This is a genomic window from Streptomyces niger, from assembly GCF_000718305.1.
GTDB classification, from domain to species: domain Bacteria; phylum Actinomycetota; class Actinomycetes; order Streptomycetales; family Streptomycetaceae; genus Streptomyces; species Streptomyces niger.
Genome location: NZ_JOFQ01000018.1, coordinates 1 through 55708, shown reverse-complemented (window position 1 = coordinate 55708; position 55708 = coordinate 1). Strand labels below are relative to the sequence as shown.

Sequence of the window (55708 nt, the reverse complement as noted above, 5' to 3'; positions counted from 1 at the left end):
GTGGAAGCCGTTCGTGAAGTCGAACACCAAGGCCGTGACGATCACGATCCCGATGAGAAGCGTGATGTGTTCCATTCACCCAGGCAATCAGTTCGATGGTCAGTGACGCGAACGACCGTAAGGAGGGTGGGTGAACGGAAGATGAACGACAACGGGCCTGGTGGTGACGCCCCCGCCGTTTTCGTGCGGAGGCGTCTCACCTGTCACTCAGGGTTCATTCCGTGGTGCCTTTGAGGTGCTTGGGGCCCCGCTCGGCCTAGCCGCCGGCGAACTTGCGGAGCTGTCCGTAGGAGCCGTTCCAGGCGTTCTGGTCGCCCGGCAACTCCCCTTTGTTCGAGTACTGCCAGATGCTCAGGAAGGACCAGCCCTTCGGCAGGTCGCCCGGCTCGCCGTGCCAGGACGCCAGCCACAGCGGGTGGCTCTGCGCGAAGGCCCCGCTGCCGCCGGTGCAGGTGTTCCACCAGCGGGCGGTCGTGTAGATCACCGGTCGGCGCCCGGTCTGCCGCTTGACCTCATCGCTGAAGTCCCAGATCCAGGCGACCATCTTCTTCTTGCTCACGCCGTAACACTTGTGCTTCTTGCTGTACGGGTTGTGCTCGATGTCCAGGGCCGGCGGCAGCGTCCAGCCGTCCGCCGTCCAGCCGCCGCCGTTGCGCAGGAAGTACCGGGCCTGCGCCGCGCCGGAGGACTGGTTGGGCACCGCGAAGTGGTACGCGCCGCGCAGCAGGCCGGCCCCGCGGGCGCCGTCGTACTGCTGGCCGAAGTAGGGATTGGTGTAGTCGGTGGACTCGCTGGCCTTGACGTAGACGAAGCGCGCGCCCTTCGCGCGGGCCTTGGCCCAGTTGACGTTCTTCTGGTGCGAGGAGACGTCGTGGCCGTGCGGCACGCCGGCCGCCGCCGAAGGGCTCGCCGCGGCGAGCTCGGTCAGCGCCGTGCCGGCCAGCGCGGCCAGTGCGAGGGCGGTTGCGGCGGCGACGGAGGCCGGACGGCGCCGCCGGCGCGGTGCGCCGGGTGCGGGGTCGCTGGGTGCCGGGTCGCTGGTGGAGCTGCTAGGGGTGGGTTTGCGGTCACGAGCCATGATTCCCCCCGGATGGCGACGTGCATGACAAATCATCCTGAGGCTAGGGGAAGATCCCGAGATGCCGGATCGGCTCCGGCCAATCACTGGCCAAAGCCGAGATGCCCCGGTTTGGGGGATACCGGCGGGGCATGATCCGCCTTACAGTGCGGCGGCTGCCCGGGGTACCCCCGGTACGGTGCGCGGCGCGGGGGTTCCAGGAGGGAGCGGGGCGGCATGACGGATCGCGGGCCGGGACCGGCGGGAGAGATGGCGGAGGCGTGGGACGCGCTGGTGGCCGCCGCGCGGCGCACGGTGACCGACGGGCTGGTGGTCGGCACGTCGGGCAATGTGTCGATGCGCGTCGGCGGGCTGGTGCTCGTCACCCCCACCGGCGTCCCGTACGACCGGCTGGGCCCGGACGACCTGGTGGCCGTGGACCCGGCGGACGGGCGGCAGGTGGCCGGGGAGCTGAGGCCGACGAGCGAGTTGCCGATGCACCTCGCGGTGTACCGCCACACCGGTGCCACCGCTGTCGTCCACACCCACGCGGTGCACGCCACCGCGGTCTCCACACTGGTACCGGAACTCCCGCCGGTGCACTACATGACCGCGGCCCTCGGAGGTACCGTCCGGGTCGCCCCGTATGCGACGTACGGCAGCCAGGAGTTGGCCGACAACATGCTGCACGCGCTGCGCGACCGCACGGGAGTGCTGCTGCAGAACCACGGGACGCTCACCTACGGCGACACCCTGGACCAGGCCTACGACCGTGCGGCGCAGCTGGAATGGATGTGCCGGCTCTGGCTGACCGCCGCGTCCGTTCCCGGCCGCACCCCGTCCCTGCTCTCTGCTGCCCAGCTGGCCGAGGCGGCCGAACGGCTGCAGGGATACGGGCAGCGGAACTGACCCCGCGCAGCCGGATCGACGTGCCCGGCGGCCCGGTCGCGCCCGGCTCGGTCCGTCACTCGGGCGCGCGGGCCCACTGGCCACGGGCGGTGGTCCTCCCCAGACTGGGGAGGGTGCGCCTGGGTACCGCGGCGGCAGCGGCCGCCACCACCGTGATCGGTACCGGTGCGGCCGCGCTCGCGGCCGGCCGGTACGCCAGCGACGTCGCCCTGAAGCCCGCCCCCGACCGGCCGTTGCCGGGCGACGGGCGGCTGACGGTGCACGCCACCACCGCCGACCGGATCACCCTCACCCGCAGCCTGTCCGCGCTGCGGCCGGGCCGGTACGGGCTGGCGGGCCGTGGCTGCCACGCCGTCGTCGGCCCCGTGCTGGACGACGAACCGCACGAGGCCGATACCGTCGTCCGGCGCCTGGAACGGGTCACCCACGGGACCCTGGAGCGCGGCACGCGCGTGTGGCTGACCCCTCAGGTGCACGTCGGCAACCCCTCCGACGCGCTCGGCCTGGAGTGCGCCGACGTCGACGTGCCCGGCGAACTGGGCGCGCTGCCGACGTGGTTCCTGCCCGGCGAGCGGGAGACGTGGGTCGTCGCGGTGCACGGCCTCGGCACGACCCGGGAGCACCCGATGGTCGTCATGCCGTTCCTGCACCGCCAGCACTTCCCCGTGCTCGCCCCGGCCTACCGCAACGACCTCGGTGCCCCGCGCACCGCCGACGGCATCGGGCACCTCGGGGACGCCGAGTGGCGCGACGTGGACGCGGTGATCCGGTACGCCCTCCGGTACGGCGCGCGCCGGGTGATCCTGCACGGCTGGTCCACCGGCGCGACGATGGCGCTGCACGCCGCGGCACACTCCGCGCTGCGGGACCGGATCGCCGGACTGGTGCTGGACTCGCCGGTACTGGACTGGCGCGCGACGGTACGGGCGCTGGCGGCGGCCCGACGGGTGCCGCGGCCGGTGCTGCCGCTGGCGGTACGGGCCGCGGAGGGCAGCACGGGCCTGCACTCCGACCGGCTGGCCGAGGCGCGCGACCCCGCGCTGCTCGCCGTCCCCACGCTGATCTTCCACGGCCCCGGCGACACCGTCGCGCCGTGGTCCGCCTCCCGCCGGCTGGCGGCCGCCCGCCCGGACCTGGTCAGCCTGCACACCGTCAGGGACGCCCCGCACGGCGCCATGTGGAACGCCGGTCCCGAGGGCTACGAAGAGGCGCTGCGGCGGTTTCTGACGCCGTTGATGTAGGCGCCGGCGGAGCCGGGGCCGGGGTGGCCACGGGCTGCTGCCCGGCTGATCGCGCGGCGGGTGGCACGGAGAGTCGGAGGAGTGGCACGGGGTGTCGCGGGGAACGGGGTGATCACGGGCGGATCGGGCATGCGGAGCCCCTCCGATGAACGCAACCGGACGCCCGATTGGGTTTTCGGGCTCACAAGAGCAAGACTGCTCCTGTGACGTCCCGTACTCCGCGCGACTCCCGGCTCCGCCTCGTCCCCAGACAACCGATCGCCGCCGCCCGCCGAGCGGTGAGCACGCGGACCACCAGGCCCGCGCCACGGCCGCCCGAGGGCACTCCGCCGCCGGGGGAGCTGGCCCGGATGGCACGCGGCGCGTTGGCGGACGCCGTCCGGGTGGCCCGCTGGGCCGCCCGCGAGCGGGGCGAGGGCACCGGCGCGCGCGCCGCCGCCGACGGCTCGCTCCCGGACGCCGCTGCCCAGCAGGCGGCCGACGCGCTGGACCTGACGCCGCAGCAGGTCCGGGCCGACTGGGACCGGGCCCGGCTCGCCGGCCTCATCGAACTGCACGGCGGCGTGGCCCGGCCGGGCTGGCGGCTGCGCGCCTGGGACCGTGACGACTCCGCCGCCCTGCGCGGCTGGGTCGCGCTCTTCGACGCCTGGTCGCTGGCGCGCCCCGCGCCCGCCGACGCCGGGCCGGGGGCGGTCGCCGAGGTGATCGAGGCGCTGCCGCAGGTGCTGTCGCTGCTCTACCTCTCGGCGGGCCCGGTCCAGGTCGCCGACCTCCAGGAACTCCTCGACCAGCGGATCGCCGAACTCCGCACGGAGCGCTGCGAGGTGCCCTACGAGCGCGCGGTCCGCGGTGCGCCGGACCCCGACGCCGTGGCCGGCCCGGTGCCGGTCGAGGCGGCCGGGCAGGGTGCCGACTCCGAGGAGCCGGACGACGCCGCGGTCCTGAGCGCGGCACCGGACGGCGGCGCCGCCCCGGATGCCGGTGGCCAGACCACTGATCATGCGGACGGGCGGCCGGCTCCGGGGGCTGCGGCCGACGGCGCGGGGGCGTCGTCCGCCGCCCTGCTGGACTGGGCGCTGGACGCACTGGCCGCCGTCGGCGCGCTGGCCGTACCGGGCGGCAGCGGCGGCCGTACGCGCGGCGCCGGGGACGCCGCCGCACTGCTGCGCGGCGGCGAACCGGCCGGCGAGCGGCAGGCCCGGCTCACCCCGCTCGGCAGCTGGGCGGTCTGGGTCAAGCTGGAGCAGATCTGCGTGGCCGCGCAGAGCCCCGCCGGCAACATCGAGCAGTCCGCCGAGGCGATGCTGCGCGGCTGCGCGCGGCTCACCCCGGGGCCCGCCCGGGCGGAGTACCGGGCATGGCTGGCCGCGCGCTCCGCCGGCAGCGCGGTCGAGGAGCTGCTGGCGGTCGCCCGCGGCGAGGACGCCCTGCTGCGCGGGCTCGCCTTCGAGGCGCTGCGCACGGTCGGCGCACCGGCCGAGCCGGCCGTACGGGCGGCGGCCGACGAGCCGGTGCTGCGGCCCTACGCCCTGCTGTGGCTGGTGGAGCACGAAGGGGGCGACCCGGAGACCGCGCCGGACGTGCTCACCCGCGAGGAGTCCACCTGGCTCTGGGTGGACACCGCGGCCGCCGTCGCCGACCACGGCGAGAGCCGGCTGCTCGTCCGCCACCTGGACTCCGCCGTGCAGGGCTCCGTGCCGCGCCTGCTGGAGGAGGTGCGCGCGGTCGGGCACCCGCGCACCGTCCAGGTCCTCGTGGCGCTGGCCGCCGCGCACCCGGACCCGGCGCTCGCCAAGGCCGTCCGCCGCGCGGCGTTCCAGGTCCACACCGGCGGCGCCTGACCGCCGGCCTGACAGCCGCCCGCCCGTACCCCGTCCGGTCGCTGCCGGGCGGGGCTCAGGCGTCCGCGCCGTCGGCGTCCGTGGTCGTCGGTGCGTACGTGCCGAAGCTCCAGATGTTGCCCTCCTTGTCCCGTGCCATGTAGTCGCGTGAGCCGTAGTCCTGGTCGGTGGGCGGCAGGAGGATCTCCGCGCCGGCCGCCGCGGCCTGCGCGTGATGGGCGTCGACGTCGGGCACGGCGACGTAGACCCCGGTCGGCCCGGCGTCGCCCATCGCCTCGGCGAAGACGCCGCCGCGGCCCTTCGCGCCGAGCATGACCGTGCCGTTGCCGTAGGAGAGTTCGGCGTGCAGCACCGTGCCGGACTCGTCCTCGTACAGCGCGCCGCGGGTGAAGCCGAAGGCGGCCGTCAGGAGCTCGATCGCGGCCTTCGGATCGCGGTAGAGCAGGGTCGGGCAGATCGAGGGAGAGGGCGTGGCGGACATGGTCTCGGTCCCTTCGCGAGCCGGTGTGGCCTGACTCACATCAGTCTGCCAGTGAGGTCTGACAACGCCGTGTGACCTGGGCGTACGCCCTGTCCTGAGGCCGCCGCGACAAGCGCGCCGCGGCGCCGGCGCCGGCGGGGAAAACTGCTTGCACGCCACCGTTAGACTGGCCCCATGGCAATTCTCCTTGTGCATTAGACGGCGCAGGCCCGTCCGCGCTCCTCGCGGAGCGCGCCGCGTTGCGGCTTTCCCGCCCGTCCGTCCCGCCGTCCACCCTGCCCTGGAGTCTTTCCGTGATCACCGCCTCCGGCCTCGAGCTGCGCGCCGGCGCCCGAGTCCTCATCGAGTCCGCGTCCTTCCGTATCGCCAAGGGCGACCGCATCGGCCTGGTCGGCCGCAACGGCGCGGGCAAGACCACCCTGACCAAGGTGCTGGCCGGCCAGGGCATCCCCGCGTCGGGCACGGTCACCCGGTCCGGCGAGGTCGGCTATCTGCCGCAGGACCCGCGCACCGGCGACCTGGACGTGCTGGCCCGCGACCGCGTGCTCTCCGCCCGCGGCCTGGACGAGGTCCTGCGCAAGATGCGCGAGAACGAGGACCGGATGTCCAACGGCAAGGGCGCCACCCGCGAGCGCGCGATGAAGAAGTACGAGCGCCTGGAGACGGAGTTCCTGACCAAGGGCGGGTACGCCGCCGAGGCGGAGGCCGCGACCATCTGCGCCAGCCTCGGCCTGCCGGACCGCGTCCTCGGCCAGCCGCTGCACACCCTCTCCGGTGGTCAGCGCCGCCGTGTCGAGCTGGCCCGGATCCTCTTCTCGGACTCCGACACGCTCCTCCTGGACGAGCCGACCAACCATCTCGACGCCGACTCGATCCTCTGGCTGCGGGACTATCTCAAGACCTACCGCGGTGGCTTCATCGTCATCTCCCACGACGTGGACCTCGTCGAGACCGTGGTCAACAAGGTGTTCTACCTGGACGCCAACCGCTCCACGATCGACATCTACAACATGGGCTGGAAGCTGTACCAGCAGCAGCGCGAGGCCGACGAGAAGCGCCGCAAGCGCGAGCGCGCCAACGCCGAGAAGAAGGCCGCCGCGCTGAACACGCAGGCCGACAAGATGCGCGCGAAGGCGACCAAGACCGTCGCCGCGCAGAACATGGCCCGCCGCGCCGAGAAGCTGCTGGCCGGCCTGGAGGAGGTGCGGCAGTCCGACAAGGTCGCCAAGCTGCGCTTCCCGAAGCCCGCGCCGTGCGGCAAGACCCCGCTCACGGCCGAGGGCCTGTCGAAGTCGTACGGCTCGCTGGAGATCTTCACCGACGTCGACCTGGCCATCGACAAGGGCTCCCGGGTGGTCATCCTCGGCCTGAACGGTGCGGGCAAAACGACTCTGCTGCGCCTGCTGGCCGGCGCCGAGAAGCCCGACACCGGCCGGGTCGTCGAGGGGCACGGCCTCAAGCTCGGCTACTACGCGCAGGAGCACGAGACGCTGGACCCGGACCGCACGGTCCTGGAGAACATGCGCTCGGCGGCCCCGGACCTGGACCTGGTGCAGGTCCGCAAGACCCTGGGCTCCTTCCTGTTCTCCGGCGACGACGTGGACAAGCCCGCCGGCGTGCTCTCCGGCGGCGAGAAGACCCGGCTCGCGCTCGCGACGCTGGTCGTCTCCTCCGCCAACGTCCTCCTCCTGGACGAGCCCACCAACAACCTCGACCCGGCCAGCCGCGAGGAGATCCTCGGGGCGCTGCGCACGTACGAGGGCGCGGTGGTCCTGGTGACCCACGACGAGGGCGCGGTGGACGCGCTGGAGCCGGAGCGGATCATCCTGCTGCCGGACGGCGTGGAGGACCTGTGGGGCCCGGACTACGCGGATCTGGTGGCGCTGGCCTGAGGCCCGCGCGGGCCCCGGCGCGGGGTCCGGCACCGCGCGGCACGGGCCGTAGCGCATCTTGATCAACGCGGTATGGATCATTCGGCCGACGGGTGATCCATCATCTGAGTGAGAACGGCTCGTACCCGGCGCGCCGCTCCGTGCGGGGCCCGGCGGACGGCCGCGTGCGTGCTCTTTTTCCGCCACGCCTCCGTGACCTGGCGCTTCTTCCCGCGGCCCGGCCGAGAACGCTCCGTAAGGTCCTTGGAATCGCTGATTCCAGGCCGCTGTGCGCCGCTCCGCGCGCCAAACCATGTCCTACGGACCTTGCCGAATGGGTGGCCAGGACGGGCGGGAGGGGTGATCATGAGAGTCCAGAGCGCACTTCCCATGAGGAGGCACGGGTGGCCGAGACTCTGAAGAAGGGCAGCCGGGTGACCGGCGCCGCGCGCGAGAAGCTCGCGGCTGACCTGAAGAAGAAGTACGACTCCGGAGCGAGCATCCGGGCGCTGGCCGAGGAAACCGGCCGCTCCTACGGGTTCGTGCACCGGATGCTCAGCGAATCCGGTGTGGTCCTGCGTGGTCGTGGCGGGGCGACGAGGGGCAAGAAGGCCGCCTCGGCCTGAACTGAGGCGGCCCGCGACTCCGAAGAGCCGACGGTGCCACCCGGTCGAAGAAGTCATCGACCGGGTGGTTACTGTTCAGTTAACTTAGCGGTTCAGTAGCTGAGGCAGACTCGGAGGCGCTCCATGACCCTGCTCGACAAGGACGGCGTCCGGCTCACCGTTGACGACGCCGTCGCCACGGTGACCCTGACCAACCCCGCCAAGCGCAATGCCCAGTCGCCCGCCCTGTGGCGGGCCCTGGCGGAGGCGGGACAGCAGCTGCCGGGGAGCGTGCGGGTCGTCGTGCTGCGCGGAGAGGGCAAGTCCTTCTCCGCAGGCCTGGACCGGCAGGCCTTCACCCCCGAGGGCTTCCCGGGCGAGCCGTCCTTCCTGGACATGGGGCGCGGCCCGGAGTCCGAGCTGGACGCGCTGATAGCCGAGTACCAGGAAGCCTTCACGTGGTGGCGGCGGAACGACATCCTCTCCATCGCGGCCGTCCAGGGGCATGCCATCGGTGCCGGCTTCCAGCTCGCGCTCTCCTGCGACCTGCGGGTCGTCGCGGAGGACGTGCAGTTCGCGATGCGTGAGACGAGCCTGGGCCTGGTGCCGGACCTGACCGGCACCAAGCCGCTCGTCCACCTGGTGGGCTATGCCCGCGCCCTGGAGATCTGCGCCACCGGGCGGTACGTCCACGCCGAGGAGGCCGAGCGCACCGGCCTCGCCAACCTCGTCGTGCCCGGCGACCAGCTCGACGGTGCCGTCGCGGACCTCGCCGGCGCGCTGCTGGCCGCGCCCCGGGACGCCGTCATCGAGACCAAGGCCCTGCTGGCCGGGGCCGGCGCGCGCACGCTCGACGAGCAGCGTGCCGCGGAGCGGGCGGCGCAGGGCCGCCGGCTGCGCGACCTCGCCGGCGCGGGCGAGTAACCCCCCGGACGAACGGCTGCGTGCCGGGAACCTCTGGTTCCGGGCCGCGCACTTCCCCCGTGCCCGGGGCGCGCTGTGGCGTGCCCCGGGCACGCGCTTACCCGCTCCGCGCCGTTCGCCCGCCCGCGCCCCGTCCACTCGGCGTATCCCGATGGCATCCCGGCGGCGGACCGTGCCGACCGCGCCTAGTGTGGGCCTCGGAGCGCATGCCAGGTGTGCCCGCTCCTCCCCGAGGAAAGGGACGATGCGATGAGCGACACCGCACAGGGCGGCCGGCCGCACGGCGAAGGCGCCGCCCGCAAGACCCTCGGCTCCGAGCGCGGCGGCGGCGACCCGGCGACACGCGGGCGCACGACCATCGCGGACGGCGTCGTCGAGAAGATCGCCGGGATGGCCGCCCGGGACGTCGTCGGCGTCCATGCGATGGGCAGCGGCCTGTCCCGCACCTTCGGCGCGGTGCGCGACCGGGTGCCCGGCGGCAAGTCGGTCACGCGCGGCGTGAAGGCCGAGGTCGGCGAGGTGCAGACGGCGCTGGACCTGGAGATCGTCGTCGAGTACGGCGTGGCGATCGGCGAGGTGGCCAAGGCGGTACGGGAGAACGTCATCGCGGCGGTCGAGCGGATGGCGGGCCTGGAGGTCGTCGAGGTCAACATCGCGGTCAGCGACGTGAAGCTGCCGGACGAGGAAGAGGAAGAGGAGCCGGAGCCCCGGCTCCAGTAGCGGTTCGAGCCGTTCGGGCGGCCCGGCCGGCCGAACGGCACCGATGCCGGCGGCCGGGTTCCGGCACCGTTCCGGCAGGTCCGCCATCCCGGCCGGGATGGCAGCGAAGGAGTGCACGATGAGCATGGCCGTGGCCGGTCTGTTGGCCGGCATGGCGCTGGGCTTCGCCGGGTACTTCGGCGGATTCGGGGCCTTCTTGCTGGTGGCGGCGTTGGGCGCGGTCGGTTTCGTGGCCGGGCGGTTCCTGGACGGCGACCTGGAGGCCGGCGAGTTCTTCCGGCGCCCGGGAGGCCGTGACCGCGACGCCCGGCGGCGGTGAGGCGTGGCCGGACAGCTTCCGGAGCCCGCCGTCGAGGCGGGGCAGCGCGGCGCGACGCGGATCGCCGACCAGGTGGTCGCCAAGATCGCGGCGCAGGCCGCACGGGAGGCGCTGCGGCACGGCCCGGAGGGCGTCGCCGTGAACGGCAGCGGCGCGCACGCCGCCGGCCGCCCGTCCCCCGGCGCACCGGTCCGCGACGCCGCGGACGCCGGCACCACCCCGGCGCGCGGAAACGATGCGCCCGGGGACGGACCGCCCGATGCCGAGGCGTCGGGCGGTGGGCCGCCCGCCGGCGGCTCCCGTTCGGGTGAGGTCCGTTCCGGTGATGCCGACGCCACCGTCGTCGTACGGCGGCACACCACTCAGGACACCTTCGGCGAGGCCCGCGTACGGGTCACCGTCGAGCTCGGCTACCCCGGCGACATCGGTGCGCAGTGCGGCGCCGTGCGTCGGCGGGTGACCGAACGGGTATGGGCGTTGGCGGGCATGACGGTGCCCGAGGTGGCGATCCAGGTGACCCGCCTGCACTCGCCGCACACGACGCGGGCCGGGCAGGGGAGAGTGCGATGACACGTACGGTCACCCGGGCGACGGGACCCGGGACATGAGCGAACCGGACACGACGCGACGCCTCCCGACGCTGGAGAAGACCGACCGCCGGGCGGACGGCCCCGAGCAGTCGGCCTCCGCCGCCGCGTACACCTCCGCCGCCGGCGACCGGGCCGGGCGCTTCTGGTCGGCCCGGCGGCTGCCGGCCGGACTGGTGGCGCTGGTGGTGCTCGCGGTGGCCGGGCTGTTCCTGTACGACGTGGCCGCCGTACGCACCGGGCGGCCCGCGATGGCCTGGCGCCGCCGCCTCGCCGACGAGCTGGCGAGCCGCCCCCTGGAGGACACCTGGGTGCTGGCCGCCGCCGCGCTCGCCATGGCCCTCGGCCTCTGGCTGCTCGTGCTCGCGGTGACGCCCGGACTGCGCGGCGTCCTGCCGATGCGGCCCGCGACGCCCGGGATACGGGCGGGCCTGGACCGCTCGGCCGCCGCGCTGGTGCTGCGCGACCGGGTGATGGAGGTGTCGGGCGTGCAGGCCGTACGGATCTCGATGTCGCGCCGCAAGGTGACGGCGCGCGCGGTCGCGCACTTCCGCGAACTGGACGAGGTACGCGGCGACGTGGCCGCCGCGCTCGCCGACGGCCTGGACCGGCTCGGTCTCGCCCGGCCGCCGGGCATGTCCGTCCACGTACGCCGGGCCGGGAAGAGGTGAGCCGTGGCGATGCGTCAGGTACGGCGGACGGTCAACCGGGTGCTGCTCGGACTGGCCGGACTGGTGCTGCTGGGGACGGGCGGAACGGTGCTCTTCGCCGGCCTCGCGCTGCCGCAGAAGTGGCACGCCGGGCTGCCGGCCGGGTGGCCGTGGGACGCGCCCGGTGACGTCCTGCTCCGGAACGCGGACCGGACCCGGTGGACGGACGCGGGCTGGTGGTGGCCGGCGGTGATCGCCGCGCTGGCCGTGCTGGTACTGCTCGCGCTGTGGTGGCTGCTGGCCCAGTTCCGCAACCGCCGGCTGCGGGAGGTCCTCGTCGACACCGGGGACGGCGAGGGAGCACTGCTGCGCGGGCGCGCCCTGGAGGAGGTCCTCGCCGCCGAGGCGGAGAGCGCGGAGGGGGTGCACCGCGCCCTCGTGCGCCTGGCCGGCCGCCGCCGCGAGCCGCACGTACGGGCCCGCCTGCTGCTGGAGCCGCACGCGGACCCGGCCGGCGCCGTCCACCTCCTGGGCACCCGGGCGGTGGCCGCGGCCCAGGCGTCGACCGGCCTGGCGGAGCTGCCGGCCGAGGTACGGCTGCGCGCCGTACGGCACCGGGCCGAACGGGTCACCTGAGCCTCCGACGCTGAACGGGAGCGCCACCGGACGGCGGCGCTCCCGGGCATACGGGACGGGGCCTGCGGGTCGGGACGGTCAGAAGCCGTGCCGCGCGCCGCCGTCGATGGGCACCATGACGCCGGTGACGTAGGACGCCGCCGGGGAGAGCAGGAAGGCGGCGGTGCGGCCGAACTCCTCCGGGGAGCCGTAGCGGCGCAGCGGGATCGACGCGGAGTTGCGGGCCCGCGAGGCCTCCGCGTCCCCCGACAGCTCGTCCAGCTGCGTCATGCGGTCGGTCGCGATGCGGCCGGGCAGCACGCCGATGACCCGGATGCCCTTCGGGCCCAGCTCGACGGAGAGCGACTTGGCGAAGCCGGCCAGGCCCGGGCGGAGCCCGTTGGAGATGGTGAGGCCGGGGATCGGCTCGTGCACGGAGCCGGAGAGCACGAAGCCGATGACGCCACCCTCGCCGAGCTCCCCGGCCGCCGTACGGGCCAGCCGCACCGCGCCCAGGAAGACGGAGTCGAACGCCGCCTGCCACTGCTCGTCGGTGTTGGCCGAGTCCCCCGTGGCACCGCTGCCGGGCGGCGGGCCGCCGACGCTGATGAGGATGCCGTCCAGGCCGCCGAAGCGGTCCCGGGCGGCGTCCACCAGGCGCTGTGCAGCGGCCGGGTCGGCGTTGTCCGCGCCGACGCCCAGGGCGCGCGGCCCCAGCTTCTTCGCGGCCTCGGCGGCCGCCTCGTCCGTACGGCCGGTGAGCACGACGTTCGCGCCGTCGGCGACGAGCGCACCGGCGGTGGCGTGCCCCAGGCCGCGGGTGGCGCCGGTGACGATGTACGTCCGGTCGGTGAGTCCAAGATCCATGGGGTCAGTCTGCCTTGGACATCCCCGCCATGGTGAAGGCGGTACCGATCAGGCCGACATGGCTGAACGCCTGCGGGAAGTTGCCGAGCTGGCAGCCGCTGGCCGGGTCGTACTCCTCGGCCAGCAGCCCGAGGTCGGTACGGAGGTCCAGCAGCCGGTCGAAGAGCTCTCGGGCCTCCTTCTGCCGCCCGGTGAGGTGCAGCGCGTCGGCGAGCCAGAAGGAGCACACCAGGAAGGCGCCCTCCTCGCCCGGCAGACCGTCGGTAGCGTGCTCGCCGTCGGCATGCCGGGCGCTGTAGCGGCGCACGAGTCCGGCGGGGGCACCTCCTGTGCCTTCAGGGCCATGGGGGAACGTGAGCTCGCGGCGGATCGCGTCGACCGTGCCGATGACGCGCGGGTCGTCGCCCGGCAGAAAACCGACGCGCGGAATCAGGAGCGTCGCGGCGTCCAGCTCCCGGGAGCCGTAGTACTGGGTGAACGTCCCGCGCTCCGGGTCGTACCCCTTCTCGCACACCTCGCGGTGCACCTCGTCCCGCATCTCCCGCCAGGCGTCCAGGTCCGCCTTGAGGTGAGGGTGCGCTTCGGCGGTGCGGATGGCGCGGTCGGCGGCGGCCCAGGCCATGACCTTGGAGTGCACGAAGTGCCGGCGCGGGCCGCGCACCTCCCACAGGCCCTCGTCCGGCTCCCGCCAGTTCTTCTGGAGGAAGGCGAGCAGCGCGACCTGGATGTTCCAGGCGTGCGGCTTGTCCTCCAGACCCGCGTTCCGGGCGAGGAAGAGCGAGTCCAGGACCTCGCCGTAGACGTCGAGCTGGAGCTGGTCGACGGCGGCGTTGCCGATGCGGACGGGCGTGGAGCCGGAGTACCCCTCCAGCCAGGGCAGCTCCGCCTCGGGGAGCCGCCGCTCGCCCGCCAGGCCGTACATGATCTGCAGGTCGACGGGGGAGCCGGCCACCGCGCGCAGCAGCCAGTCGCGCCAGGCCGCGGCCTCCTCGGTGTATCCGGCGGAGAGCAGGGCGTTGAGGGTGAGGGTGGCGTCGCGCAACCAGCAGTAGCGGTAGTCCCAGTTGCGGACGCCGCCGATCTCCTCGGGCAGCGAGGAGGTGGGCGCCGCGACGATGCCGCCGGTGGGCGCGTACGTCAGCGCCTTGAGCGTGATCAGGGAGCGGATGACGGCGTCCCGGTGCGGCCCGTCGTACGTGCAGCGCGCCGCCCACTGCTCCCAGTCGTCCAGCGTGCACCGCAGCGCCTCGTACGGGTCGATGCGGCGGGGGCGGGGCTGGTGCGAGGGGTGCCAGGTGAGGACGAAGGCGACCTTCTCGCCGGCCGCCACGGTGAAGTCCGAGCGGGTACTGAAGCCCTGGCCGTACGTCGTCACCTCCGGCTCGGCGTGCAGCCACACGGAGTCGGGGCCGGCGACGGCCACCCGGCAGTCCTCGACGTGCCGCACCCAGGGGACGACGCGCCCGTAGTCGAAGCGCAGCCGGAGTACGCCGCGCATCTCGACGCTGCCCTCCAGGCCCTCGACGATGCGGACGACGTCGGGCGCGCGGTCCCGCTGCGGCATGAAGTCGGTGACCCGTACGCGGCCGGTACCGGTCGTCCACTCGGTGTCCAGGACGAGCGAGTCGCCCCGGTACGCGCGTGTGGCGCGGGCCTCGTGGTCGGTGGGCGCGAGCCGCCAGTGGCCGTTGTCCCGGTTGCCCAGCAGCGCGGCGAAGCAGGCGGCCGAGTCGAAGCGGGGCAGACACAGCCAGTCGATGGAGCCGTCGCGGCCGACGAGCCCGGCGGTCTGCAGGTCCCCGATGAGCGCGTAGTCCTCGATAGGTGGATGCACGCTCACACGACTGCCCCCAGGGGGCGGGGGCTATGCAGTACCCGGCCCCGACCGGTCCTCGACGGCGGCCCCGGCCGCCTCCTTGGGCCGCTCCGGTTCGGCCGGTGCGGCGGTGTCGTCGGCCGCCTCGGACGCGGCGGCCGACGCGCGGTCCCGGCGCTCGCGGCGTACGAGGACCACCCAGCCGACCGGCACCGCGGCGGCGAACAGCCACCACTGGACGGCGTACGCCATGTGCGGGCCGATGCTGCTGTGGTCCGGCTCGGGGACCAGCTCGGGCTTGCCGCCCGCGGGATCCGGCGCGGTCTGCTCGATGTAGCCGCCGAGCACCGGGCGGTGCAGCCGTTCGGCCGCCTGCTTGCTGTTGATCAGCATGACCTGGCGGTCGGGCAGGCCCTTGGTGTCCTTGATGCCGCTCTCGGCGGTGGTCTCGTCGGGGATCGCCCGGCCGGTGACGGTGACCGTGCCCTTCGGTGCCGGCGGCACGTCGGGGAAGGTGGTGAGCGCGCCGCCGCTGGGTGCGATCCAGCCGCGGTTGACCAGCACGGTGGAGCCGCCGGTCAGCCGCAGCGGGGTGAGGACGTAGTAGCCGATGGACTGCTCGTCGGCGGCGGTGCGGTTGCGCACCACGACCTCGCCCTTGGTGTCGTACCGGCCGGTGGCCTTCACCGGGTGCCAGCGGTCCGCCTCCGGCAGGTCGCGCCCCGGCTTCGCAAGGTCGGTGACCGGCACCGGCTTCGCGTTCAGTGCCTTCGCGATCTGGGCGTTCTGCGCGACCTTGTGCTCGTGGCGGTGCAGCTGCCAGAAGCCCAGCTTGATCATCACAGGGATCAGGACGAGGGCGATGAGGGTGAGGATCACCCACTGCCGGGACAACAGGAAGCGGTACACGGTATTGACGGTACCTGTCACGATTCGGCCCCCGACGACAGGGTCCCGCCGAGGGCCGCCCGGAGCCCCGCGCCCGGCCGTCAGACCCGGTCGACGATGCCCACCATCCCCTCCGCGCGGGCGCAGTGGGCACAGCAGAACCAGCGGCCTTCGGCCTCGACGCCGTGGCCGATCACCTGGCACCGGCAGTGCTCGCAGATGGGCGCCATGCGGTGGATGGCGCAGGAGAAGCAGTCGAAGACGTGCACCGCGCCCTGCGCGTGCACCTCGAACGTCATGCCGTAGTCGTTTCCGCAGACCTCGCAACGTGCCATGCGCCCAGGATGGGCGCGGGATTCCGACGGCCCCGGCCCGGGCGGGGGTGTGTTGTACGGCTTCACCCGGACGGTGGGTGGGGCGCTCGGCCGCCCGCCGTGGCGGTTGCTGCCGTCGGCCGGCGACCGCGCCGTGCCGGCTGGTCGCGCAGTTCCCCGCGCCCCTTGCGGGGCGCTTCCCGCGGGTCAGTCTGCGGGGAGGACGTCCTGGAGGAGTTGCATGAAGGCGGGCTCGTCGATGACCGGGGTGCCGAAGGAGCGGGCCTTGGCGGTCTTGGAGGTGGGGGAGTCCGGGTCGTTGGTGACCAGCAGGCTGGTGAGCCGGGAGACGCTGGTCGCGACGTGCAGCCCGGCCTCGATGGCGCGGTCCTCCAGCAGCTCGCGGTCCACGGAGGTGTCGCCGGAGAAGGCGACCCGCATGCCCTGCTGCAGCCGGCCGCCCGGCTCGTACCGCCCGGGGTTGGGGTACGGGCAGGCCGGGCGCTTGCGGGAGGGGCGCCAGGTCGTCGGGCGGTAGGAGGAGCCGTACCCGGAGCGCTGCGCCGGAGGGCGCGGCGTGTCGGACCACTCGGTCAGCGGCTGGCAGGCCAGCAGCGGCAGCCGGACGTTCTCCCGGGCGGCCCGCAGGAGGCTCGGCCGGAACGCCTCGGCGAGCACCCGGGCGTCGTCCAGCGCGTGGTGCGCGTGTTCCTGCACGACGCCGTAGTGCGCCGCGAGGGACTCCAGCTTGTGGTTGGGCAGGGGGAGCTTCAGCTCCTTGGAGAGGGCGATCGTGCACAGCCGCTGGCGCACCGGCGCCTCGGCCTTCGCGCGGGCGTACTCCCGGGCGATCATCGACCAGTCGAACATCGCGTTGTGCGCGACGAGGACGCGGTCTTCCAGGCGCCGGGACAGCTCGGGGACGATCTCCGGGAAGAGCGGGGCGCTCTCCAGCACCTCGCTCGTCAGCCCGTGGATCCAGACGGGGCCCGGATCGCGCTCGGGGTTGACGAGGGTGTACCAGCGGTCCTGGACCTCGCCGCGGGCGTCCAGTTGATACACGGCGGCAGAGATGATCCGGTCGTCGCGGGCCAGTCCGGTGGTCTCCACGTCGACCACCGCATACCCCTGTGGGTACGCGGTGGGCCAGGGGGCCGGTTCCTCCTGCGGGGCCGGCTGCCGCATGATCTCCGGGGAGAGCGGGCGGTCGGCTGCCGTGCGGTCTTCGAGCATGGTCCATGAGGATACGGGCCGGGACTGACAGCGCCGCCCTGCGGGGGCGCGCAGATTCGCGCTCGGGGATGTTTCGGACATCATGCGCCCCGTGTGCGTACGGTCCTCGAAAGGGTGTCAGGTGGCCTGTGCCGCGTGGCCCCTGTGGGTTCGCCGCCGCGGGGCGCGTGCCCCCGACCGGCCCGTGGCGTGCGCTTTCCGGTTGTGCGCCGGCCGGGCGGGCGCGAACGTCCGGGACGACGCGGCCCGTTGACGGGGCCGGCTGCCGTGCCGAGGAGTCGGTGGTGCGGATCGCGCCACGGTGCCGCGGCCGGTGCGCGTCTCTTTACCCTCGCGGGCTCGCGCTGTACCTCTGGTGCAGCACGGGCACGACATGCACGCGTCACCAGCGTGCGGGATCACCTCGAACGTTTCCTTCCGGACCGACCGAGGAGCCGCGATGACGGACCCGACCGACCCGTACCTGATCATCTCTGCCGCCTGCCACGCCGGGCTGCCCACCGAGCGGTACCGGCCCTACCTGGAGGCCGGGCACCACCGGGCCTTCGACGACTTCCTCGGGCGGCGGGACGCCCGGCGCGCCGAAGCGGCCCGGTACGGCGCCCGGCACCACACCTCCGCGCTGAAGTGGTACGAGGACAACGAGGAAGGCCTGCGCGGCGGCTGGGACGCCGGCCGGCGCGTCAAGGAACTGGACGGCGACGGGGTGGCCGCCGAGGTGGTGTTCCCCGACGCGGGCACCGCGGACGGCGGCACGGTGCCGCCCTTCGGTGCGGGCCTGGACCCGGCCGCCGGTGCCGACCCGGAGACGGCCGTGGCGGGCGCCAGGGCGTACAACCGCTGGCTCGCGGAGTTCTGCGCCACCGACCCCGAGCGGCACTGCGGTGTCGCGCTGCTCCCGGCCGGCGCCGAGACGGACGCGGTGGTCGCGGAGGTCCACCGGGCCCGCGAGTCCGGCCTCGGCGCGCTGCTGATCCCCGCCGGATGGGACGACGCGGCGCCCTATCACGACCGCCGGTACGACCCGGTGTGGGCGGCCGCTGCCGAGACGGCCATGCCCGTCCTCACGTGCGCGGGCGCGGGGCCCCGTCCCGAATACGGCGGCCATCTCGGCATCCAGCTCTCCGAGGCGGCGTGGTGGCCGGCCCGCCCGCTGTGGTTCCTGCTGTGGTCCGGCGTCTTCGAACGCCACCCGGGGCTGCGCTTCGGAGTGGTGGGGGCCGGCTGCTGGTGGCTGCCGGACCTGCTGTGGCACATGGACCGGCTCTACCTCGGGCACGGCGGCCGGACGGGTTCGCCGTACGCCGCACTGAAGCGCTCCCCGCACGAGTACCTGGACCGCCAGGTCTTCGTGTGCGCCACCGCTCCCTCCCGTCACGAGCTGGCGCGGCGCTACGAGATCGGCGTGGACAACATCCTCTGGGGCTCCGGCTTCCCGCACCCCGAGGGCACCTGGCCGCATACGAGGGAGTGGCTGCGCAGGGCCTTCCACGACATCCCGGTGGGGGAGACCCGCCGGATGCTGGGCGAGTCCGCCGCCGAGGCCTTCGGCTTCGACAAGCGGAAGCTCACGCCGGTCGCGTGCCGCATCGGGCCCACCCCGGACGACCTCGGGCAGCCGCGCAACCAGGCGCCGGTGGAGGCCTCCTGGCGGCGGGCCAGGGAGACCGGGCGGCACTGGCTGACGGGCTTCGACTTCCCCTTCGTGGGCATGGGCGAGTGACGCGGCGCCACTGAGGGGACGGCGGTGCCTGGCACGCCGCTCGGCGTACCGGCGGTAACTTCGGCTGATACTCGTTGGTAACAACCTCTAGCCGAGCCGCCGTACGCCGACCTATGGTGCCCCACATGCCGCACCTGCCCGATGTCGTGTTGTGGTCGATACCGGCCTTCGTCCTGCTCACCGTCCTGGAGATGGTGAGCTACCGGCTGCACCCGGACGAGGACGCCGCCGGATACGAGGCCAAGGACGCCGCCACCAGCATCGGCATGGGGCTCGGCAGCCTGGTCTTCGACGCACTCTGGAAGATCCCGATCGTGGCGATCTACGCCGCCGTCTACGAGCTGACCCCGCTGCGCATCCCCGTGCTGTGGTGGACGCTGCCCCTGATGCTGCTCGGGCAGGACTTCTTCTACTACTGGTCGCACCGCGGGCACCACGTGATCCGCATCCTGTGGGCCTGCCACGTGGTGCACCACTCCAGCCGCAAGTTCAACCTCAGCACCGCGCTCCGCCAGCCCTGGACCAGCTGGACCGTCTGGCCGTTCTACGTCCCGCTGATCGCCCTCGGCGTGCACCCGGCAGCGCTCGCGTTCTGCTCCTCCACGAACCTCGTGTACCAGTTCTGGGTGCACACCGAGCGGATCGGCAAGCTGCCCCGCCCGTTCGAGTACGTGCTCAACACGCCCTCGCACCACCGGGTCCACCACGCCTCCCAGGGCGGCTACCTGGACCGCAACTTCGGGGGCATCCTCATCGTCTGGGACCGGATGTTCGGCTCGTTCGTCGCGGAGGGCGAACGGCCCGTCTTCGGCCTCACCAAGAACATCGACACCTTCAACCCGCTGCGCGTCGCCACGCACGAATACGCGGCGATCGCCCGGGACGTACGGGCGGCCGGCAGCTGGCGGGAGCGCGCCGGGCGCGTCTTCCGGGGGCCGGGGTGGCAGCCCGCACGAAGCGGCGAGGACGCCGCGGCCCGGGTGCCCGACGCCGGCGCCGAGGCGTCCGCCGTATGACCCGCGGCACCGCTGCCCGCGTCCTCCTGACCGCCTTCGGGGCGCTCACGGTCGTGCACCTGGGTGCGCTGCTCGCCGGCGCCGGGACGGTGGACGTGCTGACCAAGCCGGTACTGATGCCGGTCCTCGCCGCATACGTGCTCGCCCGCGGCGGACCCGTACTGCTCGTCGCCGCGCTGCTCTTCGGATGCGGCGGCGACACCCTCCTCCAAGTGGGCGGCGACACCGCCTTCCTGGTGGGGATGGCGTCCTTCGCGGCCGGACACGTCTGCTACCTGGTGCTGTTCGTACGGCGGGGCACCGCGCCCGTATGGGCCCGCCGGGGCCCGCTCGCCGCGGTGACCGCCGGATACGCCGTGGCCTGGCTCGGCACCGTGGCGCTGCTGTGGCCGGACCTGCCGGCCGGGCTGCGCGGCCCGGTCGCCGGGTACAGCCTGCTGCTCACCGCGATGGCGTACGGGGCGCTGCGGGCCGGGCCGCGGGCCCTCTTCGGCGGCCTGCTCTTCCTGGGCTCCGACACTCTGATCGCGACGGGCATCGCGCACTGGCCGCAGCCGCCGGCCCCGCAGTTCTGCATCATGCTCGGCTACCTCGCGGCCCAGTGGCTGCTGGCCGAGGGAGTGCTGCGGACGACGGGCCCCCTGGGGGCCGCACGGGCAGCCGTCCCCGGTGGGCCGGTGCGCCGCGCCGTGGCACCGGAGGCCGACGCGGCCTGAGCCGTCGCGGTCCGCCCGCCCCAGGGACGGGCGGACCGCCCGGCCGCCGGGACCCGGCTGCCACGGGTCCCGGCGCCGCTTCGTCAGCGCTGTTCGACGGCGTCCAGCGCGTCCACGATCCCGTAGCCGTAGTGGCCGTTGACGTGCGCCGTACCGGTGCACGTCGCGTCACCCTGCGGGCAGCCCGGGTTGTCGGCGTCCTTCTTCAGCAGCCACTGGATCTCCTGCGGGCTGCTCTTCGGGTGCGCGCTCTTCACCAGCGCCGCGACGCCCGCCACGTGGGGCGAGGCCATCGAGGTGCCCGCCAGGTAGGCCCAGTCGCCGCCCGGCATGGTGGAGAGGATGTTGCCGTTCTTCGCGGGCAGGTCGGGGACCTGTCGGCTGTCGCCGCCCGGCGCGGCCACATCGATCACGCCGTTGCCGTAGTTGGAGTAGTACGACTTCAGCTTCTTCACGCCCGTCGCGGCGACCGTGACGGTGCCCGGGAGCTGGGTGGGCACGTCCCAGCACTTGGCCGGGTCGATCTTCCGCTCCACCGGAGTCGTGTCGTTCGGGCTCGACTTGTCGGTGAGTTCCTTCGCCGCCAGGTCGAGGTTGGAGTTGCCCGCCGCCGCGACGTTGATGATGCCCTTGCCCTCGGCGTACTTGGCCGCCCGGCCCACCGCGTCGACGATCGCGCCCTGGTCGGCGTCGTCCTTGCAGTTGAACATCCACGGGTCGACGTAGTAGCTGTTGTTGGTGACCTCGACGCCGTGGTCGGCCGCGAACACGAAGGCACAGACCACGTTCTCGGCGTAGAACAGGCTCGTCTTCGGCTCGCTGACCTTGATGGCGGAGATCTTCACGCCCGGCGCGACGCCGGCCACGCCGACACCGTTGCGCGCCGCGGCGATCGTGCCGGCGACGTGCGTGCCGTGGTAGTCCTCGGCGGGGTCGTACGGGCGCCAGGAGCCGGGCGTGGTGTCGGCCACGCCGCCCACGCAGTTCGCCGACTGCTTGGCGGAGAAGTTGGGCTTCAGGTCCGGGTGGGTGTCGTCCACACCGGTGTCGATCACCGCGACGGTGACCTTCTTGCTGCCGGGGTTCACCTTCGCGGCCTGGTCGGCCTTGATGGCCGGCAGGTCCCACTGCAGGGACTCCAGGGGCTCCTCGCCGGCGGCCTTGGCCTTGGCGCCGGCCAGCCGCGCGGCCTTGCTCAGCTCGGCCTTCTGCGGCTTCCCGATGTCGGTGGTGCCGGAGGCCTTCAAGGGGGCGGTGCGGGTGGCGCCGGCCGACTGGACGCCGCGCACCGTGCGTATCGTCTCGGCGAACTGCGGGTTCGCCGAGTGGACGACGAACACGCCTATCTTCTCGTGCGCGACGACCACCTTGCCGCCGGCCGCGCGTATCGCCTTGCCGATCCGGGCCGCCGAGGCCTTGCCGGGCGTGGCGTTGACGACGTACGAGAGGAGCGGGCCGTCGGCCGCTGCCGTGGTCCGGGGCGCCTCCTGAGGAGCGGCGGTGGCCGCCTGCGGGAGGAAGCCGAGGGAGGCCACGAGGGCCAGTCCGACCGGTACGCCGAGCGCGCGCACCCGTCTGGATCTCCGATGTGCCATGGGTACTCCACATCATCTGTGACCGCTCGCGGGCAGGTCGCGCGCGAGCCGGTTCGTGACGAGTGAAGCTAACCGTGATCACCCGAACAGTTCAACGGTCGGTAAAGAAAACCCGCCGGTCGGCGGGGAAAACCCGTCAACTGCCGCAGGCGTGGGGGCCGTCAACCACAGCGGCGGCGGCGTAGCGCACCGATGCTCAACAGCGGCAGGGTGATCCGCCGGCCGTCCCAGCCGCGGGTGTCGCTGCTGGTGGGGCGGGGTGGTATCGGAGGAGCGGCGGCGACCGGGAAGGGCAACCGGACGGCGCCGTACGGCAGTCGGCCCGGTTCCGGTGGCTGCCGGGGCGGCGAAGGCGTCACACCCGGACAACGATCGGCGCTGCGGCCGGTGGCGGCCGTACCCCCCGATTTCCTGGGGATTTCGGGCCCAGCCCCTGTCGTAAGGAGGTCGCGCACCTCTAGCATGCGTGATCCGCATCACTGATCTGGACTTTATGTCGCCGGCCGTCACCCGCCGGACACCGCGAGAATTCAGGAGACCGCGTGAGCACCGCCGCCCAGCCGCCCGCCGATCACGGGCCGCACAAGGCGCACGAGGCGCCGCCCGACGCGCCGCACGAAGCGCTGCCGTTCACCGAAGTGCAGTCCGGCGCGGAGTTCACCGAACTGCGCCGCTCCTACCGCTCGTTCGCCTTCCCGCTGACCATCGGCTTCGTGCTCTGGTACCTGCTGTACGTGCTGCTCAGCAACTACGCGGGCGGCTTCATGGGCACCAAGGTGGTCGGCAACGTCAACGTCGCCTTCGTCTTCGGTCTCGCCCAGTTCGTCACCACCTTCCTCATCGCCTGGTGGTACTCCCGGCACGCCGCCGCGAAGCTCGACCCCAAGGCCGAGGCGATCAGGGCCCGGCTGGAGAACGACGCCCCGCGCGGGGAGGGTGACGCATGAGCCGCACGTACCAGCTCGCCGCCGGGATGCCGGCGCTGGCCGCCGAGGGCGCGAGCCAGCACCGGGCGCTGATCATCACGCTGTTCGCGGTCTTCGTGGCCGCCACCCTCGGCATCACGGTGTGGGCCGGCCGGCAGACCAAGGGCGCCGAGGACTTCTACGCCGGCGGCCGGCAGTTCTCCGGCTTCCAGAACGGCCTGGCGATCTCCGGCGACTACATGTCCGCCGCCTCGTTCCTCGGCATCGCGGGCGCCATCGCCCTCTTCGGGTACGACGGCTTCCTGTACTCCATCGGCTTCCTCGTGGCCTGGCTGGTCGCGCTGCTGCTGGTCGCCGAGCCGCTGCGCAACTCCGGCCGCTTCACCATGGGCGACGTGCTCGCCTACCGGATGCGGCAGCGCCCCGTGCGCACCGCGGCCGGCGTCTCCACCATCGTCGTCTCGATCTTCTACCTGCTGGCCCAGATGGCAGGCGCCGGCGCGCTCGTCACGCTGCTGCTCGGCATCACCAGCGAAACAGGCAAGATCCTCGTCGTCGTCCTCGTCGGCATCGTGATGATCCTGTACGTCACGATCGGCGGCATGAAGGGCACCACCTGGGTGCAGATGGTCAAGGCCGTCCTGCTGATCGTGGGCACCCTGCTCATCACGTTCCTGGTGATGCTCAAGTTCAATTTCAACATCTCCGAGCTGCTCGGCAGGGCCGCCGAGGAGAGCGGTAAGGGCGCGGCGTTCCTGGAGCCGGGGCTGAAGTATGGCGCCACCGCCACCTCGAAGATCGACTTCCTGTCGCTGGGCATCGCGCTGGTCCTGGGCACCGCGGGGCTGCCGCACATCCTGATCCGCTTCTACACCGTGCCCACCGCCAAGGCCGCCCGGAAGTCCGTGAACTGGGCCATCGGCATCATCGGCGTCTTCTACCTGATGACCATCGCGCTCGGCTTCGGCGCAGCGGCCCTGGTCGGCCCGAAGGCGATCACCGAGGCCAACCCCGCGGGCAACACCGCGGCGCCCCAGCTCGCCCAGGCGATCGGCGGCGGCGCGGACTCCACCGGCGGCGCGATCCTGCTGGCCGTCATCTCGGCCGTCGCCTTCGCCACCATCCTCGCCGTGGTCGCGGGCCTCACCCTCGCCTCGTCCTCGTCCTTCGCGCACGACCTCTACGTCAACGTGATCAAGAAGGGCAAGGCGTCGGAGAAGGAGGAGGTCAGGGCCGCGCGCTGGGCCACCGTCGGCATCGGCGCGGTCGCGATCGTGCTCGGCGTCTTCGCCCGCGGACTGAACGTCGCGGGACTGGTCGCGCTGGCCTTCGCGGTCGCCGCCTCCGCCAACCTGCCCACGATCCTCTACAGCCTCTTCTGGAAGCGCTTCACCACCTCCGGGGCGCTGTGGTCGATCTACGGCGGCCTGATCTCCTCGGTGTTCCTCGTGCTCTTCTCGCCGGTCGTCTCCGGCAAGGAGACCTCGATGTTCCCCGGCGCCGACTTCGCCTTCTTCCCGCTGGAGAACCCGGGCCTGATCTCCATCCCGCTGGGCTTCCTGCTCGGCTGGCTCGGCTCCCTGCTCTCCAAGGAGGAGCCGGACGTGAAGAAGTACGCCGAGCTGGAGGTCCGCTCCCTGACCGGCACCGGAGCGCACTGACCCGCATTCCGCCCCCACGGGAGGCCGGCCGCGTCGTAGATCCCTACGACGCGGCCGGCCGCGCATCGTGGCATCACAGCCGTGCTCGTTGTCACACCCATCGCGTAGGCTCGACAACGTACTGATCCGACACCGGGGGAGGGGGGAGGGCCTCGTGCTCATCGACACATTCGGGCGGGTAGCCACCGACCTGCGGGTTTCGCTGACCGACCGGTGCAACCTGCGGTGCACGTACTGCATGCCCGAAGAGGGCCTGCAGTGGCTCGCCAAGCCCGACCTGCTCACGGACGACGAGATCGTCCGCCTCATCCGCATCGCGGTCACGCACCTCGGCATCGACGAGGTCCGGTTCACCGGCGGCGAGCCGCTGCTCCGCCCCGGCCTCGTCTCCATCGTCGAGCGCGTCGCGGCCCTCGAACCGCGCCCGCGGATGTCCCTCACGACCAACGGCATCGGCCTGGAGCGCACCGCCACCGCGCTGCGCGACGCCGGCCTGGACCGGGTCAACGTCTCGCTGGACACCCTGCGCCCGGACGTCTTCCAGGCCCTGACCCGCCGCAAGCGCCACGACGACGTGCTGCGCGGCCTGGCCGCCGCCCGCGCCGCCGGCCTCACCCCGGTCAAGGTCAACTCCGTCCTCATGCCGGGGCTCAACGCCGACGAAGCGCCCGACCTCCTCGCCTGGGCGGTGGAGAACGACTACGAGCTCCGCTTCATCGAGCAGATGCCGCTCGACGCGCAGCACGGCTGGAAGCGTGAAGGCATGATCACCGCCGGTGACATCCTCGCGTCGCTGCGCACCCGCTTCGAGCTGACCCCCGAGGGCGAGGGGGAGCGCGGCTCCGCGCCCGCCGAGCGGTGGCTCGTGGACGGTGGCCCGCACCGCGTGGGCGTCATCGCCTCGGTCACCCGCCCCTTCTGCCGGGCCTGCGACCGTACCCGCCTGACCGCCGACGGCCAGGTGCGCACCTGCCTGTTCGCCACGGAGGAGACCGACCTGCGGGCGGCGCTCCGCTCGGACGCGCCGGACGAGGAGCTCGCGCGCATATGGAAGGGCGCGATGTGGGGCAAGAAGGCGGGCTCGGGCCTGGACGACCCGAGCTTCCTGCAGCCGGACCGGCCGATGTCCTCGATCGGCGGCTGACCGCCCGGCTGATCGCCTGGCTGACCGCTCGGCAGGCGAGCCGGCCGGCAGGGTGCGGCTCAGCTCTCGCGAGCCTCCCACTCCTCCAGTTTCACGACGTCCTTCAAGAAGCTGCGGACGCTGAGGAATTGGGAGAGGTGCTCGCGGTGTTCCTCACATGCGAGCCAGGTCTTGCGACGGTCGGGCGTGTGGATCTTCGGGTTGTTCCAGGCCAGTACCCACACCGCGGCCGCACGGCAGCCCTTGGCGGAGCAGATCACTGTGGTGTCAGGGGAGTTCACAGCCTCAACCCTACGTCCCCCTGTCCGACGCCGCCGCATCCGGACATGGCGACGCCGGGCAGCCACGGGGGGAGCCGCCCGGCGTCGGTCCGTCGCTCCGACGGGGGATGCGGAGCGCGTACGAAGTATGTCACGGGGGACCGTGCCGGGTGCACCGGAACCACATGATTGATCTGAGCTTTTCTTGAGCTTTGCGTACCGTCGGACGGTCAGCCGTGGTCACCGCGGTGTTCGGTGGAGCCCTGCTGCTCCGCTTCCGGCGCGGGTTCCGCCGGGGCGTCACCCGACCGAGCGGTCAACTCCGGCCGCGTCGGCGCCGCGATGAAGCTCGACGGAAGTGAAGTCACGTTCTCCCGGCCCGCGTTGGCGATGACTACCGCGATGTAGGGCAGTACCAGACCCGCGATCAGGGTGATAATGGCGACGGGTCGCTCGACGTTCCAGAGCACGGCGGTGAGGATCACCGCCACCGTCCGTACGGACATCGAGATCACATAGCGTCGCTGCCGCCCGCGGACGTCCTCGGTCAGCCCCTGGCGGGCTCCCGTGATCCGGAAGGTCTGGGCGCTGCTCTGCTTCCGCATCACGTTCCACCACCTGTTGTCATACCGGGCACACCCCTCATGCCGGACCTGTCCCACGTTACGCCGGGCCTGCGCAGCGTTCGAGACCGGGGCGTGACAACCTCGGCCGGGCGCACAGCGGTCTCATGCGTACAGACGGCTCCGACGTGCGCCGTACGGGTGGCGGCAGGAAACTGAACGATGCACGACCTTGTCCACCGCGCCCCACTGGGAGGCGACATGAATTGGTTGTGGGCCATCATTCTGGGTCTGGTCCTGGGCGTGATCGCGAGGGCCCTGATCCCCGGGAAACAGGCGATTCCGCTCTGGCTGACCGTGATCTTCGGCATGCTCGGCAGCGTGCTGGGCAACTGGGCGGCCACCGGTATCGGAGTCGAGGACACCAAGGGCATCGACTGGACCCGGCACCTGCTCCAGCTGATCGGCGCGGTGATCGTCGTCGCCGTGGGCAGCCGGTTGTGGGCCATGGTGCGCGGGAGGTCGCACCACCAACAGCGGGCCTGACCCCGCAGCCGCAGACCGTCCCGGCGGGCCTGGTGCACAGGCCCGCCGGAACGGTGCCGCCCGGGGCGCCGAGCAGGCAGCTCCCGCGCCCCGGGCGATCGTTCCGAAGGACGGCGGCGGCCACGCGTGGCCCTGCGACAGCGGCGGCCACGCCTCGCCTTGGCGATAGCTGCCGCCTCGCCGCGCCCCGGCGACAGTTCCCGCCTCACCTCGCCTTGGCGATAGCTGCCGCCTCGTCGCGCCCCGGCGACGGCTGCCGTCTCGCCTCGTCCTGTGACAGCGGCGGCTACGCGTCGCCCTGCAGCTGAGCCAGCTTGCGGCCCGCCTTGAGGTACGGCGTGCCGGGCGTGCCGGCCAGCTTCTCCGCCACCACCTCGGCCAGCGGGCGCACCGCGTCCGCCTCGGCCAGCACCACGGCCTCCTGGCCCGACTCGGCCTCGATGACCAGCCGCAGCGCGTTCTGCTTCGCCAGCCGGCGGGCCGCCGACGCGCTCTGGGTGAACTCCAGCACCTGCGTCAGCACCGTGGCCACCGTCTCCGCGCCGTGCTCCGCGAGGTCCACCGACGGCAGCGTGGAGACGTCGGCGAAGGACTTCTTGGAGAACTGCGCGACGAACCCGGCACGGGCCGCCATCGCCGCCTCGATGCCGTACAGCGCGGCCACGACCTCACCCGCGAGGATCTTCTTCAGATCCATCGGGTGCAGCGTCTTCGCCTCGATGCGGCCGAGCGCCTGGGCGATCTCCTCGTCCGTCCACTCGGTCCACGCCTTGAGGTACGGCTCCATCAGCCGGTCCGGGACCGACATGATCTTGCCGAAGACGTCGTCGGCGGTGGCCGTCAGCCCGACGTAGTTGCCCTTGGACTTGGACATCTTCGCGCCGGTGCCGTCGGTGCCCTCGATCAGCGGCATCGTGACGACCAGCTGCGGCTGCTGGCCCTTGAGCTCCATGAGCTTGCGGCCCATCTGGAGGTTCAGCAGCTGGTCGGCGCCGCCGAGCTCCACGTCGCACTCCAGCGCCACGGAGTCCAGGCCCTGCGCGATCGGGTACAGCATCTCCGTCATGGTCAGGCCCGAGCCCGCGGCCAGGCGGGTGCGGAAGTCCTCGCGCTGGAGCAGCTGGGAGGCCGGCACCTTGGAGAGCAGGCTCAGCAGCTCCGGGAAGGTGTACGGCGCCAGCCACTCGCTGTTCTGCCGGAAGCTGACCTTCTCGAAGTCGAAGAACGGCCGGACCTGCTCGCGGTAGCTCGCCAGGTTGTGCGCGATGTCCTCGTCGGTCAGCGGCGGGCGCTCGGCCGTGCGGCCCGAGGGGTCGCCGATCTTGGCCGTGAAGTCGCCGATGATCAGCGTGACGTCGTGGCCGAGCCGCTGGAAGCGGGACAGGACGATCAGCGGGACCGCGTGCCCCAGGTGCACGTCGGTCGCCGTCGGGTCGATGCCCAGCTTGATGTGCAGGCCCTTGCCGGCGGCCTTGCGCTCCTCGATCCGCTCGGCGAGCTGGTCCACGCCCGGCAGCACCTCGACCGTACGGGAGGCGATCAGCTCGGCCTGCTCCTTGGCCGGCAGGTCCGTCAGGTCGAGATAGCGCCGCGAGCCGGTCTCCTTCAGCAGCTCCGCGACGGTGGTGTCGGCGGAGAGGTCTGCGGAGAGCAGCGAGCTGGCGCGGGCGACGGATTCGCCGAGGCGTGTCATGGCGTTCCTGATCGGTCGTTGATCCCAAACGGGAGGACGGAACCGATTCTATTAGCCGTGCGAAGCGTGACCGACCGAGTATCCACAGGCCGGCCACGCCGGTACGACGAATGCGCACGCCTTGATGAGGCACGTGCCCGCGCTCACACTCCCGTGCTCACACCCCCGGGCTCACCGAGCTCATGTTGAAGTCCGGGATGCGCAGCGCGGGCATCGCGGCGCGCGTGAAGTAGTCGCTCCACTCGCGCGGCAGCGTGCGCTCCGTACGGCCCGCCTCGACCGCCCGCCCCAGCAGGCTCACCGGCGACTCGTTGAACCGGAAGTTGTTCACCTCGCCGACCACCTCGCCGCCCTCCACGAGGTACACGCCGTCCCGGGTCAGCCCCGTGAGCAGCAGCGTCGCCGGGTCCACCTCGCGGATGTACCACAGGCAGGTCAGCAGCAGCCCGCGCTCGGTGCCGGCCACCAGCTCGTCCAGGGACTTGCCGCCGCCCGCCTCCAGCAGCAGGTTGTCGACGGCCGGGGCGACCGGCAGGCCGGTCAGGGCCGCGCTGTGCCGGGTGGTGACGAGCTGGTTCAGCGCGCCGTCCCGGATCCAGTCCGTCGGCTCCAGCGGCAGCCCGTTGTCGAAGATCGAGGCGTCGTCCCCCGAGCTGTGCGCCAGTACGAAGGGCGCGCACTCCAGACCCGCGGCCCCCGGATCGCTGCGCAGCGTCATCGGCAGGGCGGACAGCTTCTCGCCGATCCGGGTGGCGCCCCCGGGCGCCGAGAAGACCGTACGGCCCTCGGCGGCGTCCCGGGCCCCGGAGGACCACATCTGGTACACCAGCAGGTCGGCGACGGCGGTGGGCGGCAGCAGCGTCTCGTACCGGCCCGCCGGCAGCTCCGTCCGCCGCTCCGCCCAGCCCAGCCGGCGCGCCAGCTCGGCATCCATGGCCAGCGGGTCGACGTCCCGGAAGTCGCGGGTGGCGCGGCCCGCCCAGGCGGAGCGGGTGCGGTCGGGCGATTTGGCGTTCAGCTCCAGCGTGCCGGTGGGCTGGTCGTGCCGGAGCCGCAGCCCCGTGGAGGAGCCCACGTACGAGGAGACCACCTGGTGGCTGGCGAACCCGTACAGCTCGCGGCCGCCGTCCCGGGCCCGCCGGAAGGACTCGCCCAGTGCGGGCGCGAAGTCCGCGAAGACCTCGGAGGAGGTCTCGGCGGGCGGCTCGGTGAAGCCGGGCGAGGGCGCGCCGCCCGCAACGAGCGGCCGCGCGTCGTCGGCGGGCCCGGCGGCCCTGGCGGCGGCCTCGGCGGACCGCACCAGCGACTCCAGATCGTCCACGGTGACCGCGGCACGGGACACGACACCGGAGGCGGTGCCCTCCTTGCCGTCCACGGTGGCGATGACCGTGAGGTTGCGGCCGCGGGTGACGCCGTTGGTGGTGAGCGCGTTTCCCGCCCAGCGCAGATTGGCGGTGGTCGTCTCGTCCGCGATCACCACGCAGCCGTCGGCCCGCGAGAGCGCCAGCGCCCGCTCGACGACCTCGTGCGGCGCGTTCGTCCGCGGGGTACGCGTGCTCATCGACCGGCCTCCTGCGTCGTGTTCAGGATGTTGACGCCCGTGAAGAGGGCTGCGGGGCAGCCGTGCGAGACGGCGGCGACCTGGCCCGGCTGGGCCTTGCCGCAGTTGAAGGCGCCGCCCAGCACGTACGTCTGCGGACCGCCCACCGCGGCCATCGAGCCCCAGAAGTCGGTGGTGGTGGCCTGGTACGCCACGTCCCGCAACTGGCCCGCGAGCCGCCCGTGCTCGATCCGGAAGAACCGCTGCCCGGTGAACTGGAAGTTGTACCGCTGCTGATCGATGGACCACGACCGGTCGCCGACCACGTAGATGCCGTGCTCCACGCCCCCGATCAGCTCCTCGGTGGACGGGCCGCCGTCCGCCGGCCGCAGTGAGACGTTGGCCATCCGCTGCACCGGTACGTGGCCCGGCGAGTCCGCGTACGCGCAGCCGTTGGACCGCTCGAAACCGGTCAGTTTCGCGATCCTGCGGTCCAGCTGGTAGCCGACCAGCACACCGTCCTTGACCAGGTCCCAGGACTGCGTCCGGACGCCCTCGTCGTCGTACCCGATCGTCGCCAGCCCGTGCTCGGCCGTCCGGTCGCCCGTCACGTGCATGAGCTCCGAGCCGTACTTCAAGGTGCCCAGCTGGTCGAAGGTGGCGAACGAGGTGCCCGCGTACGCCGCTTCGTAGCCCAGCGCCCGGTCCAGCTCGGTGGCGTGCCCGATCGACTCGTGGATCGTCAACCAGAGGTTGGAGGGATCCACCACCAGGTCGTACCGCCCGGCCCGGACGCTCGGCGCGCGCATCTTCTCCGCGAGCAGCTCCGGCATCTGCGCCAGCTCCGCGTCCCAGTCGTACCGGCCGTCGGTCAGGTACTCCCAGCCCCGGCCGACGGGCGGTGCGATCGTCCGCATCGAGTCGAACTCGCCGGTGCGCCCGTCCACCGCGACGGCCGTCAGCTCCGGGTGCAGCCGGACCCGCTGCTGCGTGGTCGTGGTGCCCGCGGTGTCGGCGTAGAACTTGTTCTCCCGGATCGTGAGCAGCGAGGCGTCCGCGTGCGTCACGCCCGGTGCGGCCAGCAGCCGCCCGCTCCACTCCGCCAGCAGCCCGCTCTTCTCCGCGTCCGGCACCTCGAAGGGGTCCACGTCGTACGAGGAGACCCAGGTGCGGTCCGGATGGGCGGGCTCGTCGGCCAGCTCCACCTTTTCCCGGGACCCGGCCGCGTCGATCACCTTCGCCGACAGCTTGGCCATCGCGACCGCCTGCGCGGCGACCCGCGCCGCCGCGTCCATGGTCAGGTCGACCCCGGACGCGAAGCCCCAGGCCCCGCCGTGCACGACCCGTACCGCGTACCCCAGGTCGGTGGTGTCCGAGGAGCCGGCGGTCTTCGCGTCCCGCAGCCGCCAGGACGCGTACCGGATGCGTTCCAGCCGGAAGTCGGCGTGGTCGGCCCCGAGCGCCCGGGCCCGTGCGAGCGCGGCGTCGGCCAGCGCGCGCATCGGCAGCGCGAGGAAGCTCTCGTCTACGGAACGAGGTGTAGCAGGCACGGCATCCCTCCCGTGGTCGGCGCCACGCATCATGCCGTGCCGGAGCTCCGGCGCACAGGACGCCCTTCCGGTGGAGCGGGGGCGCCCCGTCCGGTACGCGCAGGTGTTCCGCCGGGGCGTGGCGCGGTCGGTTCTGTAGGGACCCCACAGTGACCGGGATGTGCCCCTGTGCGAGGTGGATTCTCCGTATCGGGCCGCTGACCGCTAGTTTCGTAGGGAACACACGTCGGACAGGACACGGAAAGGGTGATCTCTTGAGCCGCTCGGTTCTGGTCACCGGAGGCAATCGCGGCATCGGCCTCGCCATCGCCCGCGCCTTCGCCGAGGCAGGCGACAAGGTCGCCATCACCTACCGCTCCGGCGAACCCCCGGCGGGGTTCTTGGCCGTGAAGTGCGACATCACCGACACGGAGCAGGTCGAGCAGGCCTACAAGGAGATCGAGGAGAAGCACGGCGCGGTCGAGGTGCTGGTGGCCAACGCCGGCGTCACCCGCGACCAGCTGCTGATGCGGATGTCGGAGGACGACTTCGCCTCGGTCCTGGAGACCAACCTCACCGGCACGTTCCGCGTGGTCAAGCGGGCCAACCGCGGCATGCTGCGGGCGCGCAAGGGCCGTATCGTGCTGATCTCCTCCGTCGTGGGCCTGCTGGGCTCGGCGGGCCAGGCGAACTACGCGGCGTCCAAGGCCGGCCTCGTCGGCTTCGCCCGCTCGATCGCCCGTGAGCTGGGCTCCCGCAACATCACCTGCAACGTCGTCGCGCCCGGCTTCGTCGACACGGACATGACGCGCGCGCTCAGCGACGAGCAGCGCGAGAACATCGTGAAGCAGGTACCGCTCGCGCGTTACGCGCAGCCCGAGGAGATCGCCGCCTCGGTCCGCTTCCTGGCCTCCGACGAGGCCGCGTACATCACTGGAGCCGTCATTCCCGTCGACGGCGGATTGGGCATGGGTCACTGATCGATATGAGCGGAATCCTCGCCGGCAAGCGCATTCTGATCACCGGTGTGCTGATGGAGTCCTCCATCGCCTTCCACGCGGCCAAGGTCGCGCAGGAGCAGGGCGCCGAGGTCATCCTCACGGCCTTCCCGCGGCCCACGCTCACCGAGCGCATCGCGAAGAAGCTGCCCAAGCCCGCCAAGGTCATCGAGCTGGACGTGACCAACCAGGAGCACCTGGACGGCCTGGAGGCCAAGGTCCGCGAGGAGCTCGGCGGGCTGGACGGTGTCGTCCACTCCATCGGCTTCGCCCCGCAGGACGCGCTCGGCGGCAACTTCCTGAAGACCTCCTTCGAGTCGGTCTCCACGGCCATGCACGTCTCGGCGTTCTCGCTGAAGGCGCTGACCATGGCCTGCCTGCCGCTGATGCCGGAGGAGGGCGGCGCCGTCGTCGGCCTGACCTTCGACGCGCAGTTCGCCTGGCCGCAGTACGACTGGATGGGCCCGGCCAAGGCCGCGCTGGAGGCCACCAGCCGCTACCTGGCCCGTGACCTGGGCGCGCGCAACGTCCGCTGCAACCTGGTCTCCGCCGGCCCGATCGGCTCGATGGCCGCCAAGTCCATCCCGGGCTTCTCCGAGCTCGCCAAGGTCTGGGACACCCGCTCCCCGCTGAACTGGGACATGGGCGACCCGGAGCCGGCCGGCAAGGGCGTCGTCGCGCTGCTCTCGGACTTCTTCCCGAAGACCACCGGCGAGATCGTGCACGTCGACGGCGGCGTGCACATGATGGGCGCCTGACCCGCCCGACCGTGAGCAAGGGCCGTGGCCCGTCCCGTACGTCGCGTACGGGACGGGCCACGGCCCTGCTGCGCTGCCTACGGGGCGAATCGAACGGGATCGTCCCCCCAGCAGGGGGTTACCCGAGGGGAGCGGGAGAGAACCGCACGCGTCCTTCTCAGATCCGCCCCAGCCGGCAGCCGTACGGGTGGGTGCTGGCCTCCGCCGCCGCGCGATCGCCGTCGCCCTCCCGGATCGCGTCCACCAGCCGGGAGTGGTCCAGGTGGGCCTCCGGGCGCAGCTCGTCGCCCACGTCGGCGCGGAGGAACTCGCGCAGCACGCCGCCGAGGTCCGCGTACAGCTCGGCCAGTACGTCGTTGTGCGAGGCCGCCACGATCGCCATGTGCAGGTTGGCGTCCGCCTCCACGAAGGCCGCGGCGGCCCCGGACTCCCAGGCCTGCTCGCGCCGCTGCAGGGCCGCGTCCAGCTGCTTGAGGTCGGTCTCCGTACGGCGCTCGGCGGCCCGGCGGGCGGCCTCGGCCTCCAGCGCGCTGCGCAGCTCGGCGACGTGGCGCGGGTCGGCGTCGGCGAACCTGCGGTTCATCACGCCCGCGAGCTCGCTGGTGGCGACCACGTACGTGCCGGAGCCCTGGCGGATGTCCAGAAGGCCGTTGTGGGCCAGCGCCCGGACCGCCTCGCGGACGGTGTTGCGGGCCACGCCGAGCTGCTCGACCAGCTCCGGCTCGGTGGGGATGCGCGCGCCGACCGGCCACTCGCCCGAGGTGATCTGGGCGCGCAGCTGCGCGATCACCTGGTCGGCCAGGGCGGAACGCCGGGGTGAGGTCAGCGGCATGCGAGCGCTCCTGACGGCACGGGCACGGATACGGCACCGCCGATGCTAGGGGGCGCTGGGAGGGTTCCCCGGCCCGTTACCCGGAGGGTTTCCCGGCCCGTCACCGGGAGGCGGGAATCACCTGGACAAGCATTCATCCCATGATTCTATGATGTGCCTATGGCAGACGACGACCTCGCGACCCTCGGCACCGCCACCGAGGCACCTCAGACCACCGCGACGCCCGGCGGCGACCCGCTCGACCGCGCGCCCGCGCCCGTACCGAGCCGGCTCGGCGCGGTCCTGACCGTCGGTCTCGTCCTCGCCGCGCTCAACCTCCGCCCGGCCATCACCAGCCTGGGCGCCCTCATGGAGGAGGTGCGGGACGGACTCGGCATGAGCGGCACCGTCGCGGGCCTGCTCACCTCCGTACCGGCCCTCTGCTTCGCCGTCTTCGGCGTCGCGGCCCCCCGCCTCGCCCGCCGCTTCGGCCCGGGCGCCATCGTGTGCGCCGGCATGGCCGCGATCACCATCGGCGTCGTGGTCCGACCCTTCGCCGGCGGCACGGCCGGGTTCCTCGCCGCCAGCGCCCTCGCGCTCGCCGGCATCGCGGTCAGCAACATCCTGCTGCCCGTGGTCATCAAGACGTTCTTCCCGGACCGGGTCGGCTCGATGACCGGCCTGTACTCCATGGCGCTGGCCCTGGGCACCTCGCTCGCCGCCGCCCTCACCGTCCCGGTCACCGGCGCGCTCGGCGGCGGCTGGCAGGCCGGCCTCGCGATCTGGGCGGTGCTCGGCGCCCTCGCCGTCGTGCCCTGGCTCGTCGTGCTGCGCCACCGTGCGCCCCGGCCGGCACCGGCGGCCGGCGCGCCGCAGCAGGACGCCCCCGCCGTCCGGATCAGCCGCTCGCCCACCGCCTGGTCGCTCGCCGTCTTCTTCGGCCTGCAGGCCACCGCCGCGTACATCACCATGGGCTGGCTGCCGCAGATCTTCCGCGATGCCGGCGTGCCCGCGGGGACCGCCGGCGTGCTGCTCGCGATCACCATGGCGATGGGCATCCCGCTGTCCTTCGTGCTGCCGCGACTGGCCGCCCGGATGCGCCACCAGGGGCCGCTGGCCGTGCTCCTCGGGGCCTGCGGGCTCGCCGGGTACGCGGGCCTGTGGCTGGCGCCCTCGGCCGGCGCCTGGGGCTGGGCGCTGCTGCTCGGCATATCGAACTGCGCGTTCCCGCTGGCCCTCACCATGATCGGCATGCGGGCCCGCAGCGCCGCGGGCGTCGTCAAGCTCTCCGCCTTCGCCCAGTGCATCGGCTACCTGATCTCCATCCCCGGGCCGCTCCTGGTGGGCACGCTGTACCAGCACAGCGGCGGCTGGGGCCTGCCGATCGCGCTGATGGCGGGGCTGATGGTGCCGCAGATCGTGATGGGCGTGCTGGCCGGCCGGGACCGCCGCATCGAGGACGAGCGCTGACGGGAGCCTGCCGGGCGGCCCCGGACGCCGCTCACCCGGTACTGCCGACCGGCGGCCCGGAGGCGTTTGCGACACTGGGCACATGCCAGTGCTCGAACCGAATCCGCAGGGCGGACAGAAGAAGCTGCTCCTCGTGCTGGGCGCGATGCTCGCCGTCACCGTCGTCGTAGGGATCATCGCCAGCATCGCCGCCCCGTGACCCGGCGCCGCGGGGCGCCGGGTGGGGCTGCCCCCACCACCCCTTAGGGGGTCGGGGTCAGGGGCAAGTGGGTGGTGCACCTGATGGGCCGCGCGACACCGGGCCCGTAGGTTCGAAGGACACCGCGCCACCGCGGTGGGCGCGGCCCGCGAGACGGCCGCGCGGCCGCTCGACCCACGGAGGCGATCCCATGTCCGCCGCTCACCCCAGGCACGCCGAGAACGGCGCCCGGCCCGTGCGGCTGCCGTGGTGGGCCGTGGCCCTGCCGGTGGTCTCGTTCGTGACGCTGCTCTTCGTGATGACCCCCGCCGCCGAGGCGCGTGCGGCCGACGCCCCGCCCGCCGTGCTGTCCGTGCTCCACCTGCTCGCGCGGCTGGTCGGCGCCGGAGTGTAGCTTCCGCTTCCGCGTTCCGCCTCGTGGGACGAGGCTGTCAACACCCCGCGCCCCGCGCCGCGTTTCGTGCGAAGCTGGGACACATGAGCGTCGATTCTCCTCGCCGGATTGTTCTTCTCCGACATGCCAAGGCCGAGTGGTCGCAGGAGAGCGACCACGAGCGGCCGCTCGCCGAGCGCGGCCGCCGGGACGCCCCCACCGCTGGACGATGGCTCGCGGGAGCGGGCGTCCACCCCGATCTGACCCTCTGCTCCACGGCCCTGCGCACCCGCGAAACGTGGAAGCTCTGCGTTCACGAACTGCCCCAGCGTCCCAAGACCGTCTATGAGGAGAGGCTGTACGAAGCCTCGCTCGGCGAGCTGATCGCGGTGGTCAACGAGGTCCCGGACGAGGTGAGCGACCTGCTGCTGGTCGGCCACAACCCCGGCATGCACGCCCTCGCCGACGCCCTGTCCGGAGAGGCGGACGGCGAGCTGCTGACCCGGATGAACCGCAGTGGTTTCCCGACCGCCTCGATGGCGGTGGTGTCCTTCAACGGCTCGTGGAAGTCCGTCGAGCACGGCATCGGCCGCCTGGTCGCGTACTGGACGCCGCAGGACTGACCCGCCGCCGACCGCATACGCCGAAGGGCCCCGGCACGCTCCGTGCCGGGGCCCTTCCGTATGTCGTGCGGGATGTCGTGCGAGACGTCGTCGTGTCGTGCGAGCCCGCTGCCTCGGGCGTTCCTTCGGTGCGGCGAGTGGTCCCGCCTACCGCGGGTGACCGTTCAGTCCGCCATCGTGTCGGCGGCCTCGACCTCTTCGCGGGTGATCCCGAGCAGGTACAGCACGGTGTCCAGGAACGGCACGTTCACGGCGGTGTGCGCGGCCTCCCGGACGACCGGCTTGGCGTTGAAGGCGACGCCCAGGCCCGCGGTGTTCAGCATGTCCAGGTCGTTGGCGCCGTCGCCGATCGCCACCGTCTGTGCCAGCGGCACCCCGGCCTGCTGGGCGAAGGAGCGCAGCAGCCGGGCCTTGCCCGCGCGGTCCACGATGTCGCCGGTGACCTTGCCGGTGAGCTTGCCGTCCACGATCTCCAGGGTGTTGGCCGAGGCGAAGTCCAGCCCCAGCTCGTCCTGGAGCGCGTCGGTGACCTGCGTGAAGCCGCCGGAGACCACGCCGACCTGGTAGCCGAGGCGCTTGAGGGTACGTACCAGGGTGCGCGCGCCGGGTGTCAGCCGCACCTCCTTGCGCACCTGCTCCACGACGGAGGCGTCCAACCCCGCCAGCAGCTCCACCCGGGCGTGCAGCGACTGCTCGAAGTCCAGCTCGCCGCGCATCGCCCTGGCGGTCACCTCGGCGACCTCCTGCTCGCAGCCCGCGTGCGCCGCGAACAGCTCGATGACCTCGTCCTGGATCAGCGTGGAGTCGACGTCCATGACGACCAGGCGCTGGGCCCGGCGCTGGAGTCCGGAGGCGCTCACGGCGATGTCCACGCCGAGCACGGCGGCTTCGGTGGCGAGTGCGGTGCGCAGGGTGTCGGTCGGGGTGCCGGAGACCGCGAACTCCACGGCGGTCACGGGGTACTTGGCGAGCCGGAAGATACGGTCGATGTTGCCGCCGGTGGCCGTTATGGCGGCCGCGATGGCGGAGGTGGACTCGGCGGTGAGCGGGTGGCCGAGCACGGTGACGTGCGAACGCCCGATGCCGCGCGGGCGGTTGTCGCCGGTACCCGAGATGATCTCGGCCTGGAGGTGCAGCGACTCGGCCCAGCTGTGCACAGTCGCGCGCAGGTCGCCTTCGGTGGCACCGTTCGACGCGCTCCCCGTCGGCGTCGTGACCAGGGCGCACAGCACGATGCGGCCCCGGGTCACGACCTGCTCGATGTCGACGACGTCGACGGAGTAGGCGGCGAGGGTGTCGAAGAGGCCGGCGGTGATGCCGGGCCGGTCCTTGCCGAAGATCTTGACGAGAAGGGTCGGTACGTCGTCGCCCGGTACGGCGGTGGCAGGCGGTGTCTGCGATGCGCTCATGGTGCTCTAACGGTATCCGGACCCGCCGCGGGACCGTACAGGTGTCCCGCCGAGTGGACGTCTCCCACCACGCGGCCGGGTGGGGCCGAAGGGACGCACGGGGTGCTCCACGGCCCGTGCCGCCGGGGCTCCGACGCGTCCGGTGGCGTGCTTGCAGCGGCCCCGCCTGTCAGCGACACGCCTCAGCGGCCCGCGCCCGGGCGCCCCGGGGGCGGGGGCTCCGGCGGCGGCTCGTCCCACCGCCGCTTCGGGCGGGGACGCGGCCGGCCGGGACGCGGCAGCGGGGTGCCGCTCACGGTCGGCGCCGAGGCGGTGTCGCTGCCGTGCGGCGGGCGATCCGGCCGAGGGGGGACTCCGGGCGGTGGGCGATCCGGCGGAGGGGGGACTCCGGGAGGCGGCCGGTCCGGCGGGGAGGCTCCGGGCGGGGGGCCGGCCGGTGGGGGCGGCACACGGCGCTCGGACCCGGGGCGCTCGGGCGCACGGCGCTCCGGTTCGCGGGGCTCCGGCTCGTGGGGTGGCAGCGTCCGCAAGTACGGATTGGTGTCCGGGTTCGGCTGCCGGTAGGGGCGGGACGGCGTGTACGGCCCCGGGCCGCCGCCCGACCCGGACGGCGGCCTGTGCGCCGGAACCGGCGGGACCGCCGCGTGCCGCCCCGCGAGCCCCGTCCCGGTCGCCAGCAGCGCGCCCGCCAGCCCCGCCGCGCCGCCCCAGAGGGCCCCCAGCACCGCACTGGTGCCCAGGCTGCCGCGCAGGCCCAGGCCGGTTTCGTGGACGCCGATGCCGAAGAGGTTCAGCCGGACGGCCACCGACGCCTCCGTCAGCCGCACCAGCAGAGGGAGGGCGAGCGCGGTGGCCGTGCCCAGCCGCAGCGCGCAGCCGCCCGCGTACGCCATGACGCCGGTCCCCGTGCGGGCCGTACGCGTCGCCGTGAGCACCCCCGCGGCCAGCATCAGCACCATCGCCACCAGCGCCGCCGCCCACACCGACGGGGTCTGCTCCGCCAGCCGCGACAGCGTGACCGGCCGCTCGCCCCCGCCGCCGAGCAGCTCCCGCAGGGACGCCGGCAGCACCTGGAGAAGCGCGCCGCCCGCCGAGCCGTACCAGGGCACGAGCAGGCCCAGGGTCAGCGCGAGCCACGCCCCGTTGGGCGCGCCGAGCAGCGCCGCGCCCAGCGCACGCAGCGGCTGCCCGCCCTCGGTGACGCCGTACAGCCCGGCGGCCAGCCCGAGGAGCACCGCGACGAGCAGTACCTGGGTCAGCGCGGACGCCGCGGGCCGGACGACGCGGTCGGCGCCGGCCGCCGCGTGGGGGAGCGGGGTGCGCCGGGAGGCCGCGAGCGCGATCAGCAGGACGCCGAGCACCCACAGCGCGCCGGCCACGAGCGAGGGCCCGGCGGCCACCGCGAAGTCCACGCGCAGCCGGGCGTCCGCGAGGCGGGCCAGCCCGCCGGGCAGCGCCAGCTCCGGCAGCCCGCCCAGGTCTCCGAGGCCGGGCAGATTGCCGAGGTCCCCGAGCCCCGGGAGGTCGCCCAGGCCGGGGAGGTCGCCCAGGCCCGGCAGGTCCGGCAGCCGGTCGAGCGGCCCGCCGCCCCCGCCTGCCGACCCCGGGATCAGCCGGCGGGCCGGGATCGTTACGGAGTCGTGTCCGGCCCAGGCGAGGCCGCCGACCAGTGCGGTGAACAGCGCGGCGACCGCGCCGCCCCGTGCCGCCAGCCCGCTCCACGTGACCCCGCCCGGCACGGCCCGCAGCGACCTCAGGAACAACAGCCCCAGCAGCAGCGCGCCGAGCACGGAGACGCCCAACGGCACGATGTCAATGGCGGTTTCAGCCGTGACGCCGGACACCCCGAAGGCCGAGACGGCACCGTGCGGGGTCACCGTTCCGCCCACCGCCAGCACCATGACGGCGGCCGTCATCGGGCCCAGCGAGCCGTACGCGTCGGTGCCCAGCAGGTGCAGACCGAGGGCCGCGAGGCCGGTCATCGCCAGGAACGTCCAGCAGACCGTGGCGACGGCGGAGAACAGCACAGCGGCCGCTCCGGTGTGCGGACTTGCGGTCACGCTCATCGCGACCCCCGATCGATGCCCCTCGCTCCCCGGCCCCGCCTGCCCCGAGTTGCCCGCATCGCATGGCATCCGTACGGATCCGCGGGTTTCTCCCACTCTCCGGGGGGCTTCCGGCGACGTCAACGCTGTCCGCTTCATGCTCTTGTCACGGCCCGGCTTTCGGTCGCAGGCCTCTGCCTGGAATAGTTCCTCACGATGTTCACCATCCCTAGACTTCCCGTGCAGGGGGTCACTCGGGGGACAACTAGTGGGGCATGGAGTGCCTGAACTCGTACTCGAAATCAACGGAATGACCTGGACGCTCGATCCGTCCCGGTCGTACAGCCTGGGCCGCGATCCGCAGGGCGACATGGTGCTGGACGACGCGCGCGTGTCCTGGCGGCACGCGACCGTGCGCTGGGGAGGGCGCAGTTGGGTCATCGAGGACCACGGCAGCACCAACGGCACGTACGTGCAGGGGCAGCGGATCCACCAGCTGGAGATCGGCCCCGGCGTCACCGTGCACCTCGGCAATGCCACCGACGGTCCCCGGCTGACCCTCAGCGGTGCCGCCGCGGCCGCCGCCGATGCCTACGCGGCGCAGCCCACCGCACCGGCCAACGACGCCTATGTCGCCCAGCCGGCGGCCGCGGCCCCCGCTCAGCAGGGCGCCGCCGGTTGGCCCGGAGCCCAGCAGCCGCCGGCGCAGCAGCAGGGATGGCAGGGCGCGCCGCCGCAGCAGGGCCCGCCCCACCAGGGCCCGCCCGCGCACGGCGCCGGCATTCCGCCGCAGGGCGGGCCGCAGCAGCCCCCGGCACAGGGCGGCGCGGCACCGCAGGCAGCGGGGGACCGCAGCCCGACCACCTTCCACCAGCTGGACCTCGGCCGTGTCATGCGCATCGGCCGTGCGCTGGAGAACGAGCTGGTCGTCTCCGACCTGCAAGTCTCGCGGCACCACGCGGAGTTCCGGGCCACGCCCGACGGCCGCTTCGAGATTCATGACCTGGGCAGCCACAACGGTACGTACGTCAACGGCCAGCCGGTCCCCAAGAGCGGCTCGGCCCTCATCGGCCCGAACGACACGGTCGGCGTCGGCCACTCCACGTTCCGGCTGGTCGGCGACCGGCTGGAAGAGTTCGTCGACACCGGCGAGGTCTCCTTCTCCGCGCGCCACCTGACCGTCACGGTCGACGGCGGCAAGCAGATCCTGCGGGACGTCTCCTTCGGCGTGCCCGAGAAGTCGCTGGTCGCGGTCATCGGCCCGTCCGGTTCCGGCAAGTCCACGCTGCTGAAGGCGCTCACCGGCTACCGCCCCGCCAACGAGGGCGACGTCCTCTACGACAACCGGAACCTCTACAAGCAGTTCGCCGAGCTGCGGCAGCGCATCGGACTGGTCCCGCAGGACGACATCCTGCACAAGGAGCTGACCGTCCAGAAGGCGCTGCGGTACGCCGCCAAGCTCCGCTTCCCCGGTGACACCGCGGAGGCCGAGCGCGAGGCCCGGATCGACGAGGTGCTGCACGAGCTCAAGCTGCACGTGCACAAGGAGAAGAAGGTCACCTCGCTCTCCGGCGGCCAGCGCAAGCGCGTCTCGGTCGCCCTGGAGCTGCTGACCAAGCCGTCGCTGATCTTCCTGGACGAGCCGACCTCCGGCCTCGACCCGGGCATGGACCGCGACGTCATGAAGCTGCTGCGCGACCTCGCCGACGACGGCCGCACGGTCCTCGTCGTCACGCACTCCGTCGCGGAGCTCGCGCTCTGCGACAAGCTGCTGGTCATGGCGCCGGGCGGCGGCGTCGCCTACTTCGGCCCGCCCGAGGAGGCGCTGAACTTCTTCCAGTACGAGTCCTGGGCGGACGTCTTCTCGGCGTTCGAGAACTTCCGTGACTACGACTGGATGGGCCGCTGGCGCGGTTCTCCGCACTACCAGATGTACGCGGCGGACATCGACGCCGTAGCGCCGCAGTCGGTGAACGTCCAGCCGCCCCCGGCCCGCATGCAGAAGTCCCAGAGCTGGGGCTCGCAGCTGTGGACGCTGATGCGGCGGTACGTCTCCGTGATCGCCTCCGACCGCGGCTTCCTGGGGCTGATGCTGATCCTGCCGGCCGTGCTCGGCGTGGTCTCCATGCTGATCCCCAGCGACTTCGGCCTGGGGTACGGCCCGCTGAACCGCGGCCGCACCAACCGCGACGCCGCGACGATCCTGCTGATCCTCACGGTGGGCATGTGCTTCTCCGGCGCGGCCAACTCGGTACGAGAACTGATCAAGGAACGCGTGATCTACGAGCGCGAACGGGCGACCGGCCTGTCCCGCTCGGCGTATCTGATGTCGAAGGTGATTGTGCTCGGCCTGGTCACCGCCGTACAGGGCGTGATCATCGCCGCGATCGGCTTCTCGACCCGCAACATGCCCGCCGAGGGCCTGATCGTGAAGGACCTGCCCGCCGTCGAGATGACGGTGGCGATCATCGCGCTCGGCTTCACCTCGATGATGTTCGGCCTACTGATCTCCTCGCTGGTCAAGACCGCCGAGAAGACCATGCCGCTGCTGGTCATGTTCGCCATCGTGCAGGTCGTCTTCACCGGCGTGCTCTTCCAGCTCTACAACACCCCGGGTGTGGCGCAGGTCTCCTGGCTGATGCCCTCGCGCTGGGCGGTCGCGGCGCTGGGCGCCACCGCCGACCTGAACACGCTCCTGCCGTGGGACAAGAGCGACCCCGACCCGCTGTGGCAGCACCAGACCGGCGTCTTCGTGATGGACATGGTCTTCATGCTGGTGCTCGGCGTCGTCCTCGCCGTCGCGGTGGCGCGCCTGCTGCGCCGCCACGAGCCCGAGGTCATGCGCAAGTAGCGGCGGACATGCGACAGCCGCGAGGGGCGGCACCCGATTGCGGGTGCCGCCCCTCGCGGCGTTCATCGTCCGGCGCCGGTGCTCCGGCGCGCCGAGGTGGCTCAGTACGCCGAGTCGACGTTGTCCATCGAGCCGTACTTGTCGGCCGCGTAGTTGCAGGCGGCGACGATGTTGGCGACCGGGTCGTACAGGTCGTTCGCGGTGCCGGCCACGTGGTACTGCTCGAAGGTCGGCTGGATGACCTGGAGCAGACCCTTGGACGGGATACCCATCTGGGCGTTGACGTCCCAGTTGTTGATCGCGCGCGGGTTACCGCCGGACTCACGCATGACGTTGCGCTTGATGCCCTCGTAGGAGCCGGGGATCCCGTTCTTCTTCATGATCGAGAGGGACTCACGGATCCAGCCGTCGAGGTTGTTGGCGTAGGTGACCGGCTTGCGCTCGCTGGACCGGCTCGCGGCCTGCGTCGTGCGCTGGTTCTTGGCGTCCTCCTTGGCCCGGGCGGCCGCGTCGGCGGCAGCCTTGGCCTTGGCCTGGGCGGCGGCCTTGGCGTCACCCTCGGCCTGCTTCTTCGCGGCGAAGGCCTCGGCACCGGCCTGGTCGGCGGCGCGGGTGCTGCTCTGGGTCAGCTCGGCGTTCTGGGCCTTGGCGGCGGCGTTGTCGACCAGGCTGTAGGCCGAGGAGTCGTCGACCACGTGGTAGGCGACGGGCTTCACGTTCTGAGCCGACGCGGCGTTGTGCGCCGGCTCGGCGTTGGCCGAACCCGGAACGACGGAGAAGACGACGGCGGCGGCACCGCCGGCAGCCACGGCAGCGGCGGAGAGCTTGTGATTCCGGTTCAGGCGGCTGTAGCCAGGAATGGCGTGCAGGGGCATGCGGAAAGAAACCTCTTCGAATGGGGGACGTCGCGTGGGCCGGATTGGCGCGGTAACGCCGAGATCCTTTTCCACGGCGCCGGGCGACGTCAGCCATTGTTAGCGGTCGGAATTTGACCCTGCAATCATGTGACGTACGAAGCTGTTTAGTGGAACCGGGGGCCGCCGAAATGCATCCGGCGGCGCTCAGTTCAAGGGGTGTCTCGGATCAACTCCCACGAATCCCCGCATTCGTACCCCACTAACCTGCTTCGTAAGTGATGTACGCCCTATGTGCGGGCTCACATGTTTAGGGAGGCCGTATGGCGTTATGTCATTGCGGCGGCACGGACCGTGAGCGTCAGCGCTCCACCAGAACCTGAGCCAGCGTTTTCCGCACCAGATCCGGCACCTCGCAGTCCGCGGTGGGGTATCCCACCGGGATCACCGCGAACGCCTTCTCGTTCACCGGCCGCCCCAGCTCCTCCCGCAGGAAGCCCATCGGGCTGGGGGTGTGCACCAGCGCCGCCAGGCCCGACAGGTGGAGCGCCGACAGCAGCATGCCGACCGCGATCCCCACCGATTCGTCCACGTAGTAGTGCTTGCGCCTGGCGCCGTCGGGGCCCAGCCAGTAGCGCTGCTGGAAGACCACGATCAGGTGCGGCGCGTCGGTCAGGTGCGGCTTGACCTCGTCGGTACCCAGCGGCCGCAGCGCCGTCAGCCACTCCTCGCCCAGCCGCCCGTCGTACGAGAGGCGCTCCTCGGCCTCCGCTGCCGCCCGAATGCGCTGCCGTACTTCCGGATCTTTGACCAGGACGAATGTCCAGGGCTGCTGATGCGCACCGGAAGGCGCGGTGGCGGCGCACGCAATGGCGTCCCTGACCAACTGCTCGGGAACCGGATCGGGCGCGAAACGCCGCACCGTACGGCGCTCCGCCATCCGCTCCCGCAGCTCGGCGGCGCGCGCCAGGGATTCCGCGGCCGGTATCCGCGCGGGCCGATAGGGGACGGGGCGGTACGGCTCGCCGTGGACGGGGGACCAGCTTTTCGGAGAAGTCGTCATGGCCGGGAGTGTGGCCCGTTCCGGCCGGCCGCGAAAGACCGCCTTCTGCGGGCCCGCTCCGGCGGCCGTGAAAAGGCGCCCGGGTGCCCGCTCGGGCGACCGCTGAACACCACCTTTTCTTTCCCCCTATATATAGGGGAGCAGAAAGTCCCGCTCCCGGGGTGGCCATGGTCCCCGTACCCGGAGCGGACGCACCCGCCCGGCCCGGCGCTCGGCACCGGGACCTCCGACCTACGTCCCGGGGCCCGGCGCGGGCCCCGCCGCGGACGGATACGGACGGTACGGGCCGCCGGTACCGTGAGTGCATGACCAAGGGACCAGGGGCGGAGCGGGGTGCCGGGCTCGCCGCGGTGAGCAGCGCGATCCTCGCCATGAGCCGGCACCTGGAGGTGCGCGACGTACTCAAGACGATCGTCGCCTCGGCCCGCGAGCTGCTGGACGCCGAGTACGCGGCGCTCGGCGTGCCGGACGACCACGGCGGCTTCGCGCAGTTCGTCGTGGACGGGGTGAGCGAGGAGCAGTGGAAGGCCATCGGCCCGCTGCCCCGCCAGCACGGCATCCTCGCCGCGATGCTCCGGAACGCCACCCCGGAGCGCCTCGGCGACGTCCGCAAGGACCCCCGCTTCGAAGGCTGGCCCGCCGCCCACCCCGACATGGCGGACTTCCTGGGCATGCCGGTGGCCGACGGCGACGAGATCCTCGGCGCGATCTTCCTCGCCAACAAGCGGTGCCCGCGGCCGACCGGCGGCTGCAACTTCACCGCCGAGGACGAGGCGCTGCTCGGCATGCTCGCCCAGCACGCCGCCATCGCCCTGACCAACGCCCGGCTCTACGAGCGCAGCCGGGAGCTGACCATCGCGGGGGAGCGGGCGCGGCTGGCGCACGAGCTGCACGACGCCGTCTCCCAGAAGCTCTTCTCGCTGCGGCTGACCGCGCAGGCCGCCACCGCGCTCGTCGACCGCGACCCGGTCCGCGCCAAGGACGAGCTGCAGCAGGTCACCCGGCTCGCCGCGGAGGCCGCCGACGAGCTGCGCGCCGCCGTCGTGGAGCTGCGGCCGGCGGCCCTGGACGAGGACGGCCTCATCGCCACGCTCCGTACCCAGGTACAGGTCCTGGACCGCGCGCACAGCGCCAAGGTCACCTTCGCCGCACACGGGCTACGGGCGCTGCCCGCGGCCCAGGAGGAAGCGCTGCTGCGGGTGGCGCAGGAAGCGCTGCACAACGCGCTGCGGCACGCCGACGCCCAGCGTGTCGACGTGACTCTCGTACGCCATCGGCAAGGGGTCGTGCTGCGGGTCGCCGACGACGGCCGCGGCTTCGATCCCGGCGCCGTCCGCCGGGCCGGACGCCATCTGGGTCTGGTGTCGATGCGGGACCGGGCGAGCGGCGTCGGTGGCACGCTCACGGTGGAATCGGCGCCCGGCAAGGGCACCGCTGTCGAGATGGAGGTCCCCGGTGGCTGACGGAGACAGGGGCTCGCTCGGCGGCCCCATCAAGGTGCTGCTCGTCGACGACCACCAGGTCGTGCGGCGGGGCCTGCGCACGTTCCTGGAGGTCCAGGACGACATCGAGGTCGTCGGCGAGGCCGCCGACGGCGAGGAGGGCGTCGCCGCGGCCGAGCGTCTGAGGCCCGACGTCGTCCTGATGGACATCAAGATGCCCGGCATGGACGGCGTGGAGGCGCTGCGGCTGCTGCGCGAGCAGCGCAGCCCGGCCCGGGTGCTGATCGTGACCAGCTTCACCGAGCAGCGGACCGTGATCCCGGCGCTCCGGGCGGGCGCCGCCGGCTACGTCTACAAGGACATCGACCCCGAAGCGCTGGCCGGCGCCATCCGGTCCGTGCACGCCGGGCACGTCCTGCTGCAGCCGGAGGTGGCCGACGCGCTGCTCAGCCAGGAGGAGGCGGGCAACGGACAGGGCCGCGGCGGCTCCCTCACCGAGCGCGAGCGCGAGGTGCTGGCCCTGATAGCGGACGGCCGCTCCAACCGCGAGATCGCCCGGGCCCTGGTCCTCTCCGAGAAGACCGTCAAGACCCACGTCTCCAACATCCTCATGAAGCTGGACCTCGCAGACCGCACCCAGGCCGCCCTCTGGGCAGTCCGCCACGGAGTGGGCACGTAGCGCCCCTGCAACGGGCGCGGGGAACTGCGCGAGCAACCAGGACGGTGGCGTACCCGGCCGTCCGACCGGGCAGGCCGCGGCGCGTAGCCGCCGCCTCAGGGGCGCGGGGAACTGCGCGAGCAGCCCCCGCGGCGCCGCACCCGGCCGCGTACGCAGGCCCACGGCTCCCGTCGGAGAAACCGGCCCCTACGGGGTCATCCGCTCCTCCACGAACGCGTTGTACGCCGCCACCTGGGCCCGCCGGGCCGTCCGCTCCACCGGACGGAGCGCTTCCGCCCGCGCCGCGATCTGTGAGGAGCTGACGGCCGCACCGTGCTCGTCCCCGCCGGATCCCTGGGCGATGCCGATCAGCGCCCCCACCTTCTGCGCCAGCTCCAGCACCCGCACGGCCCGCGGCGGGTACCCGGGGGCCAGCAGCTGCCGGCCGGCTTCCGCACGTGCCCGGTACGCGTCCAGCGCCGCCTGGGCGACCGGTCCGGATCCGGCCACGTCCAGCTTCGCCAGCAGCTCCGTCGCCTCCCGCAGCGCCTGCGCCAGCTCCCGCTCCGCCTCGCCCAGCGAGGGCACGTCGGCCGGCGGCGCGTCCCGGATGGCCATGCACTGCCATACGACCTCGACGTGCACATCGCCCTCGGGCCCGGCCTCGTACACCTCCGGCACCAGCCCCAGCGCCACCCCGCAGGCGGTCACCGCCTCCTCCGCCGCCAGCGCCCGCGCATTGAACTCCGGCGGTCCGCTCAGCCCCAGGGGGTGGCCCGGCACCGGCAGCGCCACCCGCAGACCGGTCGCGCCCAGCGCCCGCAGCCGGCCCAGCGCGAGCGTCAGCCCCACCGGCCTCGATTCGCCGGGCAGCCCGGCGACACGGTGCACCGCGTCACCCTCCGCGATTCGCGTTGCTGCATCATCAGGTGGGACAAGCCCGGCCAAAAGGGCATTTCCCCACGCGGCCAACCGTCCTGAGCGAGGTTCATCGAGCATGGACCCAGCCTAAGGACAGGCACTGACAATGGGTGGCGTAGGTTTGCAGGGGGGCTGCGCCTACAGGTGCACGCGAGGACCGAGATGCAATGGGAGACAACGCGCTCATGAGCGATGTTCTGGAGCTGGTGGACGTATCCGTGGTCCGCGAGGGCCGGGCTCTGGTGGACCAGGTCTCCTGGTCGGTGAAGGAGGGAGAGCGCTGGGTGATCCTGGGCCCGAACGGCGCCGGCAAGACCACCCTCCTGAACGTCGCCTCCAGCTACGTCTTCCCGACCACGGGGACCAGCACGATCCTGGGCGAGACCCTCGGCAAGGTCGACGTCTTCGACCTCCGGCCGCGCATCGGCATGGCCGGCATCGCGCTCGCCGACAAGCTGCCGCGCCGCCAGACCGTGCTGCAGACCGTGCTCACCGCCGCGTACGGCATGACCGCCACCTGGCAGGAGCACTACGACGAGGTCGACGAGCAGCGCGCCCGCGCCTTCCTCGACCGGCTGGGCATGACCCCGTACCTCGACCGGAAGTTCGGCACCCTCTCCGAGGGCGAGCGCAAGCGGACCCTCATCGCCCGCGCGATGATGACCGACCCCGAACTGCTCCTGCTGGACGAGCCGGCCGCGGGCCTGGACCTCGGCGGCCGCGAGGACCTCGTACGCCGGCTCGGCAGGCTCGCCCGTGACCCGTTCGCGCCGTCGATGATCATGGTTACGCACCACGTCGAGGAGATCGCGCCGGGCTTCACCCACGTCCTGATGATCCGTCAGGGCAAGGTGCTCGCCGCCGGCCCCATCGACCTGGAGCTGACCTCCAGCAACCTCTCGCGCTGCTTCGGCCTCCCGCTGGTCGTCGAGCGCAACGGCGACCGCTGGACGGCCCAAGGCCTGCCGCTCGCCTGACGGTTGACGTGGCGTAGGGCCCCGGCGCGCGGTCGGGGCCGAAAAGCCCCGCACGATCCGGCCGCGATCGATCGCACCCTGTCCGCGATGCCGTCCGCCGATCTACCATGACACCGTGGATGCATGGGTGTGGTGGCTCATCGCCGCCGTAGGGCTGGGTATTCCTCTCGTCGTCACCGCGATGCCCGAATTCGGGATGTTCGCGGTCGGCGCTGTGGCCGGTGCCGTGGTGGCCGCCCTCGGCGGCGGCACGGTGATGCAGGTCATCGTCTTCGCTGCCGTCTCGGTCGCGCTGGTCGCCGTCGTCCGCCCGATCGCCAACCGCGCCCGCTCCAGGCGGCCCGGCATGGCCTCCGGCGTCGACGCCCTGAAAGGCCGCCAGGCCACCGTCCTGGAGCGGGTAGACAGCTCCGGCGGGGGGCGGATCAAGCTGAACGGCGAGGTCTGGTCCGCACGCGCGCTGGACGAGGGGCAGGTCTACGAGCCAGGACAGAAAGTGGACGTCGTGGACATCGAGGGAGCAACTGCCGTCGTGATGTGACGGCCTTGATCAACTGACCCGTGCGGGCCCGGAGAATGGCCTGCACGAAGGGTGAGTCTCTGAAAGACTCGATCACCGACACGCCGGGCGGGACCGGCCGACAGCTACGAAAGGGACACGGGGAGCCACTGTGGAACCGATCATCATCGTCCTGATCATCCTGGTGGTGCTGGTGTTCGTCGCACTCATCAAGACGATCCAGGTCATTCCGCAGGCCAGCGCCGCCATCGTGGAGCGGTTCGGCCGCTACACCCGCACCCTGAACGCGGGCCTGAACATCGTCGTGCCGTTCATCGACTCCATCCGGAACCGCATCGACCTGCGTGAACAGGTCGTCCCGTTCCCGCCGCAGCCGGTCATCACCCAGGACAACCTGGTCGTGAACATCGACACGGTCATCTACTACCAGGTGACCGACGCGCGCGCCGCGACGTACGAGGTCGCCAGCTACATCCAGGCGATCGAGCAGCTCACCGTCACCACGCTCCGCAACATCATCGGCGGCATGGACCTGGAGCGCACCCTGACCTCCCGCGAGGAGATCAACGCGGCGCTCCGCGGCGTCCTGGACGAGGCCACCGGCAAGTGGGGCATCCGCGTCAACCGCGTCGAGCTCAAGGCCATCGAGCCGCCGACCTCCATCCAGGACTCGATGGAGAAGCAGATGCGCGCCGACCGTGACAAGCGCGCCGCGATCCTCCAGGCCGAGGGTGTCCGGCAGTCCGAGATCCTCCGCGCCGAGGGTGAGAAGCAGTCCGCCATCCTGCGCGCCGAAGGTGAGGCCAAGGCCGCGGCCCTGCGCGCCGAGGGTGAGGCCCAGGCGATCCGTACGGTCTTCGAGTCCATCCACGCCGGTGACCCGGACCAGAAGCTGCTCTCCTACCAGTACCTCCAGATGCTCCCGAAGATCGCCGAGGGCGACGCCAACAAGCTCTGGATCGTGCCCAGCGAGATCGGCGACGCGCTCAAGGGCCTGGGCGGCGCCATCAACAGCTTCACCCCGGGCGGCGGCGCCCCCGCCGCCCCGGCGGCCCCGCCCCGCCAGCAGCCGCCGATCGACTGACGCCCCACCGCGGCCGTCTCGGACCGTGGTCCCACAGCACACCCACCGCGCCCCTGTTGCATGATCGGTTCATGACGCATCGATCACGCGCCAGGGGTTCGGCATGACCGTCTGGGAAGCGCTCGCCGTCCTCGCCGCCGGGATGGGCGCGGGCGCCATCAACGCCGTCGTCGGGTCCGGGACCCTCATCACCTTCCCCGTACTGCTCGGCGTCGGCCTGCCGCCCATCACCGCCAACGTCTCCAACAACCTCGGCCTCGTACCGGGCACCATCAGCGGCGCCATCGGCTACCGGCGCGAGCTGCGCGGCCAGCGCCGCCGCGTCGTCCGCTTCGGCGGCGCCGCCCTCGTAGGCGGCCTGACCGGCGCCGTCCTGCTGCTCGCCCTGCCCTCCGACGCCTTCGACGCGATCGTGCCCGCACTCATCGCCGTCGCGCTCGTCCTCGTCGTCCTGCAGCCCCGGCTCTCCGCCGCGGTCAAGGCCCGCCGCGCCCGCAACGGCACCACCCCGCACCGCGACGGCGGCCTCGGCCTCCTGGTCGGGCTGCTGCTCGCCAGCGCCTACGGCGGCTACTTCGGCGCCGCCCAGGGCGTCCTGTACATCTCCCTGATGGGCCTGCTGCTCGACGAGGACCTGCAGCGCATCAACGGCCTCAAGAACGTGCTCGTGTTGTTCGTCAACGGCGTCGCCGCGATCTTCTTCCTCTTCGTCGCCGACTTCGACTGGACCGCCGTCGTCCTGATCGCCGTCGGCTCCGCGCTCGGCGGCCAGATCGGCGCGAAGATCGGCCGCCGGCTGCCGCCCACCGTCCTGCGCGGCGTCATCGTCGCCGTCGGCCTCGTGGCCATCGCGCAGCTGCTGCTGCGCTGAGCAGCGCACGAACGACGAGGCCGGGCGGTACGCGGGCGGCGGAGTCCGGGTAGTACGCGGACGACGGAGGCGGGCAGTACATGGACGACGGAGCCGGGCAGTACGCGCACGACGAAGGGGGTGCGGGTCTCCCCGCACCCCCACGCATGCACCAGTGCGCCGGCGCTACGCCGTCTGCACCAGCCAGTCCGGCAGCTCCTCCCGAGCGGACCCGCCCAGCGCCGCCAGCATCGCGTCCGCCGGCGTCGGCACGAACGGCCGCTTCAGCAGCTCCATCCCCGCCTGCTCCGGCGTACGGTCCGCCTTGCGGTGGTTGTCCTCGGCACACGAGGCGACCGTATTCAGCCAGGTGTCACCGCCACCGTGCGCCCGCGGCACCACGTGGTCCACCGTCGTCGCACGCCGCCCGCAGTACGCGCAGCGGTGCTGGTCCCGCACCAGCACACCCCGCCGCGACCACGGCGCCTGTCTTCGGAACGGCACCCGTACGTACCTGCTGAGCCTGATCACCTGCGGCACCGGAAGCTCCAGCGAAGCGGCCCGGAGACGGAGCCCCGGGTGGGCCTGCTCGACCACGGCCTTGTCCTGCATGACCAGCACCACCGCACGCCGCAGCGACACCGTCGACAGCGGCTCGAAGCTTGCATTGAGGACCAGCGTCTCGCGCATCCCGACCACCTCCCGCATCCGTCCGCCGCTCGGCGAAGTGGCTCCACTGTGCAGTTCCAGTGATCCCCTGGACAACGCAATTTCCGTATGCCGCAAAGGAGATGACGGGTGAGCGGAAAACGAACGAACGGCGAACCGGGAAGGGAGACGTGAGGCGAGGGGAGAGACGAGGGGAGAGGTGAAGGGAGTGAGCGGCGAGGGAGTGGCGCGGGAAGAAGGAAAAGCAAGAGGACGCTCCGGGCCTCGTCCCCCGTGACAGAGACCCGGAGCGCCCACGGCAGCCGGCGCGGACATCCGACACGAAGCGGACTCCGGCAGACGGCGGGCGACACACCTGCGCCCCGCCGCCCCCGCCACTGCGGTGCCGACTGCCCGACGGCCATGTGGCAACCGTCGGCCGAACACCACTGTGCGATCCGGGGCGCCGGGGCGCAACGGAATTACGGACGAGCCCGCGTCACCCCTCGGCGGGGATCTCGTACTCGCCGATCAGCTGGGCCCGGCCCAGCGTGTGGAACCGCAGGTTGAAGCCCACCACGGCGGGCGAGGCGTCCGCGTCCGGACCGAGCTTCTCCTGGTCCACCGCGTACACCGTGAAGACGTACCGGTGCGGGCCGTCACCGGGCGGCGGCGCAGCGCCCCCGAAGTCCCGCGTCCCGTAGTCGTTGCGTACGTGGACCGCGCCCTCGGGCAGGCCCTTCATGTCACCGGAGCCCGCACCGGCAGGCAGCTCCGTCACCGACGCCGGGATGTCGAACACCGACCAGTGCCAGAAACCGCTGCCGGTCGGCGCGTCCGGGTCGAAGCAGGTGACGGCGTAGCTTCCGGTGCCCTCCGGGGCACCCTCCCACCGCAGGTGCGGCGAGGTGTTCCCCGCGCTGAACACCTGGGCGTCCGCCAGCGTCCCGCCCTCCTGCAGATCGTCGCTCACCACCGTGAACGAGGGCACCTGCGGATGAAAGTCGTGCGGGAGCGGCCGGCGCTTCTGCTCGGACACTTCGACACCTCCTGATCGCGTTCGGAGACCGTCCGGCCAGGTTAGAACCTCTTCGCGACGAAACCGGTGCCCGGCCCGGCGGGAACTCATGCCCGCGCGCCGGACATCGGTACGCCGCGGCCGCCGCGGCTCAGAACCAGTTGCGCTTGCCGCCGACCTCGGCCAGCCACTGGTTCAGGTACGCCGCCCAGTCCGTGTTCTGGAAGTCGTGCAGCCCGACCTCGAAGGCGCGGTAGGTGTCGCTGCCCTCGGTGAACAGCCCCGGCTTCTTGTCCATCTCCAGGACGACGTCCATCGCCCGGTCGTCCGCCACGAAGGACAGCTCGACCTGGTTCAGGCCCCGGTACTGCTGCGGCGCGAAGAACTCGATCTCCTGGTAGAAGGGCAGCTTCTGCCGCGTGCCCCGAATGTGCCCGCGCTCCAGGTCCGCACTCTTGAAGCGGAACCCGAGCTGCCCGAAGGCGTCCAGGATCGCCTGCTGCGCCGGCAGCGGGTGCACGTTCACCGGATCGAGGTCACCCGAGTCGACCGCACGGGCGATCGCCAGCTCCGTGGTGACGCCGACGTTCATCCCGTGCAGGTGCTGCCCGAGGAACATCGTGACCGGCGTCTCCCACGGAATCTCCAGCCCGAACGGCACGGTGTGCGTGGCGCCGGCCTGCACCTCGAAGGCGCCACCCAGCTTCTGCCGGGTGAACTCGATGTCCTGCTTGTACTCCTGGTCCTGCCCCTCGACCTCGACCCGGGCCTGCAGACCGACCGACAGGCCCTCGATCTGCTGCGCGACCGACCCGCCCTGGATGCGCACCTCACCCTGCACGACGCCGCCGGGCACGACGTTCTCCTCGAAGAGCACCGTCTCCACGGACGCGCCCCCCGCACCCAGACTCGCCAGCAGCTTCTTGAACCCCATTGATCGTCCTCCCCAGGCACGCGCCTGATGTCCGTAGTTCTCCGGCCGCGACGAGCCCGCCCGGTCCGGGTTCGCCCCCTACGAACGCGAAACGGCGTACGGCGGTTCCCCCGGCGGCCGGCCGCCGCATGCCCACACCCTGCCAAGACGCGGTGCTCACGGGCCACACCGGCACCCCATAAGAAACGCGCGGAGGTCCACTACCCTGGGAACGCATGACCTCCGAAGCCACACGAATGCCGCTCCCGCGGACATTCTTCGACCGCCCCGTACTCGAAGTAGCTCCCGACCTGCTCGGCCGCACTCTGGTGCGCAACACGCCGGAGGGCCCCGTCGAGCTGCGCCTCACGGAGGTCGAGGCGTACGACGGTGAGAACGACCCCGGCTCGCACGCCTACCGCGGCCGCACGGAGCGGAACGCATCGATGTTCGGTCCGCCCGGTCACGCGTACGTGTACTTCATCTACGGCATGTGGTTCAGCCTCAACCTGGTCTGCGGCCCCGACGGCTACGCGAGCGGTGTCCTGCTCCGCGCCGGCGAGGTGCTCTCCGGCACGGACCAGGTGGCGGAGCGCCGCCCGAAGTCCCGCCGCACCACTGAACTGGCCCAAGGACCTGCCCGGCTGGCCACCGGCCTCGCCATCGACCGGCAGCTGAACGGCACGGACGTGTGTGCGGGCCCCGAAGCGCCGCTCTCCGTCCTGACGGGCACGCCTGCGGACCGGGGCCGGATACGGAACGGCCCGCGCACAGGCGTCGGCGGCGAGGGCGCGACCCACCCCTGGCGCTTCTGGATCGAGGGCGACCCGACGGTCAGCCCGTACCGCGCGCACGTGCCGCGGAAGCGCCGGACCAGGGCTGCTTGACTCCGCCGTAGCATGCCCGTAACGTAGCCCGAGCCGCTTGAGACGGGCAGCGCTATGGGCGCACGCCGCAGGCGGCACAACCATCACTTCGAACGACTCCCTCAACCGGGTCATTTTCGCGATGTCGAAAATCAGGCTCCGGCTGTTTCGGTCCGACCTGGTCGACGCCGATTATGAGCAATCAAGGGAAGCCGCTAAAGTGGTGGTCACGCCGAAAAGCCCAGCAAAAGCTGAAGCTTTACGGCGGGCCCACCGACAGGGAATCGGAAACAAATCCGAGTCGACTGCGACTTTCGAGAAGCAGGACGCGGACGAGGATCTGGTAAAGTCGGAAGCGCCGGAAGGAAAAGCTCGAAAGGGCCGGACCGGAAAGCAACCCCGCTCCAACAGGGGCCGGAAACGCGAAGCGGATCTGGTAAGGTTGGAACCGCGAAGAAGCCGAAAGGCCGAAACGCACCGGCGAAAATCGGAACCGCAAGGATCTGA

The 55708-nt window shown here is 72.3% G+C and carries 55 protein-coding genes and 1 pseudogene (1 of these 56 cut by a window edge); 33 read left to right on the top strand and 23 right to left on the bottom strand.

Going from position 1 to position 55708, the window contains the following annotated elements:
- Positions 1-75 (bottom strand): annotated as a pseudogene (locus tag IF20_RS28780) (anion permease); it reaches 1191 nt to the left of the window's first position.
- A gap of 181 nt (positions 76-256) precedes the next feature.
- Entirely contained in the window at positions 257-1078 is an 822-nt protein-coding gene (locus IF20_RS28775; RefSeq protein ID WP_052868285.1) for a lysozyme, read from the bottom strand.
- Between the two features lie 216 nt (positions 1079-1294).
- Between IF20_RS28775 and IF20_RS28770 the strand changes: the two genes are divergently transcribed.
- The 3 genes from IF20_RS28770 to IF20_RS28760 all read left to right on the top strand — a co-directional run bounded on the left by IF20_RS28770 (position 1295) and on the right by IF20_RS28760 (position 5048).
- Entirely contained in the window at positions 1295-1966 is a 672-nt protein-coding gene (locus IF20_RS28770) for a class II aldolase/adducin family protein (protein ID WP_052868284.1), read from the top strand.
- Positions 1967-2079: 113 nt separating this feature from the next.
- Positions 2080-3207, top strand: a complete 1128-nt coding sequence (locus IF20_RS28765; protein WP_052868283.1) for an alpha/beta hydrolase — start codon at positions 2080-2082, stop codon at positions 3205-3207.
- A 278-nt stretch (positions 3208-3485) separates the two neighbouring features.
- Positions 3486-5048, top strand: a complete 1563-nt coding sequence (locus tag IF20_RS28760; RefSeq protein WP_052868282.1) for a hypothetical protein — start codon at positions 3486-3488, stop codon at positions 5046-5048.
- 55 nt (positions 5049-5103) lie between these two features.
- On the opposite strand, the gene IF20_RS28755 is transcribed toward IF20_RS28760, so the two are convergent.
- The gene (locus tag IF20_RS28755) at positions 5104-5529 is read right to left on the bottom strand and encodes a VOC family protein (RefSeq protein ID WP_052868281.1); all 426 of its coding nucleotides are present in this window, start codon (positions 5527-5529) and stop codon (positions 5104-5106) included.
- Between the two features lie 293 nt (positions 5530-5822).
- Here IF20_RS28755 and IF20_RS28750 point away from each other — a divergent pair, with 293 nt between their 5' ends.
- The 8 genes from IF20_RS28750 (at position 5823) to amaP (ending at position 11841) form a co-directional block, all read left to right on the top strand.
- Positions 5823-7421 (top strand): ABC-F family ATP-binding cassette domain-containing protein, encoded by a 1599-nt coding sequence (locus tag IF20_RS28750; RefSeq protein WP_052868280.1) that lies wholly within the window; start codon positions 5823-5825, stop codon positions 7419-7421.
- A gap of 383 nt (positions 7422-7804) precedes the next feature.
- Positions 7805-8026 (top strand): helix-turn-helix domain-containing protein, encoded by a 222-nt coding sequence (locus IF20_RS28745; protein ID WP_006606369.1) that lies wholly within the window; start codon positions 7805-7807, stop codon positions 8024-8026.
- A gap of 123 nt (positions 8027-8149) precedes the next feature.
- Positions 8150-8929: an enoyl-CoA hydratase/isomerase family protein gene (locus IF20_RS28740; RefSeq protein WP_052868279.1), complete on the top strand. Its 780-nt coding sequence runs from the start codon at positions 8150-8152 to the stop codon at positions 8927-8929.
- A 249-nt stretch (positions 8930-9178) separates the two neighbouring features.
- Positions 9179-9649 carry an Asp23/Gls24 family envelope stress response protein gene (locus IF20_RS28735; RefSeq protein WP_052868278.1) on the top strand — a complete coding sequence of 157 codons (471 nt, stop codon included), beginning with the start codon at positions 9179-9181 and terminating at the stop codon, positions 9647-9649.
- 118 nt (positions 9650-9767) lie between these two features.
- Complete coding sequence (locus IF20_RS28730; RefSeq protein WP_052868346.1) at positions 9768-9968, top strand: hypothetical protein; 201 nt, start codon at positions 9768-9770, stop codon at positions 9966-9968.
- A gap of 3 nt (positions 9969-9971) precedes the next feature.
- Positions 9972-10538 (top strand): Asp23/Gls24 family envelope stress response protein, encoded by a 567-nt coding sequence (locus IF20_RS40950; protein ID WP_052868277.1) that lies wholly within the window; start codon positions 9972-9974, stop codon positions 10536-10538.
- A 34-nt stretch (positions 10539-10572) separates the two neighbouring features.
- Entirely contained in the window at positions 10573-11226 is a 654-nt protein-coding gene (locus IF20_RS28720) for a DUF6286 domain-containing protein (protein WP_052868276.1), read from the top strand.
- Positions 11227-11235: 9 nt separating this feature from the next.
- A complete protein-coding gene (amaP, locus tag IF20_RS28715; RefSeq protein ID WP_052868275.1) occupies positions 11236-11841 on the top strand; it encodes an alkaline shock response membrane anchor protein AmaP in 606 nt (201 codons plus the stop codon).
- A 78-nt stretch (positions 11842-11919) separates the two neighbouring features.
- Here the strand turns inward: amaP and IF20_RS28710 are convergent, their stop codons facing one another.
- From IF20_RS28710 to IF20_RS28690, 5 genes are all read right to left on the bottom strand, one after another.
- Positions 11920-12687 carry an SDR family oxidoreductase gene (locus IF20_RS28710; RefSeq protein ID WP_052868274.1) on the bottom strand — a complete coding sequence of 256 codons (768 nt, stop codon included), beginning with the start codon at positions 12685-12687 and terminating at the stop codon, positions 11920-11922.
- 4 nt (positions 12688-12691) lie between these two features.
- A complete protein-coding gene (locus tag IF20_RS28705) occupies positions 12692-14521 on the bottom strand; it encodes a glycoside hydrolase family 15 protein (RefSeq protein WP_052868345.1) in 1830 nt (609 codons plus the stop codon).
- A 30-nt stretch (positions 14522-14551) separates the two neighbouring features.
- Positions 14552-15412, bottom strand: coding sequence for an SURF1 family cytochrome oxidase biogenesis protein (locus tag IF20_RS28700; protein WP_052868273.1), 861 nt, complete (start codon positions 15410-15412; stop codon positions 14552-14554).
- An 80-nt stretch (positions 15413-15492) separates the two neighbouring features.
- A complete protein-coding gene (locus IF20_RS28695; protein ID WP_052868272.1) occupies positions 15493-15726 on the bottom strand; it encodes a hypothetical protein in 234 nt (77 codons plus the stop codon).
- Positions 15727-15912: 186 nt separating this feature from the next.
- On the bottom strand, positions 15913-16938 hold the full coding sequence (locus IF20_RS28690; RefSeq protein WP_110944628.1) for a DEDDh family exonuclease: 1026 nt from the start codon (positions 16936-16938) through the stop codon (positions 15913-15915).
- 439 nt (positions 16939-17377) lie between these two features.
- Between IF20_RS28690 and IF20_RS28685 the strand changes: the two genes are divergently transcribed.
- From IF20_RS28685 to IF20_RS28675, 3 genes are all read left to right on the top strand, one after another.
- Positions 17378-18661, top strand: coding sequence for an amidohydrolase family protein (locus IF20_RS28685; protein ID WP_052868271.1), 1284 nt, complete (start codon positions 17378-17380; stop codon positions 18659-18661).
- Positions 18662-18786: 125 nt separating this feature from the next.
- A complete protein-coding gene (locus IF20_RS28680) occupies positions 18787-19677 on the top strand; it encodes a sterol desaturase family protein (RefSeq protein ID WP_052868270.1) in 891 nt (296 codons plus the stop codon).
- Positions 19674-20393: a lysoplasmalogenase gene (locus IF20_RS28675; protein WP_052868269.1), complete on the top strand. Its 720-nt coding sequence runs from the start codon at positions 19674-19676 to the stop codon at positions 20391-20393. Before IF20_RS28680 ends, IF20_RS28675 begins: the two co-directional genes overlap by 4 nt.
- An 83-nt stretch (positions 20394-20476) precedes the next feature.
- Here the strand turns inward: IF20_RS28675 and IF20_RS28670 are convergent, their stop codons facing one another.
- Entirely contained in the window at positions 20477-21988 is a 1512-nt protein-coding gene (locus IF20_RS28670) for a S8 family serine peptidase (protein WP_052868268.1), read from the bottom strand.
- 542 nt (positions 21989-22530) lie between these two features.
- Between IF20_RS28670 and IF20_RS28665 the strand changes: the two genes are divergently transcribed.
- From IF20_RS28665 to moaA, 3 genes are all read left to right on the top strand, one after another.
- Entirely contained in the window at positions 22531-22935 is a 405-nt protein-coding gene (locus IF20_RS28665; protein ID WP_199896776.1) for a DUF485 domain-containing protein, read from the top strand.
- Positions 22932-24575 carry a solute symporter family protein gene (locus tag IF20_RS28660; RefSeq protein ID WP_052868267.1) on the top strand — a complete coding sequence of 548 codons (1644 nt, stop codon included), beginning with the start codon at positions 22932-22934 and terminating at the stop codon, positions 24573-24575. The genes IF20_RS28665 and IF20_RS28660 overlap by 4 nt, the downstream gene beginning before the upstream one ends.
- A gap of 154 nt (positions 24576-24729) precedes the next feature.
- Complete coding sequence (gene moaA / locus IF20_RS28655) at positions 24730-25719, top strand: GTP 3',8-cyclase MoaA (RefSeq protein ID WP_052868266.1); 990 nt, start codon at positions 24730-24732, stop codon at positions 25717-25719.
- Between the two features lie 59 nt (positions 25720-25778).
- On the opposite strand, the gene IF20_RS28650 is transcribed toward moaA, so the two are convergent.
- Positions 25779-26039, bottom strand: a complete 261-nt coding sequence (locus IF20_RS28650; protein WP_052868265.1) for a hypothetical protein — start codon at positions 26037-26039, stop codon at positions 25779-25781.
- A gap of 170 nt (positions 26040-26209) precedes the next feature.
- Positions 26210-26584, bottom strand: a complete 375-nt coding sequence (locus IF20_RS28645; RefSeq protein ID WP_052868264.1) for a DUF3099 domain-containing protein — start codon at positions 26582-26584, stop codon at positions 26210-26212.
- A 219-nt stretch (positions 26585-26803) separates the two neighbouring features.
- Here IF20_RS28645 and IF20_RS28640 point away from each other — a divergent pair, with 219 nt between their 5' ends.
- The gene (locus IF20_RS28640) at positions 26804-27088 is read left to right on the top strand and encodes a GlsB/YeaQ/YmgE family stress response membrane protein (RefSeq protein ID WP_052868342.1); all 285 of its coding nucleotides are present in this window, start codon (positions 26804-26806) and stop codon (positions 27086-27088) included.
- A 286-nt stretch (positions 27089-27374) separates the two neighbouring features.
- On the opposite strand, the gene tyrS is transcribed toward IF20_RS28640, so the two are convergent.
- From tyrS to IF20_RS28625, 3 genes are all read right to left on the bottom strand, one after another.
- Positions 27375-28781: a tyrosine--tRNA ligase gene (tyrS, locus tag IF20_RS28635; RefSeq protein WP_052868263.1), complete on the bottom strand. Its 1407-nt coding sequence runs from the start codon at positions 28779-28781 to the stop codon at positions 27375-27377.
- A gap of 157 nt (positions 28782-28938) precedes the next feature.
- Positions 28939-30342 (bottom strand): metallopeptidase TldD-related protein, encoded by a 1404-nt coding sequence (locus IF20_RS28630; RefSeq protein WP_052868262.1) that lies wholly within the window; start codon positions 30340-30342, stop codon positions 28939-28941.
- The gene (locus tag IF20_RS28625) at positions 30339-31901 is read right to left on the bottom strand and encodes a TldD/PmbA family protein (RefSeq protein ID WP_052868341.1); all 1563 of its coding nucleotides are present in this window, start codon (positions 31899-31901) and stop codon (positions 30339-30341) included. The genes IF20_RS28630 and IF20_RS28625 overlap by 4 nt, the downstream gene beginning before the upstream one ends.
- Before the next feature lie 224 nt (positions 31902-32125).
- Here IF20_RS28625 and fabG point away from each other — a divergent pair, with 224 nt between their 5' ends.
- Together fabG and fabI are read left to right on the top strand one after the other, a co-directional pair.
- Positions 32126-32830, top strand: coding sequence for a 3-oxoacyl-[acyl-carrier-protein] reductase (fabG, locus tag IF20_RS28620; protein ID WP_052868261.1), 705 nt, complete (start codon positions 32126-32128; stop codon positions 32828-32830).
- Positions 32831-32835: 5 nt separating this feature from the next.
- A complete protein-coding gene (gene fabI, locus IF20_RS28615) occupies positions 32836-33606 on the top strand; it encodes an enoyl-ACP reductase FabI (protein WP_052868260.1) in 771 nt (256 codons plus the stop codon).
- Between the two features lie 157 nt (positions 33607-33763).
- Here fabI and IF20_RS28610 read toward each other — a convergent pair whose 3' ends face one another.
- Positions 33764-34438, bottom strand: a complete 675-nt coding sequence (locus IF20_RS28610) for a FadR/GntR family transcriptional regulator (protein ID WP_052868259.1) — start codon at positions 34436-34438, stop codon at positions 33764-33766.
- Positions 34439-34597: 159 nt separating this feature from the next.
- On the opposite strand from IF20_RS28610, the gene IF20_RS28605 reads away from it, so the two are divergent.
- The 4 genes from IF20_RS28605 (at position 34598) to IF20_RS28595 (ending at position 37082) form a co-directional block, all read left to right on the top strand.
- Entirely contained in the window at positions 34598-35887 is a 1290-nt protein-coding gene (locus tag IF20_RS28605; RefSeq protein WP_052868258.1) for a CynX/NimT family MFS transporter, read from the top strand.
- A gap of 82 nt (positions 35888-35969) precedes the next feature.
- On the top strand, positions 35970-36086 hold the full coding sequence (locus tag IF20_RS40590; protein ID WP_267881145.1) for an SGM_5486 family transporter-associated protein: 117 nt from the start codon (positions 35970-35972) through the stop codon (positions 36084-36086).
- Positions 36087-36276: 190 nt separating this feature from the next.
- The gene (locus tag IF20_RS28600) at positions 36277-36480 is read left to right on the top strand and encodes a hypothetical protein (RefSeq protein WP_052868257.1); all 204 of its coding nucleotides are present in this window, start codon (positions 36277-36279) and stop codon (positions 36478-36480) included.
- Between the two features lie 83 nt (positions 36481-36563).
- On the top strand, positions 36564-37082 hold the full coding sequence (locus IF20_RS28595; RefSeq protein ID WP_052868256.1) for a SixA phosphatase family protein: 519 nt from the start codon (positions 36564-36566) through the stop codon (positions 37080-37082).
- 164 nt (positions 37083-37246) lie between these two features.
- On the opposite strand, the gene serB is transcribed toward IF20_RS28595, so the two are convergent.
- The gene (gene serB / locus IF20_RS28590) at positions 37247-38491 is read right to left on the bottom strand and encodes a phosphoserine phosphatase SerB (protein ID WP_052868255.1); all 1245 of its coding nucleotides are present in this window, start codon (positions 38489-38491) and stop codon (positions 37247-37249) included.
- A 182-nt stretch (positions 38492-38673) separates the two neighbouring features.
- Positions 38674-40557, bottom strand: coding sequence for a streptophobe family protein (locus IF20_RS28585; protein ID WP_199896775.1), 1884 nt, complete (start codon positions 40555-40557; stop codon positions 38674-38676).
- A 247-nt stretch (positions 40558-40804) separates the two neighbouring features.
- On the opposite strand from IF20_RS28585, the gene IF20_RS28580 reads away from it, so the two are divergent.
- A complete protein-coding gene (locus tag IF20_RS28580) occupies positions 40805-43387 on the top strand; it encodes an FHA domain-containing protein (RefSeq protein WP_456113441.1) in 2583 nt (860 codons plus the stop codon).
- 101 nt (positions 43388-43488) lie between these two features.
- Here IF20_RS28580 and IF20_RS28575 read toward each other — a convergent pair whose 3' ends face one another.
- Together IF20_RS28575 and IF20_RS28570 are read right to left on the bottom strand one after the other, a co-directional pair.
- Positions 43489-44262, bottom strand: a complete 774-nt coding sequence (locus IF20_RS28575) for a transglycosylase SLT domain-containing protein (protein ID WP_052868252.1) — start codon at positions 44260-44262, stop codon at positions 43489-43491.
- Positions 44263-44602: 340 nt separating this feature from the next.
- Positions 44603-45304: a nitroreductase family protein gene (locus IF20_RS28570; RefSeq protein ID WP_052868251.1), complete on the bottom strand. Its 702-nt coding sequence runs from the start codon at positions 45302-45304 to the stop codon at positions 44603-44605.
- Between the two features lie 305 nt (positions 45305-45609).
- Between IF20_RS28570 and IF20_RS28565 the strand changes: the two genes are divergently transcribed.
- Both IF20_RS28565 and IF20_RS28560 read left to right on the top strand, forming a co-directional pair.
- Positions 45610-46767, top strand: coding sequence for a GAF domain-containing sensor histidine kinase (locus tag IF20_RS28565; RefSeq protein ID WP_052868250.1), 1158 nt, complete (start codon positions 45610-45612; stop codon positions 46765-46767).
- Positions 46760-47425: a response regulator gene (locus IF20_RS28560; RefSeq protein ID WP_052868249.1), complete on the top strand. Its 666-nt coding sequence runs from the start codon at positions 46760-46762 to the stop codon at positions 47423-47425. Before IF20_RS28565 ends, IF20_RS28560 begins: the two co-directional genes overlap by 8 nt.
- A gap of 186 nt (positions 47426-47611) precedes the next feature.
- On the opposite strand, the gene IF20_RS28555 is transcribed toward IF20_RS28560, so the two are convergent.
- Entirely contained in the window at positions 47612-48403 is a 792-nt protein-coding gene (locus IF20_RS28555) for a hypothetical protein (RefSeq protein ID WP_052868248.1), read from the bottom strand.
- Between the two features lie 89 nt (positions 48404-48492).
- Between IF20_RS28555 and IF20_RS28550 the strand changes: the two genes are divergently transcribed.
- The 4 genes from IF20_RS28550 (at position 48493) to IF20_RS28535 (ending at position 51777) form a co-directional block, all read left to right on the top strand.
- Entirely contained in the window at positions 48493-49302 is an 810-nt protein-coding gene (locus IF20_RS28550) for an ABC transporter ATP-binding protein (RefSeq protein WP_052868247.1), read from the top strand.
- Positions 49303-49429: 127 nt separating this feature from the next.
- Entirely contained in the window at positions 49430-49843 is a 414-nt protein-coding gene (locus IF20_RS28545; RefSeq protein ID WP_052868246.1) for an NfeD family protein, read from the top strand.
- Positions 49844-49973: 130 nt separating this feature from the next.
- Positions 49974-50906, top strand: coding sequence for an SPFH domain-containing protein (locus IF20_RS28540; RefSeq protein ID WP_052868245.1), 933 nt, complete (start codon positions 49974-49976; stop codon positions 50904-50906).
- 103 nt (positions 50907-51009) lie between these two features.
- The gene (locus tag IF20_RS28535) at positions 51010-51777 is read left to right on the top strand and encodes a sulfite exporter TauE/SafE family protein (RefSeq protein ID WP_052868244.1); all 768 of its coding nucleotides are present in this window, start codon (positions 51010-51012) and stop codon (positions 51775-51777) included.
- Positions 51778-51942: 165 nt separating this feature from the next.
- Here the strand turns inward: IF20_RS28535 and IF20_RS28530 are convergent, their stop codons facing one another.
- From IF20_RS28530 to IF20_RS28520, 3 genes are all read right to left on the bottom strand, one after another.
- Positions 51943-52446, bottom strand: coding sequence for an HNH endonuclease (locus tag IF20_RS28530; protein WP_052868340.1), 504 nt, complete (start codon positions 52444-52446; stop codon positions 51943-51945).
- Positions 52447-52903: 457 nt separating this feature from the next.
- Positions 52904-53443 carry a YbhB/YbcL family Raf kinase inhibitor-like protein gene (locus IF20_RS28525; RefSeq protein ID WP_052868243.1) on the bottom strand — a complete coding sequence of 180 codons (540 nt, stop codon included), beginning with the start codon at positions 53441-53443 and terminating at the stop codon, positions 52904-52906.
- Between the two features lie 130 nt (positions 53444-53573).
- Positions 53574-54356: a sporulation protein gene (locus IF20_RS28520; protein WP_052868242.1), complete on the bottom strand. Its 783-nt coding sequence runs from the start codon at positions 54354-54356 to the stop codon at positions 53574-53576.
- 215 nt (positions 54357-54571) lie between these two features.
- On the opposite strand from IF20_RS28520, the gene IF20_RS28515 reads away from it, so the two are divergent.
- Positions 54572-55222, top strand: a complete 651-nt coding sequence (locus tag IF20_RS28515; protein ID WP_052868241.1) for a DNA-3-methyladenine glycosylase — start codon at positions 54572-54574, stop codon at positions 55220-55222.
- 37 nt (positions 55223-55259) lie between these two features.
- Positions 55260-55708, top strand: a 449-nt coding sequence (locus IF20_RS40100) for a hypothetical protein (protein ID WP_234426853.1), incomplete at its 3' end; no start/stop codon positions are given.

Coding starts and splice junctions, on each gene's coding strand:
- IF20_RS28605 (WP_052868258.1), top strand. CDS start 34,598: ATGGCAGACGACGACCTCGCGACCCTCGGCACCGCCACCGAGGCACCT.
- IF20_RS28570 (WP_052868251.1), bottom strand. CDS start 45,304: ATGACGACTTCTCCGAAAAGCTGGTCCCCCGTCCACGGCGAGCCGTAC.
- IF20_RS28550 (WP_052868247.1), top strand. CDS start 48,493: ATGGGAGACAACGCGCTCATGAGCGATGTTCTGGAGCTGGTGGACGTA.
- IF20_RS28595 (WP_052868256.1), top strand. CDS start 36,564: ATGAGCGTCGATTCTCCTCGCCGGATTGTTCTTCTCCGACATGCCAAG.
- IF20_RS28530 (WP_052868340.1), bottom strand. CDS start 52,446: ATGCGCGAGACGCTGGTCCTCAATGCAAGCTTCGAGCCGCTGTCGACG.
- amaP (WP_052868275.1), top strand. CDS start 11,236: ATGCGTCAGGTACGGCGGACGGTCAACCGGGTGCTGCTCGGACTGGCC.
- IF20_RS28520 (WP_052868242.1), bottom strand. CDS start 54,356: ATGGGGTTCAAGAAGCTGCTGGCGAGTCTGGGTGCGGGGGGCGCGTCC.
- IF20_RS40590 (WP_267881145.1), top strand. CDS start 35,970: ATGCCAGTGCTCGAACCGAATCCGCAGGGCGGACAGAAGAAGCTGCTC.
- IF20_RS28685 (WP_052868271.1), top strand. CDS start 17,378: ATGACGGACCCGACCGACCCGTACCTGATCATCTCTGCCGCCTGCCAC.
- IF20_RS28645 (WP_052868264.1), bottom strand. CDS start 26,584: ATGCGGAAGCAGAGCAGCGCCCAGACCTTCCGGATCACGGGAGCCCGC.
- IF20_RS28585 (WP_199896775.1), bottom strand. CDS start 40,557: ATGAGCGTGACCGCAAGTCCGCACACCGGAGCGGCCGCTGTGCTGTTC.
- IF20_RS28730 (WP_052868346.1), top strand. CDS start 9,768: ATGAGCATGGCCGTGGCCGGTCTGTTGGCCGGCATGGCGCTGGGCTTC.
- IF20_RS28670 (WP_052868268.1), bottom strand. CDS start 21,988: ATGGCACATCGGAGATCCAGACGGGTGCGCGCGCTCGGCGTACCGGTC.
- IF20_RS28710 (WP_052868274.1), bottom strand. CDS start 12,687: ATGGATCTTGGACTCACCGACCGGACGTACATCGTCACCGGCGCCACC.
- IF20_RS28770 (WP_052868284.1), top strand. CDS start 1,295: ATGACGGATCGCGGGCCGGGACCGGCGGGAGAGATGGCGGAGGCGTGG.
- IF20_RS28680 (WP_052868270.1), top strand. CDS start 18,787: ATGCCGCACCTGCCCGATGTCGTGTTGTGGTCGATACCGGCCTTCGTC.
- IF20_RS28740 (WP_052868279.1), top strand. CDS start 8,150: ATGACCCTGCTCGACAAGGACGGCGTCCGGCTCACCGTTGACGACGCC.
- tyrS (WP_052868263.1), bottom strand. CDS start 28,781: ATGACACGCCTCGGCGAATCCGTCGCCCGCGCCAGCTCGCTGCTCTCC.
- IF20_RS28650 (WP_052868265.1), bottom strand. CDS start 26,039: ATGCGGCGGCGTCGGACAGGGGGACGTAGGGTTGAGGCTGTGAACTCC.
- fabI (WP_052868260.1), top strand. CDS start 32,836: ATGAGCGGAATCCTCGCCGGCAAGCGCATTCTGATCACCGGTGTGCTG.
- IF20_RS28565 (WP_052868250.1), top strand. CDS start 45,610: ATGACCAAGGGACCAGGGGCGGAGCGGGGTGCCGGGCTCGCCGCGGTG.
- IF20_RS28660 (WP_052868267.1), top strand. CDS start 22,932: ATGAGCCGCACGTACCAGCTCGCCGCCGGGATGCCGGCGCTGGCCGCC.
- IF20_RS28555 (WP_052868248.1), bottom strand. CDS start 48,403: ATGCTCGATGAACCTCGCTCAGGACGGTTGGCCGCGTGGGGAAATGCC.
- IF20_RS28695 (WP_052868272.1), bottom strand. CDS start 15,726: ATGGCACGTTGCGAGGTCTGCGGAAACGACTACGGCATGACGTTCGAG.
- IF20_RS28610 (WP_052868259.1), bottom strand. CDS start 34,438: ATGCCGCTGACCTCACCCCGGCGTTCCGCCCTGGCCGACCAGGTGATC.
- IF20_RS28675 (WP_052868269.1), top strand. CDS start 19,674: ATGACCCGCGGCACCGCTGCCCGCGTCCTCCTGACCGCCTTCGGGGCG.
- IF20_RS28515 (WP_052868241.1), top strand. CDS start 54,572: ATGACCTCCGAAGCCACACGAATGCCGCTCCCGCGGACATTCTTCGAC.
- IF20_RS28535 (WP_052868244.1), top strand. CDS start 51,010: ATGACCGTCTGGGAAGCGCTCGCCGTCCTCGCCGCCGGGATGGGCGCG.
- serB (WP_052868255.1), bottom strand. CDS start 38,491: ATGAGCGCATCGCAGACACCGCCTGCCACCGCCGTACCGGGCGACGAC.
- IF20_RS28775 (WP_052868285.1), bottom strand. CDS start 1,078: ATGGCTCGTGACCGCAAACCCACCCCTAGCAGCTCCACCAGCGACCCG.
- IF20_RS28720 (WP_052868276.1), top strand. CDS start 10,573: ATGAGCGAACCGGACACGACGCGACGCCTCCCGACGCTGGAGAAGACC.
- IF20_RS28640 (WP_052868342.1), top strand. CDS start 26,804: ATGAATTGGTTGTGGGCCATCATTCTGGGTCTGGTCCTGGGCGTGATC.
- IF20_RS28690 (WP_110944628.1), bottom strand. CDS start 16,938: ATGCTCGAAGACCGCACGGCAGCCGACCGCCCGCTCTCCCCGGAGATC.
- IF20_RS28755 (WP_052868281.1), bottom strand. CDS start 5,529: ATGTCCGCCACGCCCTCTCCCTCGATCTGCCCGACCCTGCTCTACCGC.
- IF20_RS28735 (WP_052868278.1), top strand. CDS start 9,179: ATGAGCGACACCGCACAGGGCGGCCGGCCGCACGGCGAAGGCGCCGCC.
- IF20_RS28575 (WP_052868252.1), bottom strand. CDS start 44,262: ATGCCCCTGCACGCCATTCCTGGCTACAGCCGCCTGAACCGGAATCAC.
- IF20_RS28630 (WP_052868262.1), bottom strand. CDS start 30,342: ATGAGCACGCGTACCCCGCGGACGAACGCGCCGCACGAGGTCGTCGAG.
- IF20_RS28600 (WP_052868257.1), top strand. CDS start 36,277: ATGTCCGCCGCTCACCCCAGGCACGCCGAGAACGGCGCCCGGCCCGTG.
- IF20_RS28625 (WP_052868341.1), bottom strand. CDS start 31,901: ATGCGTGGCGCCGACCACGGGAGGGATGCCGTGCCTGCTACACCTCGT.